Annotated in this window: 52 protein-coding genes (2 of these 52 cut by a window edge); 12 read left to right on the top strand and 40 right to left on the bottom strand. The window is 40.5% G+C overall.

Annotated features, from left to right (window positions below; all coding sequences use genetic code 11):
- The 13 genes from rpsP to HZB59_05020 form a co-directional block, all read right to left on the bottom strand.
- On the bottom strand, nt 1-339 hold the 5' portion of the coding sequence (gene rpsP / locus HZB59_05080) for a 30S ribosomal protein S16 (GenBank protein ID MBI5020789.1). The gene continues 102 nt to the left of window position 1, outside the view; the window shows 339 of its 441 coding nt (coding positions 1-339); its start codon is at nt 337-339; the stop codon falls past the left edge of the window.
- 43 nt (nt 340-382) lie between these two features.
- Nucleotides 383-1,708 (bottom strand): signal recognition particle protein, encoded by a 1,326-nt coding sequence (ffh, locus tag HZB59_05075; protein MBI5020788.1) that lies wholly within the window; start codon nt 1,706-1,708, stop codon nt 383-385.
- Nucleotides 1,709-1,966: 258 nt separating this feature from the next.
- Nucleotides 1,967-2,710, bottom strand: coding sequence for an rRNA pseudouridine synthase (locus tag HZB59_05070; protein MBI5020787.1), 744 nt, complete (start codon nt 2,708-2,710; stop codon nt 1,967-1,969).
- Between the two features lie 158 nt (nt 2,711-2,868).
- Nucleotides 2,869-3,615, bottom strand: coding sequence for an SMC-Scp complex subunit ScpB (gene scpB, locus HZB59_05065; GenBank protein ID MBI5020786.1), 747 nt, complete (start codon nt 3,613-3,615; stop codon nt 2,869-2,871).
- Nucleotides 3,615-4,343, bottom strand: a complete 729-nt coding sequence (locus HZB59_05060; protein ID MBI5020785.1) for a segregation/condensation protein A — start codon at nt 4,341-4,343, stop codon at nt 3,615-3,617. The genes scpB and HZB59_05060 overlap by 1 nt, the downstream gene beginning before the upstream one ends.
- 64 nt (nt 4,344-4,407) lie before the next feature.
- Nucleotides 4,408-5,439 (bottom strand): tryptophan--tRNA ligase, encoded by a 1,032-nt coding sequence (gene trpS, locus HZB59_05055; GenBank protein MBI5020784.1) that lies wholly within the window; start codon nt 5,437-5,439, stop codon nt 4,408-4,410.
- The gene (locus HZB59_05050; GenBank protein ID MBI5020783.1) at nt 5,412-5,915 is read right to left on the bottom strand and encodes an HNH endonuclease; all 504 of its coding nucleotides are present in this window, start codon (nt 5,913-5,915) and stop codon (nt 5,412-5,414) included. Before HZB59_05050 ends, trpS begins: the two co-directional genes overlap by 28 nt.
- 243 nt (nt 5,916-6,158) lie before the next feature.
- Entirely contained in the window at nt 6,159-7,604 is a 1,446-nt protein-coding gene (locus HZB59_05045) for an insulinase family protein (GenBank protein MBI5020782.1), read from the bottom strand.
- A gap of 5 nt (nt 7,605-7,609) precedes the next feature.
- A complete protein-coding gene (locus tag HZB59_05040) occupies nt 7,610-8,956 on the bottom strand; it encodes an insulinase family protein (GenBank protein MBI5020781.1) in 1,347 nt (448 codons plus the stop codon).
- A 167-nt stretch (nt 8,957-9,123) separates the two neighbouring features.
- Nucleotides 9,124-10,641 (bottom strand): Do family serine endopeptidase, encoded by a 1,518-nt coding sequence (locus HZB59_05035; GenBank protein MBI5020780.1) that lies wholly within the window; start codon nt 10,639-10,641, stop codon nt 9,124-9,126.
- Nucleotides 10,642-10,746: 105 nt separating this feature from the next.
- A complete protein-coding gene (recO, locus tag HZB59_05030) occupies nt 10,747-11,523 on the bottom strand; it encodes a DNA repair protein RecO (GenBank protein MBI5020779.1) in 777 nt (258 codons plus the stop codon).
- Nucleotides 11,520-12,536 carry an S-methyl-5-thioribose-1-phosphate isomerase gene (mtnA, locus tag HZB59_05025; GenBank protein MBI5020778.1) on the bottom strand — a complete coding sequence of 339 codons (1,017 nt, stop codon included), beginning with the start codon at nt 12,534-12,536 and terminating at the stop codon, nt 11,520-11,522. Before mtnA ends, recO begins: the two co-directional genes overlap by 4 nt.
- Nucleotides 12,533-13,462: a sugar kinase gene (locus HZB59_05020; GenBank protein MBI5020777.1), complete on the bottom strand. Its 930-nt coding sequence runs from the start codon at nt 13,460-13,462 to the stop codon at nt 12,533-12,535. Before HZB59_05020 ends, mtnA begins: the two co-directional genes overlap by 4 nt.
- A 165-nt stretch (nt 13,463-13,627) precedes the next feature.
- Here HZB59_05020 and HZB59_05015 point away from each other — a divergent pair, with 165 nt between their 5' ends.
- Complete coding sequence (locus HZB59_05015) at nt 13,628-14,002, top strand: VOC family protein (GenBank protein ID MBI5020776.1); 375 nt, start codon at nt 13,628-13,630, stop codon at nt 14,000-14,002.
- A gap of 32 nt (nt 14,003-14,034) precedes the next feature.
- Nucleotides 14,035-14,442, top strand: a complete 408-nt coding sequence (locus HZB59_05010) for a BrxA/BrxB family bacilliredoxin (GenBank protein MBI5020775.1) — start codon at nt 14,035-14,037, stop codon at nt 14,440-14,442.
- A 130-nt stretch (nt 14,443-14,572) separates the two neighbouring features.
- On the opposite strand, the gene HZB59_05005 is transcribed toward HZB59_05010, so the two are convergent.
- The 8 genes from HZB59_05005 to HZB59_04970 all read right to left on the bottom strand — a co-directional run bounded on the left by HZB59_05005 (nt 14,573) and on the right by HZB59_04970 (nt 22,981).
- Nucleotides 14,573-14,752, bottom strand: a complete 180-nt coding sequence (locus HZB59_05005; protein ID MBI5020774.1) for a T9SS type A sorting domain-containing protein — start codon at nt 14,750-14,752, stop codon at nt 14,573-14,575.
- Between the two features lie 459 nt (nt 14,753-15,211).
- Nucleotides 15,212-15,556, bottom strand: coding sequence for a hypothetical protein (locus HZB59_05000; GenBank protein ID MBI5020773.1), 345 nt, complete (start codon nt 15,554-15,556; stop codon nt 15,212-15,214).
- An 18-nt stretch (nt 15,557-15,574) separates the two neighbouring features.
- Entirely contained in the window at nt 15,575-17,164 is a 1,590-nt protein-coding gene (locus tag HZB59_04995; GenBank protein MBI5020772.1) for a M20/M25/M40 family metallo-hydrolase, read from the bottom strand.
- 39 nt (nt 17,165-17,203) lie between these two features.
- Complete coding sequence (locus HZB59_04990) at nt 17,204-18,598, bottom strand: M28 family peptidase (GenBank protein ID MBI5020771.1); 1,395 nt, start codon at nt 18,596-18,598, stop codon at nt 17,204-17,206.
- A 175-nt stretch (nt 18,599-18,773) separates the two neighbouring features.
- Nucleotides 18,774-19,781, bottom strand: coding sequence for a PDZ domain-containing protein (locus tag HZB59_04985; protein ID MBI5020770.1), 1,008 nt, complete (start codon nt 19,779-19,781; stop codon nt 18,774-18,776).
- Between the two features lie 80 nt (nt 19,782-19,861).
- Nucleotides 19,862-20,329: an NUDIX pyrophosphatase gene (locus HZB59_04980; GenBank protein ID MBI5020769.1), complete on the bottom strand. Its 468-nt coding sequence runs from the start codon at nt 20,327-20,329 to the stop codon at nt 19,862-19,864.
- 58 nt (nt 20,330-20,387) lie between these two features.
- Nucleotides 20,388-21,119, bottom strand: coding sequence for an rRNA pseudouridine synthase (locus HZB59_04975; protein MBI5020768.1), 732 nt, complete (start codon nt 21,117-21,119; stop codon nt 20,388-20,390).
- 44 nt (nt 21,120-21,163) lie between these two features.
- A complete protein-coding gene (locus HZB59_04970; protein MBI5020767.1) occupies nt 21,164-22,981 on the bottom strand; it encodes a long-chain fatty acid--CoA ligase in 1,818 nt (605 codons plus the stop codon).
- A gap of 405 nt (nt 22,982-23,386) precedes the next feature.
- Here HZB59_04970 and HZB59_04965 point away from each other — a divergent pair, with 405 nt between their 5' ends.
- The 3 genes from HZB59_04965 to HZB59_04955 all read left to right on the top strand — a co-directional run bounded on the left by HZB59_04965 (nt 23,387) and on the right by HZB59_04955 (nt 27,578).
- On the top strand, nt 23,387-26,122 hold the full coding sequence (locus HZB59_04965) for a vitamin B12-dependent ribonucleotide reductase (GenBank protein ID MBI5020766.1): 2,736 nt from the start codon (nt 23,387-23,389) through the stop codon (nt 26,120-26,122).
- A 123-nt stretch (nt 26,123-26,245) separates the two neighbouring features.
- Nucleotides 26,246-27,106: a hypothetical protein gene (locus HZB59_04960; protein ID MBI5020765.1), complete on the top strand. Its 861-nt coding sequence runs from the start codon at nt 26,246-26,248 to the stop codon at nt 27,104-27,106.
- 76 nt (nt 27,107-27,182) lie between these two features.
- Entirely contained in the window at nt 27,183-27,578 is a 396-nt protein-coding gene (locus tag HZB59_04955) for a DUF2914 domain-containing protein (GenBank protein MBI5020764.1), read from the top strand.
- Between the two features lie 11 nt (nt 27,579-27,589).
- Here the strand turns inward: HZB59_04955 and guaA are convergent, their stop codons facing one another.
- The 5 genes from guaA to HZB59_04930 all read right to left on the bottom strand — a co-directional run bounded on the left by guaA (nt 27,590) and on the right by HZB59_04930 (nt 32,694).
- Nucleotides 27,590-29,131, bottom strand: coding sequence for a glutamine-hydrolyzing GMP synthase (guaA, locus tag HZB59_04950; protein ID MBI5020763.1), 1,542 nt, complete (start codon nt 29,129-29,131; stop codon nt 27,590-27,592).
- Between the two features lie 5 nt (nt 29,132-29,136).
- Nucleotides 29,137-29,436, bottom strand: coding sequence for an MTH1187 family thiamine-binding protein (locus HZB59_04945; GenBank protein MBI5020762.1), 300 nt, complete (start codon nt 29,434-29,436; stop codon nt 29,137-29,139).
- Nucleotides 29,437-29,441: 5 nt separating this feature from the next.
- Nucleotides 29,442-30,101: a hypothetical protein gene (locus HZB59_04940; GenBank protein MBI5020761.1), complete on the bottom strand. Its 660-nt coding sequence runs from the start codon at nt 30,099-30,101 to the stop codon at nt 29,442-29,444.
- Between the two features lie 105 nt (nt 30,102-30,206).
- The gene (locus HZB59_04935; GenBank protein MBI5020760.1) at nt 30,207-31,679 is read right to left on the bottom strand and encodes a hypothetical protein; all 1,473 of its coding nucleotides are present in this window, start codon (nt 31,677-31,679) and stop codon (nt 30,207-30,209) included.
- A gap of 214 nt (nt 31,680-31,893) precedes the next feature.
- Nucleotides 31,894-32,694 (bottom strand): DUF4097 family beta strand repeat protein, encoded by an 801-nt coding sequence (locus tag HZB59_04930; protein ID MBI5020759.1) that lies wholly within the window; start codon nt 32,692-32,694, stop codon nt 31,894-31,896.
- 144 nt (nt 32,695-32,838) lie between these two features.
- On the opposite strand from HZB59_04930, the gene HZB59_04925 reads away from it, so the two are divergent.
- The 5 genes from HZB59_04925 to HZB59_04905 all read left to right on the top strand — a co-directional run bounded on the left by HZB59_04925 (nt 32,839) and on the right by HZB59_04905 (nt 35,763).
- The gene (locus HZB59_04925) at nt 32,839-33,168 is read left to right on the top strand and encodes a hypothetical protein (protein ID MBI5020758.1); all 330 of its coding nucleotides are present in this window, start codon (nt 32,839-32,841) and stop codon (nt 33,166-33,168) included.
- 394 nt (nt 33,169-33,562) lie between these two features.
- Entirely contained in the window at nt 33,563-34,291 is a 729-nt protein-coding gene (locus HZB59_04920; GenBank protein MBI5020757.1) for a hypothetical protein, read from the top strand.
- A 399-nt stretch (nt 34,292-34,690) separates the two neighbouring features.
- A complete protein-coding gene (locus tag HZB59_04915) occupies nt 34,691-34,840 on the top strand; it encodes a DUF559 domain-containing protein (protein MBI5020756.1) in 150 nt (49 codons plus the stop codon).
- Nucleotides 34,841-34,843: 3 nt separating this feature from the next.
- The gene (locus tag HZB59_04910) at nt 34,844-35,077 is read left to right on the top strand and encodes a DUF559 domain-containing protein (GenBank protein MBI5020755.1); all 234 of its coding nucleotides are present in this window, start codon (nt 34,844-34,846) and stop codon (nt 35,075-35,077) included.
- Between the two features lie 290 nt (nt 35,078-35,367).
- Nucleotides 35,368-35,763: a hypothetical protein gene (locus HZB59_04905; protein ID MBI5020754.1), complete on the top strand. Its 396-nt coding sequence runs from the start codon at nt 35,368-35,370 to the stop codon at nt 35,761-35,763.
- A 235-nt stretch (nt 35,764-35,998) separates the two neighbouring features.
- Here HZB59_04905 and HZB59_04900 read toward each other — a convergent pair whose 3' ends face one another.
- The 11 genes from HZB59_04900 to efp form a co-directional block, all read right to left on the bottom strand.
- Nucleotides 35,999-36,730 carry a hypothetical protein gene (locus tag HZB59_04900; protein ID MBI5020753.1) on the bottom strand — a complete coding sequence of 244 codons (732 nt, stop codon included), beginning with the start codon at nt 36,728-36,730 and terminating at the stop codon, nt 35,999-36,001.
- A gap of 128 nt (nt 36,731-36,858) precedes the next feature.
- The gene (locus HZB59_04895) at nt 36,859-38,997 is read right to left on the bottom strand and encodes a T9SS type A sorting domain-containing protein (protein MBI5020752.1); all 2,139 of its coding nucleotides are present in this window, start codon (nt 38,995-38,997) and stop codon (nt 36,859-36,861) included.
- Nucleotides 38,998-39,063: 66 nt separating this feature from the next.
- Nucleotides 39,064-45,045 carry a VCBS repeat-containing protein gene (locus tag HZB59_04890; protein ID MBI5020751.1) on the bottom strand — a complete coding sequence of 1,994 codons (5,982 nt, stop codon included), beginning with the start codon at nt 45,043-45,045 and terminating at the stop codon, nt 39,064-39,066.
- A gap of 389 nt (nt 45,046-45,434) precedes the next feature.
- A complete protein-coding gene (locus tag HZB59_04885) occupies nt 45,435-46,148 on the bottom strand; it encodes a Crp/Fnr family transcriptional regulator (protein MBI5020750.1) in 714 nt (237 codons plus the stop codon).
- A gap of 68 nt (nt 46,149-46,216) precedes the next feature.
- Complete coding sequence (locus HZB59_04880; protein ID MBI5020749.1) at nt 46,217-46,696, bottom strand: GNAT family N-acetyltransferase; 480 nt, start codon at nt 46,694-46,696, stop codon at nt 46,217-46,219.
- A gap of 44 nt (nt 46,697-46,740) precedes the next feature.
- Nucleotides 46,741-49,614 (bottom strand): aminomethyl-transferring glycine dehydrogenase, encoded by a 2,874-nt coding sequence (gene gcvP / locus HZB59_04875; GenBank protein MBI5020748.1) that lies wholly within the window; start codon nt 49,612-49,614, stop codon nt 46,741-46,743.
- Nucleotides 49,615-49,737: 123 nt separating this feature from the next.
- Nucleotides 49,738-50,289, bottom strand: coding sequence for a carbonic anhydrase (locus HZB59_04870; protein ID MBI5020747.1), 552 nt, complete (start codon nt 50,287-50,289; stop codon nt 49,738-49,740).
- Nucleotides 50,290-50,305: 16 nt separating this feature from the next.
- Nucleotides 50,306-50,686, bottom strand: a complete 381-nt coding sequence (gene gcvH / locus HZB59_04865; GenBank protein ID MBI5020746.1) for a glycine cleavage system protein GcvH — start codon at nt 50,684-50,686, stop codon at nt 50,306-50,308.
- 23 nt (nt 50,687-50,709) lie between these two features.
- Nucleotides 50,710-52,050, bottom strand: a complete 1,341-nt coding sequence (accC, locus tag HZB59_04860) for an acetyl-CoA carboxylase biotin carboxylase subunit (protein MBI5020745.1) — start codon at nt 52,048-52,050, stop codon at nt 50,710-50,712.
- 41 nt (nt 52,051-52,091) lie between these two features.
- On the bottom strand, nt 52,092-52,571 hold the full coding sequence (accB, locus tag HZB59_04855) for an acetyl-CoA carboxylase biotin carboxyl carrier protein (GenBank protein MBI5020744.1): 480 nt from the start codon (nt 52,569-52,571) through the stop codon (nt 52,092-52,094).
- A gap of 35 nt (nt 52,572-52,606) precedes the next feature.
- Nucleotides 52,607-53,170 (bottom strand): elongation factor P, encoded by a 564-nt coding sequence (gene efp, locus HZB59_04850; protein MBI5020743.1) that lies wholly within the window; start codon nt 53,168-53,170, stop codon nt 52,607-52,609.
- Between the two features lie 136 nt (nt 53,171-53,306).
- Here efp and HZB59_04845 point away from each other — a divergent pair, with 136 nt between their 5' ends.
- Entirely contained in the window at nt 53,307-53,666 is a 360-nt protein-coding gene (locus tag HZB59_04845; GenBank protein ID MBI5020742.1) for a hypothetical protein, read from the top strand.
- Nucleotides 53,667-53,686: 20 nt separating this feature from the next.
- On the opposite strand, the gene HZB59_04840 is transcribed toward HZB59_04845, so the two are convergent.
- Both HZB59_04840 and HZB59_04835 read right to left on the bottom strand, forming a co-directional pair.
- Nucleotides 53,687-54,673, bottom strand: coding sequence for an inorganic phosphate transporter (locus HZB59_04840; protein MBI5020741.1), 987 nt, complete (start codon nt 54,671-54,673; stop codon nt 53,687-53,689).
- A 15-nt stretch (nt 54,674-54,688) separates the two neighbouring features.
- A complete protein-coding gene (locus HZB59_04835; protein MBI5020740.1) occupies nt 54,689-55,333 on the bottom strand; it encodes a DUF47 family protein in 645 nt (214 codons plus the stop codon).
- A 246-nt stretch (nt 55,334-55,579) separates the two neighbouring features.
- Between HZB59_04835 and HZB59_04830 the strand changes: the two genes are divergently transcribed.
- Entirely contained in the window at nt 55,580-56,902 is a 1,323-nt protein-coding gene (locus HZB59_04830) for an MFS transporter (protein MBI5020739.1), read from the top strand.
- A 51-nt stretch (nt 56,903-56,953) separates the two neighbouring features.
- Here the strand turns inward: HZB59_04830 and HZB59_04825 are convergent, their stop codons facing one another.
- A protein-coding gene (locus tag HZB59_04825) for a GAF domain-containing protein (protein ID MBI5020738.1) crosses the window boundary here: on the bottom strand, nt 56,954-57,671 show its 3' portion. It continues 1,076 nt past the right edge of the window; 718 of the gene's 1,794 nt are visible here — the last part of the coding sequence; its start codon lies beyond the right edge, outside the window; the stop codon is at nt 56,954-56,956.

Genomic DNA, 57,671 nt, shown 5'->3' with positions numbered 1-57,671 from the left:
CGTTTCACGCGTAAGCTTTTCACCTTGCAGAACTTGCCATTTCTCTAATTCGGCGATCATGGTCGGTTCGTCTACACCCTTTTTTAGCAATCGCCACTTGAACCAGAGACCTTTTCGTTTTAATAAACTTCGGACAGTATCGGTCGGTTCAGCGCCGCGCTTTAACCATGTAAAGAGCCGCGTTTCGTTGATCTCTAAACCGATCGGACTGAGGAGCGGATTATACATACCAACTGCCTCAAGAAATCTCCCGCTACGTGATGTTCGGGAATCTGCCGCTACGATCTTATATATCGGCTTCTTTTTCTTTCCTATGCGCCGTAATCGTAACTTTACCAATTTTTTACTCCTATCTTTTAATTGATTATTATGTAATTAAATTCTATCTCGGTGCTTGCATGCCGCGTAACATTTTGGGCATTTTACCCTTTGAAAATGTTTTCATCATGCGCTGCATTTCGCTGAATTGCTTCAGTACTTTGTTCACTTCCTGTATCGACGTTCCGCTTCCTGAGGCAATCCGCTTCCTTCGTTCGCCGTTTATTATCTGGGGCTTCTGTCTCTCTTCACGCGTCATCGATTGAATTACCGCCTCAACACCTACGAGCGCTTTATCATCTAGCGCAACATTAGACGGCAATCGGTTCATTCCGGGTATCATGCTCATCAGTTGTTGCAACGATCCCATCTTTTTAATTTCATGAAGCTGATCTAAAAAATCTTCAAATGTGAATTGCGATTTCCTGATCTTCTCTTCTAATTTTTTCACTTTATGCTCATCGTATCTTTCCTGAGCTTTCTCTACGAACGATACGATATCTCCCATCCCCAGAATTCTTGTCGCCATTCTGTCGGGATGAAATATTTCAAGAGCATCTAATTTTTCACCAACTCCAACAAACTTTATCGGTTTGGATACCACTGCACGAATCGATATTGCCGCACCGCCACGTGTATCACCATCAAGTTTTGTGAGAACCACACCATCAAAATTCAACCTGTCATGGAATGCCTTAGCGGTATTGACAGCATCCTGACCTGTCATCGAATCGACCACGAACAAAATCTCGTGCGGAGAGATTTTTGTTTTGATCGTTTCAACCTCGCGCATCATCTCTTCATCGATATGCATGCGCCCGGCAGTATCAATAATCACTACATCACGTGCGGCTTTTCGTGCCTTGTCAATCGAATCAACCGCGATGTCAACAGCAGTACGACCACGTTCTGCTACAACCGGCACTTGAATCTGTTTGCCTAACATTTCCAGTTGGTCGATTGCCGCCGGTCTGTAAACGTCTGCGGCAACAAGCATCGGATAGCGGCCTTTGCTTTTTAAGTGGTTTGCCAGCTTGGCACAAAAAGTTGTTTTACCCGATCCCTGCAATCCTGCAACCATTATTACTGTCGGTGGCATCGATGCATAGCGCATCTCTGTTTGTGCAGTTCCCATTAATTTTACAAGCTCATCGAAAATAATCTTTACGACAAGCTGACCGGGGGTTATACTCGTTAATACTTCTTGTCCGACTGACCGCTTCTGAACATCATCGATGAATTGCTTCACCACTTTGTAGTTCACATCGGCGTCAAGCAGAACACGACGAACTTCACGAAGAGATTCAGCAACATTTGCCTCACTGATTCTCCCCTGCCCGCGGAGTTTTTTAAAAACACCTTCTAGTTTTTGTGTTAATTCTTCAAACACAGGAAGCAGTAAATTAGTATTAACCTGCAAGATTGAGATAAAAAACGCCATCCCGCTCAATTTTCGAGGGTTCGGGACCGGCGTCGGGATTTAAAAGCGCTATAAATTTACGTAAAAAATAGGATTGAAGCAAGATTGTGGAAATATTATATTTTCATAACTCATATCTCATAACAAGCATGGTTTTAAGTTATCAGGTTTAAGTTTAATTCCACGGTTCTCCGCTTTTGACTATTGAATCTCGATTCTTAGTTTCATCTATCCTTCTAAAATTCCTGCAGTATTTTTTAATTTTCTGACTTCTGTTTTAGTCAAATGACGCCAATGACCGCGCGGCAAACCTTCGTAAGAGATATCGCCATAAGCTATACGGTCAAGCTTGTGGACCTCATATCCCAACGATTCAAACATCCGATGAATCTGACGATTCCTTCCTTCATGAATAATAACACCGACAACTTTATTTTTCTCTCTCGGGACAATATATATTTCTGCCGGTTTTGTTTTTCCGTCGTATAAACGCACACCTTCTTTTAATTTTCTAACATCTTCCAGTTTAATCGGTTTATCGATTGTAACTTTATATGCTTTTTTAACTTCATATTTCGGATGCATGAGTTTGTTCGCAAAATCACCATCATTCGTAAACAACAATACACCGGTTGTGTTTCTGTCTAATCGCCCTACCGGAAATACACGTTCTTTAGCGTTAATATAATCCATTACGGTTGTTCTTCCTCTTTCATCGCGGGCAGTAGCAATAGAATCTTTCGGTTTGTTCAATAAAATATAAACCTTCTCATCGAGTATCACTATCTGTTTATCGTCAACAAATATTTTATCTTTTTGCGGATCGATTTTTACTCCGAGATCAAAGATTGTTTCTCTATTGACTTTAACTCTTCCTTCCGTAATCAAGATATCGGCTTGGCGCCGTGAAGCGACCCCTGCGTTAGCTAAAAATTTATTTATCCTTATTTTTTCATCAACCTGTGTTTTCATTTTTGAACTTTCCTGATATAAATAATAAAATATTACCGAGAATCGTGAATTAATATCGATCCAAGAATAATAGGGAAGCGGATATTAAGCAGAGAGATAAAATCTAAAACTATGGGTGGACTGGCTAAATCGACTGGAAGAAAGAGCGTTGTAAACGCTTACTCTTGTGGCGGAACATCTGTTTGAATATTCGAATCAGTTTCCGCTTGCTGCTCGGGCGGCGGTGGTAATTCTTCCAGTTGACCGTTTTCGCTAACCACAGTGGTGCCTAACCTCTCCTCAATTTCTTCGTCTGTTTTTCCCATCCGGCGAAGCAGCTCACGCTCCATGTCCATCCCCTGCTCAGCCATTATCTCATCTATCTCGCGCGGTTTGGGTAACTCTGATAAATCATTAATTCCAAAATGTTTTAAGAAATCCTGAGTTGTTCCGTACAGCAGTGGTCTCCCCGGTGTTGCCGCTCTTCCAACAATGGTTACCAAACCCCGCTCCATCAATTTTTGAATCGCATAGTCTGCGTTAACTCCACGTATCGCCTCGATTTCCGGTTTCGTTACCGGTTGTTTATAGGCAATTACCGAAAGTGTTTCAATAGTCGCCTGGGTCAATTTGCGTCTCGATTTTTCTTTGATCATTCGGCCGAGCCACTCGGCGAATTCGGGCATTGTCGCATACTGAAAACCACCCGCAACCTGAATAATTCTGAATGGACGATTTGTTTGAACATACTCGGCGTTCAACTCGCGAATCGTATTTAATATTTCTTCCTCCTTAACACGGAAGCGAGGACCGTTATTATCCGCCTGCCAAAAGATATCCTGAATCTGACGAATTGTGAGCGGTTCATCAGATCCAAAAATCACTGCTTCGATAATTTGCCTCTTATTTTCCGAAATCGGTTCCATCAAATTGCATCCGAGCGTAATTTGTAAATTATGAAATCATCTTCAAGATCGGTTTGTTTAAATCCGATAATTTTATTTTTCACCATCTCCAACATCGCGATGATTGTAACTATTATACGAATTTTTTCAGTCATGTGCGAAACAAGTTCGAAAAACGATATCTCTTCCCTTAATCTGAAAACATCAGCGATATAGCTCATCTGCTCATCGATTGTCACATTCAGCAGTTCGATATCATGGTATATTTTTTTCGGAACATTATCCAACACCCTTTTGAAAGATGCGATAAGATTGAACATGGTCACATTTTTCAAACTGACTTCTTGATCTTCGAGTGTTACTTTTTTCGAATCGGAATGGAATCCCATCCTATAAAATAATTTTCCAGATTCACCTTCAAGGACCGAAAGCACAGCGCTGGCTTCTTTGTATCTTTTATATTCGAGGAGTCGTTTTACAAGGTCGGCACGCGGATCAGCTTCTTCTTCCTCTCCCGGTTCTCTTGGAAGAAGCATTCTAACTTTTATTTGCATCAATTCTGCCGCCATCACGATGAAATCTCCCGCAACTTCTAAATCGAGTTCCTGCAGCATCTGTATATAATTCAGAAATTCCTTCGTAATCCGTGAGATCGGAATATCATAGATATCCAATTCGTCACGTTTAATGAAGAACAACAGAAGATCGAGCGGGCCTTCAAATGTCGGCAGATTTATACGGTATGGCAAATCAGTTCAATTCAAAATTAAAAAGATAAAAGTAAAAATTAGATAATTTAAATCAAATATATTTTCATCCCAACTTCATAGCAGTGCGAACTTCAGACATAGTTTGAGCGGCAAGCTTTTTTGCCTTCACCTCTCCACTGCTTAAAATCTCTTTAACTTCCTCTTGATGAGATTCATAGTACATTCTTTTCTCCCTGAATGGATTCAGGTATTCCGAAATTTCAGCGGCAGCTTTCATTTTACAATCAACACAGCCGAGCACACCACTGCGGCATCCGGCATCGATTTCTGGGGTTTCTGTCGGATTGAATTTTTGATGATATGTAAAGACCAAACATACTTCGGGTCTGCCCGGATCACCCTTGCGAATTTTTTGCGGATCTGTTACGGCTTTCTTTAATTTCGATTTGATTTCTTCTGGTGATTCGGATAAAAGAATTGTGTTGCCGGCTGACTTGCTCATTTTTATATTTCCGTCAAGACCGGGAAGCCGGGCAAATTTTGTCAGCTTCGCCTCCGGTTCTGGGAACACATCGCCGTATTGTTGATTAAAACGGCGTGCGATTTCCCTCGTGATTTCAATATGAGGAACCTGATCTTCACCAACCGGTACAGCATTCCCTTTATACAATAGAATATCTGCCGATTGAAGTACTGGATAACCCAAATGTCCATAGATAACATTTTCGATATTCAGATCACGTACCTGATCTTTGAGAGTTGGATTTCTTTCAAGCCGGGCAGTTGTGATGAGCATGGAAAATATCATAAATAATTCCGCGTGCTCTTTTATTTGAGATTGACGGAACATCGGACTTTTTCCCGGATCTATACCCGCTGCCAACCAATCTATCATCATATCTATTGAATTCTGATATAGATCTTTGGTATCGAGATTTGTCGTTAAGGCGTGATAATCTGCTATGAGGTGATAATTTTCGTAATCGTTTTGCAAAGCCACCCAATTTTCGAGTGCGCCCACAAGATGACCGAGGTGAAGTTTGCCTGTCGGGCGCATTCCACTTAAAATTCTTTTTTTATTTTGCAATACTACTTTGTCCTTTGCGGTTAATTCATATAAAGATATGGCTTCCATCCATCATCAACAGTGCCGACAAAATGACGGATGAACGAAACATGATTGGGACGTAACGGTTTTCGCAACAGTTTGAGATGCGACTCTTCCGGTGTGCGATCTCCCTTTTTATTATTGCAGTGTACGCAAGCTGCAACTAGATTCTCCCACGAATCTTCACCCAAGTGCGATTTGGGGATGATATGATCAACCGTCAGCGGCAGATCTGTCCTGCCGCAATATTGACACCGATGTCCATCCCGGCGAAGAATGTTTTTACGCGAGAGTATAATTTTCTTATAAGGAATATGAACGTAGATACCAAGCCGTACAATGCTTGGGAAAGGCATGTTCATAGATACAGAATGAACCAACTGACCATTCGAGGCTTCTATGAGTTCAGCTTTTCCAAGGTATAATAATATAATAGCTTTCTTAACATTGCAAACGCTCATTGGTTCGTAATTTTGATTGAGAATGAGCACTTTGCTGTTCAGTTTACCGTTCGATTTATGGGTATACTGCGCACTGAAGACTGATTACTCCTTTTGTTTTAGTGTAAATAGTGAAAAACCGATAATTATACTTAAAAAATATAACAGAATTTCAGCCATTTGTCAAGAATTGATGATCTTATAGATCATCCCTGAAAAGGTCGATCCGATAATCCGCAGATATATAAATTACTGCGCCTTAGCTTTTTTGAAATAATTCAAAAAAACCAAGGCGCAAAAAGATTCTTATTTGATTTCTTTCCCGTCTAAATCACAGAAAACAACATCGCCCGTATTTAAAGCTTTTATTCCTTCTTTAATTTTTTCTACATCCCCAACAACCACCACTGCCATTCGTGAAGTGTCGAGGTATTTTTTTGAAACATCTGCGACATCTTGAAGAGTCACATTCTCATAGTTTTGAAGATATTTATTGAAATAATCATCAGGTAATCCGTACAGCACAATACTTTGTAGAGCGCCGGCGATTTGGGATGATGTTTCAAAAGAGAGAGCAAAACCACCGATCAATCCTTTCTTCACGAATTCCAATTCCTCAGCAGTCATACCTTTATCGTACATTAATTTAATTTCTGCAAGAAATTCCTGCACCGAGCTGTCGGTCTTTGCGGTGTGAACTCCTGCAGAGGCAGTGAATGGTCCGACACCTTTTTGAAAATTGAACGACGAACGCGCGCCGTAAGTGAATCCGTGTTTCTCGCGAAGATTCAAATTTATTCGACTCATGAATTGCCCGCCCAACATTCGGTTCATCACTTGCACCTGGAAAAATTCCGGTGTGCTCCTTGGCAAGGCAGGATAACCGATGCGAATTTCGGATTGCGCCGCGCCTGGTTTATCGATAAGATAAATTTTTCTTTTCTCAACCGTTGGAGGAGCCGGGACAGAAAATGTTGGAATGTCTGCAGGTTTCCAGTCGGCGAACAATTTCTCCAGCAGAGGGAGAATATTATTCATCTTAACATCGCCGACAATAATGAGGGTTGCATTATTTGGACGGTAATATGTTTGATAAAATTTCTGCAGATCGCTTGTTGTCATTGCTTTCACAGATACTTCCGTGCCCGACGGATTATTTCCATAAGGATGATTTGAACCGTAAAGAATTGTTGAAAACGCGTTGTTGGCAATCATTACAGCTTGATCTTTTTGCTGCAGCAATGATGTAAGTCGTTGTTTTTGTAACCGGTCAAATTCCTTCTGCGGAAAAACAGGATTCACCAAAACATCGACAAAGACATCAAGTCCTTTATCGACATATTTCGATAAACAACTTAACGACATAAATGAACCATCCCAGCTCGATCCTACATTGAAAGAAGCACCGATAGATTCTATCTCATCCGAGATCTTCAATGCATCGCGAGTCTTGGTTCCTTCGTCAATTACATCGGCAGTCATCGAAGCTAATCCTGTCATATTCAGCGGGTCATGATCGGAGCCTGCCTGAAACACAAGATTGAACGCAACCGTTGGTAAATTATGCCGTTCAACCAACCAAACCTGCAATCCGTTTTTCAATTTTTCTTTTTGAATATCAGGAAGCTGAACCGTTGGTGTGGCTTTACCTTCGGGTCGTTTGGTGCGATCTACATCCTGAGCATTCGAAACTGTTGAAAGAAATATCATGACGATTAGTCCAATCAAGAAAAAGTTCAATAAATATTTCATGGCACTCATTCTCCTTTCTTCGCGGCTAGTTCGGGTTTACCGAGCGGTACAACGCTTAACACAACTTTCGGCTGTTGTAAATATTTTTTTGCAACTTCTATAACTTCCTTAGGTGTGATGTTTTTATAAAATTCCATCTGGCGGTTAATATTGTTCGCATCACCGGTAAGGAAGTAACTGGCGGCTAAAGTATTCCCTTTGCCAAGAACTGTTGCACTGCGATTCACAATCTGCACTTCAGTTCCTGTGACAGATTTATCGATTTCGTCTTGAGTTACACCATTTTTAAAAACATCGGAGAGAATTTCGTCGATGGCTTTCTCCATTTCGGTGAGATTCTTACCGGGTTTCGGTGTAATCTGGATCTGGAATTCTCCTGCTATTTCCGATCCACCCTGAGATGCCCGAACCGATTGAGCAATCTGCTTATCATAGACCAATGATTTATAGAAGCGAGAGCTCTTGCCGTTTGTGAGTATATCTGAGAATACCGACATCACAGCATCATCTCGCGTGTTTCCGGCAGCACTGTGCCAGGTGAGATTTAATCTTGGTAATTGGACTTTGTCTTCGTAAAATATTCTTGCCTCTTTTTCCAGAGAAACAGGGACTGCCTGCGGACGATCGAATGAATTGCCCTTGGGTATTGATCCAAAATATTTTTGAATCATCGGTTTCACATCTTCCGGATTGATATCGCCTGAAACAACCAAACAGGCATTGTTCGGCGCGTAATATGTTTTAAAAAAATCTTTCACATCATCCAAAGAAGCGGCAGATAAATCTTCCATATATCCTATCACGGGCCAGCTATAAGGATGAGTTGCGGGGTAAAGAGCTTTAGCAATTTTTTCATCCGCAAGCCCGTACGGACGGTTCTCGTAATTTTGCCGGCGTTCGTTTTTCACTACGTCGCGCTGGTTGTCTAATTTTTCCTGCGTCATCGCCGACAGCAGGAATCCCATTCGGTCTGCCTCAAGATACAAACCAAGCTCGACGAAATTGCTCGGCAAAACTTCGAAATATGTTGTGCCATCTTGCTGTGTGAATCCGTTTACGTTTGCCCCAACTTCCTGAAGCAATTTAAAATGTTCATTGTCGCCAACGTGCTGCGACCCTTGGAACATCATATGCTCGAACAGGTGAGCGAAACCTGTCCGTTTAGGTTTCTCGTTTTTCGAGCCGACATGATACATAACCGTCACCGAAGCAACCGGCGCGTTATGATCTTCATGAAGGATTACAGTCAATCCGTTATCCAGATTATACTGCTCAAACTTAACATCTATTTGCGCTATGGTGGATATATTCATAAATATCACCAAAAATAAAATTGCGAGTAAAACTTTCATTGAGAGTTACTCCATGATTAATGATTAAAATGGGTTGATTTTGATCTGTGAATCTAACAATTTGCAAGGTTAGATGCAAAAATGAAAATTTAAATATATGATCAACGGTATAGAAATAAAAAAGCCCCGCTAAACGGCAGGGCTTCTATAAATAGATTATGGTTTACTTATTCTTTAGGCAGTTGAAGAGCGATAAAGGACACGGTCTCACCTCTTTTTATTCTAAGGAGAATCGCGTCTCCCCCTTTTTTCTTTTCGATAATACTTTTTAAATCTTTGGTTGAGTTAATATCTTTTTTATCTGCCTGAAGAATGATATCGCCCTGAGCGAGTCCGTTATTGAATGCTTCACCCATTGGAACAACATTCGAAACGATGATTCCATTATCAACTTTCGATTGCTTTTTGATATCACTTGTTAATGCTTGAACGGATAATCCTAAATTCTCAAATGTTACCGTCTTTGATGAAGCTGTTTCTGAATTTTCATCTTCTTTCGATTTTTCGTCGTCAGCATTCTTCGCGATATCTTTATCTTCATCTCTTGCACGGAGGGTTACCGATTTTTCAATATTTTTTCCGTCTCTGAAAATTTTCAGAGATACTTTTTCGCCGGGATGTTTTCGGGCGATCAATGATTGTAATTCGTTCGATGCTTTCACGTTTTTACCGTCGATGGAAATTACGACATCACCAGCTTTAATACCCGCCTCTTCAGCGGCACCATCTTTTTGGACTTCCTGAATCAATGCACCTTCCGGTTTTTCCAATCCCAATGCTTTTGCCATCTTATCGTCTATCGGAGAAATCATGACTCCGAGATAACCTCTGCGAACTTTTCCGTTCTTGATTAAATCTTCCGCGACTACTTTAGCGAGATTAATTGGAATGGCAAATCCATATCCCTGGTATCTTTGATTCGTTGTAGCGATCGCCGAGTTTATCCCAACAACTTCACCACGAAGGTTAACAAGCGGACCACCGCTGTTTCCGGGATTAATTGCCGCATCGGTTTGAATGAAATTTTCGATCCCTAAATTTCCAACACCTTCTTGCCTCAAAATTCCAATCGATCTTCCTGTTGCACTTACGATACCGGATGTTACTGTGCCTTCTAATCCCAGCGGATTTCCGACAGCCATGACCATCTCACCGATTTCCACATCATCCGAATTTCCCAATGCCGCCACGCTTAAATCTTTTCTTTCCACTTTAATGATGGCAAGATCGGTTGTAGGATCTGTTCCAATTATTTTCGCCTTCTCTTTTTTCCCATCACTGAAAGTCACTTCAATTTTCTTTTCATCCGCTTCTACTACGACGTGATTATTTGTCATGATATAACCATCAGGACTGATTACAAAACCGGAACCACCTTCCATTTGAGGTACTTGTGGCTGCCGCTGACCTTCGGGTCCGAAGAAATGGAAAAACCATTCGCTATCCTTTTGATCTTTTTCATTCTTGACTTTTGTGGTTATCGTAATGGAAACAACTGTCGGTGAAACTGCTTTGCTGACATCGATGAATGCTTTGCTCAGCGATTTATAATCGGGATTGTTAATCGGTGGAGCGCCTCCTAATTTTATTTGAGATTCACACGCTAAACGCGGACCTAAAACAAAACTGAATACAACACCCATTACTATAAGAAGAGCAGAAGCGATAATTGATTTTTTTGACATAATTAGAATTACTCCAAGTTTAACATTGTTTTATCTGAATTATACTTTTAATTTGCTTGATTGTTACATTTTCAATATTAATTTATTTTAAATTCGAAATTCTAGTTAAACAATCTTACCCAAGACGGTTAAAGTCTTCAGTGAATGAAGATTTGGCAGATGATATTGAAGATAAGTCCATAAAAAATTCTGAATCATCTCACCATTCACACTTGCAATCTCGGTCTCGATAATCAAATCTATATTATTAGATGAGAAAATCTCGCGAAAGATTTTTAATAGTTCCGATGATATTTCAAATTGAGTACCTGTCATACCGGAACATTTTGAACATATCAATCCTCCCCGGTCGATGCTGTAATGATATCGATTGCCGTCTACTACATGACTCAATATCTTATCGCATTGGACACAATGATCGAATTGAAGTCCAAAGCCCAATAACCGAGCAAGATGATATTCAAAATAAAAGAACAAATTCTTCGCATTTTTGGTTGCAGAATTGATGGAATTCAAACTATTTACCACGTGAGTAAATAATTGTATGTTCTCGTGACGGTCGAGAGTTACATTGTTGAGCAGTTCAATAATTCCCATACCCACGGTCATTTTATCAATATCATCGAACAACTTGCGAAACGGTTTTACGATATCACAGCTCGACACTGTTTGAACATCTCTGCCCTCCTTAAAGTAAAATACAAGTGAAACATAAGACATCGGCTCGAGCGATGATCCGAATTTATTTTTCGTCTGCTTCGCCCCTTTGACTATCCCCGCGATTTTGCCGAACTTTTTTGTGTAGAAAGTAACTATCTTACTCGATTCGCGAAAATCAACCGATCTTAAAACGATCGCCTCCGTTTTTTCGATGACGCTCATTTACTAAAATCAAATGGTGGGTAAAACAAACCACGATCGGTGATGATTGCGGTTACCAATGAAGCAGGTGTAACATCGAAAGCAGGTGAGTAAACTTTAACACCATTAGGCACAATTCTTCTCCCGTTAATTAATGTCACTTCTTCAATATTTCTTTCTTCAATTGAAATCTCGGAACCTGATTTAATGGAAACATCTATTGTTGAAGTAGGTGCCGCGATGTAAAATGGAATTCCATGATGTTTCGCGTTTACCGCGATACTGTAAGTTCCGATTTTGTTTGCAACATCCCCGTTAACGGCAATACGATCGGCACCCGTGATTGCGAGCGTGATTTTATTTCTTTGCATTAGATAAGGCGCTACATTATCTGTTATTAGTTTTACATCGATTCCATGCTTCATTAATTCCCATACCGTTAATCTTGCGCCCTGCAACAACGGACGTGTTTCATCTGCAAAAACATTGATCCGTTTCCCCTGCGAATGAGCCGTTGTAATCACGCTTTGTGCCGTTCCATCTCCACCTGTGGCGAGCGCGCCTGTATTGCAGTGTGTAAGTATCGTTGCGTTATCGGGAATCAAAGTTGAGCCGTGTTCTCCAATCTCTTTGCACATCTTGATATCTTCAGAGTGAATCGTAATAGCTTCATCGATTAAAGCTCTTCGAACAATTTCAATATCGCGGTTCAAATTTAAAATTGCTTTCATTCTTTTCAAAGCCCAAAATAAATTTACAGCAGTGGGTCTGGTGGAGGCGAGTAGATCGACAGCTTTATTAATTTCATTTACGAATTGTGATATCTCGCTCTTTCTCGATTCGATCGCCGAAAGTGCCACACCATATGCAGCGGCGATGCCGATTAATGGTGCACCGCGAATTTCAAGTTTTCTGATAGCACCGGCAATATCTCTGTAATCAGAAGTCTTGATGTAAACTTCATCCAAAGGCAGTTTGGTCTGGTCTATATATTTTACAGAATCACCTAACCACTCAATCGATCTAATCATTATTTTTTATCTGAAAAATCTTCATCAAAATGAGACAACTCGCGGAACGAATGAAAGCGATCGTGTATTTCAAGAGTTGTTAAATTTTCGAACCTATCTAAGCTGAATTTTTCCACACAAAACGATGCCATTGTACTTCCGTAAATCACGGCTCGTTTCAGATTATCATCCGAGATATCATCGGTTTTCGCAATCCAACCGATAAATCCGCCCGCGAATGTATCACCGGCACCGGTAGGATCGTAAATATTTTCCAGTGGATATGCCGGCGCAGAAAATATCGTAGCAGGAGTGAAGAGAAGTGCGCCATGTTCTCCTTTTTTTATCACGACAATCCGTGGACCCAAATCTCTCACAGCTTTCCCTGCTTTGATTAGATTTGGTTCGTTAGTTAACTCGCGTGCCTCCGATTCGTTTAATATTAGAACGTCTAACAGCTTGAGTGTTTTTTTCAGTTCAGAATTTTTACCTTTAATCCAGAAGTTCATCGTGTCGCCAACAACAAGGCGCGGTTTTTCTATTTGCTCTAAAACACGCTGCTGTAGAACAGGATCGATATTGCCGAGGCATACGTAAGTTGTCTTCTTGTACGATTTTGGTATAACCGGATTGAAGTGTTGAAAAACATTTAAATCCGTATAGAGGGTATCGCGCACATTGAGATCGTAATGATACCTCCCTCCCCATCTGAAAGTTTTACCGCCCGCGATAACCTGCATACCTTCCAGATCAATTTCACGATCTTCAAGCATTTTTATATATTCACTCGAAAAATCATCACCCACCACTCCTACCAAACGTATGGGCTTGATAAAATAACTTGCCGCAATGGATATATATGTGGATGAACCACCCAAAACATTTTCCACCCTGCCGAATGGAGTTTCAATTGTATCAATCGCAAGCGATCCAACTACCAGCAAACTCATGCTAATACCTTTATATTAATTTGAACTGCATAATTTACGAAATTGATGAGGGAAGTGCAAAACATTACTTTAAATTCAATATAATTTTTATATGACGTGGGAAACGTTCTCATCAAAACATTTGTTTCAAAAGTTACATAAGGAAGACAAATAATTATGGCAGTAATGGAAAAAACAATCGGCTGGTTCGAAATACCGGCAAATGATCTCACACGGTCAAAACAATTTTATGGTTCGGTTTTCGATATCCAATTTCAGGATATTACACTGCCGAACGGGCTGAAGATGGCGTTATTCCCCGCTGGAGATAAAACAATTGGCGGTGCGCTTTGTGAGCATCACGAATTTTACAAACCGGGACACGAAGGAGTTTTGGTTTATATGAGCGCCAATCCCGATTTGCAACTGATACTCGACAGAATAATAATGCATGGCGGTAAGATATTAGTTGCAAAAACAATAATAACACCAGAATATGGGTATATGGCGGTCTTCGAAGATACCGAGGGAAACCGTTTAGCACTTCACTCAAATCACTAACTAATTAAATAATAAATCTATTCGAGAAAATTATGATTACCAACGACGATTTAAGAGCAGAGATACGCAAAATGGGATTGAAAGAATTACGCACAACAGTAGAAGTTGAGCAGACATTCAACAATCACCGCGGGACTATGCTTGTTTACATAAACTCGGCATGCGGTTGTGCCTCAGGGGTTGCCGTTCCGGCCTTGGAAATAGCGATGAAGCATAACAAATTACCGAACTATTTCACAACAATTTTTGCAACCACAGATCGGGAAGCGACTGCAAAAGCAAGATCGTATTTTGCCACTGAACCTCCATCATCACCCTCATTTGCGATATTGAAGGATGGGAAATTCGCGGGCATTATACATCGTTCAAGCATTCAACATAACACACCTGAAAATGTTGCCCGCATGCTTCAAGAGATGTTTGATAAAAATTGTAAATAAATAAAATGCGGTTCGCATCGACCTAATCCACACGACGAAAAATTCATCATGGCGCAAACCGCATAAGTCTGAAAACCTTGCGAAGGTTTCTCGATAAATTCTTTAGAACCTTCGCAACACTACTTAGGTTTTACTTCACCAGCACTAACTTCTTCAAATCCGTGAATGAACCTGCCGACAAACGATATATATAAACACCACTCGACAGCGAGCTTGCATTCCATTCAACCGACTTGTATCCTGCATCTTGCATCTCATCAACAAGCGTTGCCACTTCCTGACCGAGAAGATTATAAATTTTTATTTTCACCCAAAATAGATATAAGAACAGGACCGATAGAGAAGCAGTACACTGATTTTATTTTAGAATACCAGAATCAATCACGGAGTAGCGGCATTTCTACATACCCTACAATTTACAACGATTCACTTTCAGAAGGGTTATCGGTCCTGCTGTATATTCCGCAGACGGAAATTGATTCAATTTTGTATGATATTATATTGACGGCTCCTTCAAGCGATGTGATTCCGATAGCATCGGGAATAAATCACAAAATGTCAGATGTTGATTCTGACACTTTGTGATTCGTTATTGATAGAAAAATTTATTCTAATTTGGCAGGAGAATATATAATAACTGCCAAAGAGATATTACCAAAAGCATTATCCAATTTAAATCCTGAATCTTATAATTGCATCATTAATTTCAAACTTCTTCCGGATTGATTCCACTAGTAACGATTTATGCAATCCATTCATCGAATTAGTATTATTTGCTTTTTGAATCGATCCTTAAATAGGACGGATTACCCTGAACCACTACAACCGTGTAATTATAATCGTTAACGGCTTTGAAGGTTACCGATGGGGCCGCACTATCCTTCTGAATGACTGCAGTCGCCACGCAATTACCTTCTGCAACGTCTCGGTAACCGGTAGTTGTTCCGGGAGAAACATCATTATGGTTGATTGTATTCCCGTTTGCTGTCTTTATCTGCACATTTGCTTTTTCGGTATGCTGGTTATAAACACGAACGCTTGGTGGTTCATCAGAGCATCCGTAGATCAAATAACTAAAAATCACTGTAAGTATAATATTGATTATCTTTTTCATTGTATTAATCCTTCAGAATTATTTTTGAACTTTCCTCGGTATCTTCTCATCCCTCATCGCGGCGTTATACGCAAATGCCGCCATGATGACCGCCGCCTGTTTCATATCTTCAGGCGGGCATCTGTCGTAAAGATCCATTGTTGCGTGGTGCACACGTGAACCGTAATCAAGTTCATCCTGTATGAATTGGAAGCCCGGCAAATTATATCCGTCAAATGCCTGATGATCCGTTCCACCTGTGTTTGCCACAGTTACTGTTGAAGCGCCAAGGTCGTTGAACGGTTTAAGCCATGATCTGAAAATCGTTCTGCATGCTTCATTGCCTTGCAAATAAATTCCTCTGAATTTTCCGGCTCCGTTATCATCGTTAAAATAAACAGAAAATTTTTCACCCTCTGGAGTATAGACTATTTTCCCGTCCCGATCCGACGATCCTCCTTCACGGTTCGCAAAATGTTTGTTGATGTATCCACGGGAACCAAGAAATCCATGTTCTTCAGCATCCCAAAATCCGATGCGGATAGTCCGGCGTGGTTTTAAATCTAAAGTTTTAATGATTCGCATTGCTTCCATCGCAACCGAACAGCCGGTAGCGTTATCTGCGGCACCTGTGCCTCCATGCCATGAATCGAAATGACCGCCGATCATTACTACCTCATCTTTCAGATCTGTCCCGGGAATTTCAGCGATGATGTTATATCCTGAATCAGCTTTGTTGAATTCAGCATCGATCTCCAATTCTAATTTTGGTTTCTCACCTTTTTGGATCATCCGAACAAGCCGATTGTAATGTTCGGCACCGACTGAAATTTGTGGAATTAATTTTGGGGCTTTGACGTCGTACACTTTGGCTCCGCTGGACCAGCCGGAATCGGGGTGCTGTGGATAAGATGCTGCTCCGACGAATACATTCCCGCCATCTCCCTGGCTTATTGTTAAAATTGCTTTCGCACCTTCATCAAAACAAAGCTGCATTTTTTTATAAGAAATCAGTTGGCGTTGTTTCATCTCGGGGGTCATTTCAAATCTTCTTCCTCCACGTCTCTGACCATCAGAATTTGCAAGTTTCAACAAACTTGAATCGGCATCACGCTCTGCGTAAGGTTCAAATGGAGGTTTAAGCTCGCGAGAGTCGCTGAGCAGCACAAATTTTCCTCTCAATTTTCCTCTGAAAGTATTTACTGCACTATCTGTTTTTGCATCAAACAAAATCAAATCCGCAACTGCTTCGCTGATTTCGGGTGACCAAGCTTTTGGATATGATACGAGCGGAAAATTTTGTCTGCCAAAAACAGTTGCCGAATAATTTTTCAAAGTCCATCCCTTACCCCAAGGTCCCCAAGCTTCAAGATGCGCGTTTTCAAGTCCAATGGATGTCAACTGGCTTTTTGCCCACTTCGCTGCTTCCATATAACCGGGAGTACCCGTGAGCCGCGGACCATAAACATCAGTCAGATAACTTAAATATTCCATTACTTTGGAACGATTCATCCCTTCGTCTCTGATTTGCGCAACAGCGGCTGAATCGAATTTCTCCTGCACAAATTGCGCGGGCAGGAGATTGAAAAGAAGCACTATTAAAACGAAGATGTAACAAAAATATCTCATGCGGACCTCACATTATTTAGTGATTAATAATGAATTTTATCATATACCTTCTTGTGCAATCACATAACTAAAAATTGCGATGGCGATAGCGCCGAGCTCCAGTTCGCGCGGATGAACTTTATCAAACGTGTCGTTATCGGAATGATGATAATCGAAATATTTCTGTCCATCCACTCTCAATCCGATTGTAATTACGCCAAGTTTCGCCAATTCAGAAATATCAGCACCACCACCGCCTCGCGTTATACGTCCGGCATCTATCGGATCGAGAAGATACGACCATTTAGAAAATTTCGGAAATGTTATCGAATCTGCGCCGACTCCAAAACCTCGCGGGGTGAATCCACCTGCGTCAGTCTCTATAGCACAAATATGTTTCTCACCGGGGCGATCTTTTTTGGCGTATGCGATTCCACCGTTCAATCCAAATTCTTCATTCATAAACAAAACAGCACGAATCGTCCGCTTGGGTTTTAGTCCGACATCTTTTATAAGCCGTAATGCTTCAATCACATGAACAGTTCCGGCACCATCATCATGAGCACAGTGACCTTTATCCCAGCTATCAAGATGACAACCGATAACAATTACTTCATCAGGTTTTTCACTTCCCTTTATTTCACCAATCACATTTGCCGATTCAACATCGGGAAAGGTTTGGCAAAATAGTTGAATTTTTATTTTCAGTTTTTTATCAACCGACAATAAACTGGCCAATAAATCTGCATCAAGCGTACTGATTGATGCTGCAGGAACTTTTGGAATAGTATCAACATAATGCATTGAACCTGTGTGCGGTACATTATCTAATTGCATCGTCATTGATCTCACAAGTGCGGCAACACCGCCGACTTTCGCCGCTTCAACCGCACCGCTTCCGCGCTGATTTACCGCACCGCCATATGCCTCGCCTGGATTTATTTTACTTTTATCCATTGCACGATTGAAAAATATAATCTTTCCACGTGCTTTATCTTTCAGAGATTGCAACTCTTCAAATGATTTCACTTCTAATACTTCTGCTTCGATTCCATCGCCGGCAGTTCCGATGCTTCCACCAAGTGCGCAAATATTTATCGGAATTAGTTTCCCCCCGGAATTTTTAATCGTCCCTTTTTCAACACCGCCTCTGACCCAGTGCGGTACGGTACAAACCTCAGTATGTACATTTTGAAAACCTAATCTTGTCATTAATTCTTCACCCCATATTACGGCTTTCGCGGCTTCAGGTGAACCAACTAACCGCGGACCGACATTCAAACATAAATCCTGAAGTATTGAAAATGCCTTGCAAGATTGCAATCCTTCCGAAATGATTTTCCTTGCATCATCTTCGTACGGTTTTATTGAAGATTGTGGAGCGTCTTGTGGGAGGGCTACAAAAGAAAAGAATAAAATTAAACAAAGTAGAGCCGGAAATAAATAATATTTCATTAAAGCTAAACCGAATATTTAAAATGTTCGAGATCGGTTCACACTTTATGAAAGAGAACAGATCTGCGGGTTATTTGTATTTAAAATATAACAATATAAATAAAAAGTACAAGTTTGTCCGATTCATCGAACAATCTTGTACTTTCAAATGAGGAAAGTATCTACTTATAATATTTTACGACTCTTGAAACTCGCGCCTGATTGCCTGTTTGATTTTAAGCATCCCTTTTTCTATCCCTTTTCGAAGGTCATGCAATTTATGCTGCAAATGTCCTTTCTCAACTCTATGACTGGGTATCTGAATGCAAGATGATTTCGCACAATTTCCACCCGGACTTACAATAATATTACCCGACCATTCGTCGTCATCATACTCATCATCCTCTTTTTCAATCTTCATGTTAAGAATCAACGACTTCTTGTCTCGCATAATTTCGATTGGGATACTTTTTCCATCAGAATCGGAAATTTCTTCTTGCAGATCACCAACATCTTTTACTTTGTTTCCGTTAGCTTTGGTTATCACATCACCAGCTTTAAAACCTGCTTTCTCAGCTTCGCTCGATTTCTCAACCTCTGTCACAAGTAAACCTTTCCCGGAGGGTGCACCGAAATATTCACCGAGCTGTTTGGTGAGTGACTGCATCTGTGCTCCGTGGAATTCACTTTCAGAGAAAACACGGATATTTAATTTCTTTCTGAGATTTGAAATATTAGGAGACGGTGAGCTCCATTTCATTCCTTCGTCATCAAAATTAAATGCGTACGCCTGCGGAGTTTTCATCTTCCCGATAACCGCTTTGATTGTTTTTTTCTCTCCATTACGATTGACTTCTATGGATACTTCTGTCTTCGGTTTCGTTGCGCGAACAGCATCGGTCAAATCTTCACCATCATCAATCATCTCATCAGCGAATTTCAATATAACATCACCTTTTTCGATTCCTGCTTCTTCGGCAGGACTGTCATCGACAACTTCCTGAACGAAAGCACCACGCTCGACGGAAAGATTTTTCTTATCCTTTAACTTCTTATTCACATCCAGGATTTGAACTCCCAAATATCCTTGTTTACCTTTGCTTTCAATCTTGATTACTTCTTTCTTGATTTGCCCCCATCCCGGATTCGGCAGAATACTCAAACCAAGCATGAGCACCAATGCTAAAATTATTCTCTGTTTCATATTTGAAACCCCTTAGAATTATTATACATTTTGATTTAAATATTAGACATCCCAGTTCGGAATCGGTTGACTTGTATTCTTCAAAATATCCGGTGAATATCTGATTGAATTTCCTTACCGGGAATGATATATTCATTGACAATTTTCAGCCCTTCCCGCCAACTGGGCCAAACCAATTTCTGAATCGCTGCGTCGTATGTAAACCATTCGTAATCATCATGTTCCTCCGATAGTGTGATCACACTATCACCGGCTACCTCGGCGGCAAAAAACGGACACAAGTTCACCGAATCCCATTCGGCATTATAAAATGAAAGAACGTAAGGAACAACCCACAATGACTTTGGTTTTAAACCGGTTTCTTCTGCCAATTCTCGGATAGCAGCATCTCTTGCTTTTTCATTTTCTTCGATAGAACCTGTAATAAACTGCCAGAGGTTTGGATATACTTTTTCATCCGGGGTTCGATGCAGAAGCAAATATTTTGTTTCCAAAATCTCTTTTTTAAAAACACAAAGCTCCACAATAGAACTGCTTATCTTGGACATGGTTTTAATTGAGTTATGAATTATGAGTTGTGAGTTTGATTTGTAATGTCGGTTTGAATTATTTCATCCGCTTAACACTTAAAAGTTTTATTTCCTCATGCGTGAGATATTTCCACTCACCAGGTTTTAAATCCATCATCGTCAATCCTCCAATTTTTGTACGGGTTAATGAGGTGACTTTGTATCCTAACGATTGAAACATTCGCCGTATTTGCCGATTTTTACCTTCAACTATGATTACCTCAATCTCTCTCTCATTTCTCCGATGAATAATCGCTGGCAAAAATTTTTCTTCTCCAATTACAATCCCCGACTCAAGTTTTGTAATATCATCGGGTGTAATTTTTTTATTGATCGTAACTTCGTAGGATTTAGGGATTTTGGTTTCAGGATTTGTTAGGAAATTACCGAGTTGAGTATCATTAGTCATAATTAGTAAGCCAGACGTATCTTTATCCAATCTTCCGACAGGGAAAATCCACCGGCTGTTTTCGCCTAATAAATCATAGACTGTACTTCTCCCCATCTCATCTGATCTCGTGGTAACCACACCAACCGGTTTATTCAATATGATATAATTAAGTACTTCTTTAAAAATCGCTTTTTTATCAACGCTAATTTTATCCGAGGAGAGGTCACAACGGTATGATGGATTTAAACACGGCTTCCCATTCACATCAACACGTCCTGCTAATATCATTTTTTCGGATGACGAACGGGAACAGAAACCAAGTTTAGAAAGTGCCCGGGCTAAAGATACGCGTCTGTCTTTCAGAGGAATTTTCTTCATGGAACAGACAATTCGATTGGTTTCAGATCTTTTAGAAATGGAAATTAAACTAAATCGGCATACATTTTATCGATAACATCTTTGAATTTAGCTTCAACAACCCGGCGCTTAACTTTCATTGTGGGAGTGAGTTCATCGTTTTCGATTGTCAGTGGACTGTTTAGAATTGTAAATTTCCGGACTCGTTCATAATTTGCGAGATCTTTTTGAAATTTTGATATCTCACCTTCGAACAATTTGTAAATCTCGGGATGTTGAGCTAAATCTTCATTAGATTGAAATTGTATGTGATGTTTTTTTGCATACTCTCTTAACATATCAAAATTCGGTACAATCAGCGCGGTAAGATACATCCTTCCGTCACCGATCAGGACAACTTGTTCAATGAATGGACATTGAAGAAACAATCCTTCAATATGTTGGGGAGCGATATTTTTTCCGCCGGAACTGACAAACAGATGTTTTTTTCTATCAGTGATTTTTAGAAATCCATCCGAATCGAACTGTCCGATATCTCCGGTGTGCAGCCACCCATCTTCATCGATTGCTTCTTTTGTGGCTTCCGGATTTTTCCAATATCCTCTCATAACATTCGGACCCTTTGCAAGAATTTCACCATCCTCCGCAATCTTCACCTGAACACCGGGCAATGGCGGACCGACAGTTCCGAATTTATAATGTTGCTCCAGATTTGCGCAAATGACGGGTGAAGCTTCGGTCATGCCATATCCTTCTATCACAACAATTCCAATCGCATCGAAGAATTCGCCGAGTTCGGCTGATAGAGCAGCTCCACCTGATACGAAAAATTTTATCCGCCCGCCGGTCCGTTCTCTTATTTTTTTAAATACAAGCTTATCTGCAATTTTATGTTGGAGCGATAATCCGGTGGCTATGACATTCTTTCGTTTCGAATACCTGTAAGTCTTTCCAACGTTAATTGCCCAATTAAAAATTGTCTGTTTTATTTTCGATTCTTCACTCATCTGTTTCATGATACGATTATACAATCTTTCAAATAATCGCGGAACTGTCGTGACAATAGTGGGTTTTACTTCTAAAAGATTATCGCGCAAAGTATCAATGCTTTCGGCATAAGCGATTGTTGTACCGCACGACATCGCAGTGTAATAACCTCCAAGTCGCTCATAAGAATGTGAAAGGGGTAAAAAGGACAGAAGAATATCTTCACTGCCGAAATGAATGACTGAGGCACATGCCTTCATGTTACTTACTAAATTATTATGAGTCAACATTACCCCTTTAGGATTACCTGTTGTACCGGAAGTATAGATCAGCGTCATCAGATCATCCAGCTTGATTCTCTTTTGCTCATTCTCAAGATAACCCGGATAAAGTTGATCGAACTCTTTCCCCATCTCGATTACATGAGAATAATTCATCACCTTTTTTTCCTGTGTTATAACTTTATCGGAGAGAACTATCGCACGTTTAAGCGACGCTACTTCATGAAAGATTTTAAGAACTTTGTTAAGCTGGAGTTGGTTGGATGCGATCGCAAATTTCACATCCGCATCGTTAAGGATATATTCAATTTGTTTTGGTGTGAGAGTGGGATAGATTGAGATGTTTACGGCTCCCAATTTCATAATCGCCATATCCGCAACAACCCATTCAGGGCGGTTCTCGGATATCACGGCAACATGATCACCCCGTTTCACACCGATTGCCGCTAATCCCAGAGCGAAGGTACGAACCATTTCACGCACCTGATTGTAAGAAAAATTCACATAAGCACCTTCTATCTTATGCATCAGCATCGGGCGAGAATCCGTGAGATATTTTTGTGTGATGTTATCAAACATCTCAACAACTGTGGAAAATTCGATGACAGTCGCCATAAATTACCTTTGATTTGTGGAAATGGTCAAATATATAATAATCTATCCCTTTGAAAAAAGCAAACCACCTGATTGATGAATCTTTTAAAACGGTTGAGAGGTGTTCAAAAACGTCATTTTTTGTTTCATGTCAAGAGAAAAGATTAACAATTAAAAAAATATTTTTTTTATCAAAAATTTAATAATTTTTTACTTGACTTCTTTCTCATATCTCCATATATTTTGAACCAGCATCGTCACTGAATTATGAAGAACCGATTAACCGAACTTTGACGACGCTCGAATTGGGAGGAGATAATGTTCCATATGTCTACAACGAACGATTATTTGTTTTTAAATGTTTAATCGATAATATAACAGAATTGATTAGAAGACGGAGAATTATTAATGACACTATCAGAGAAAATGTTATTTGCGAATCCGGAGGATAATAAATCAAACGAATTAGAAGTAAATCAGCAATTAAAACAAAAGCATGGATTAAAATTCAGACGTTATTATACTAAAGAAGGTATTCACCCATTTGATCTGATTGAGTGGGAAACGCGTACCGCTAATATAACGACTGAAAAGGGTGAAATTATATTCGAACAGAAGAATGTCGAAGTTCCAAAATTTTGGTCGATGACTGCCACGAACGTTGTTGTTTCAAAATATTTTCACGGAAAGATGGGCACCCCTCAGCGCGAAACGAGCGTTAAACAGCTAATTGAGCGGGTTGCGCGCACTATCACTGTTTGGGGTAAAGAAGCAGGCTATTTTGCCTCTGTGGAAGATGGCGATATATTTTACAATGAACTTTGCTATTTGTTAGTGCATCAATACCTAGCCTTTAATAGTCCGGTATGGTTCAATGTTGGAATTGAAGAAAAGCCACAATGTTCGGCATGTTTTATAAATTCGGTAGAGGATACTATGGATTCTATACTCGAATTAGCCAAAACCGAAGGAAAACTTTTCAAATGGGGATCGGGTACAGGATCAAACCTTTCATCATTGAGATCATCTAAAGAAGGTTTATCTGGCGGAGGAACAGCTTCGGGACCTGTATCGTTTATGAAAGGTTATGATGCTTTTGCAGGTGTTATTAAATCAGGCGGAAAAACCCGCAGAGCTGCCAAGATGGTAATCCTTAACGCAGACCATCCGGATATAAAAGAATTTATACAGTGCAAAGCGAATGAAGAGAAAAAAGCATGGTCTCTGATTGATGTTGGTTACGACGGTGGATTCAACGTACCTGGTGGTGCTTACGATTCCGTTTTTTATCAAAATGCGAATCATTCCATTAGAGCATCTGATGAATTCATGCGTTGTGTAATTGAAGACCGTGAGTGGACAACTCGTGCGGTTCACGGCGGTCAACCTATGGAACGATTACGCGCGCGCGATATCATGAAAGAGATGGCTGACGCGGCATGGATTTGCGGAGATCCGGGCATGCAATTCCACACGACTATTAATAAGTGGCACACATGTCCGCAAACAGCGCCAATTAATGCTTCAAATCCTTGCAGCGAATATATGTTCCTCGACGATTCGGCATGTAATCTAGCTTCGTTGAATCTGATGAAATTCCGGAATGAAGAAGGCGAATTCAATATCGAATCTTTTTGTCAGGCAGTTTCTATCTCTATAACTGCTCAAGAGATCGAAGTTGATAACGCAAGTTACCCCACGCAAAAGATCGAACAGAACAGTCATCATTTCAGACCGTTGGGATTGGGATATGCAAATCTGGGTGCGCTCTTAATGGCGCGGGGACTTGCATATGACAGTGATGAAGGTAGATCATATTCTGCGGCGATCACCGCTTTGATGACCGGTCAAGCTTATAAACAATCAGCTCTTATTTCAAAAGAAATGGGACCGTTTAAGGGTTATAAGAAAAACCGTGATTCTATGCTTAGAGTAATGAAAATGCATGGATTTGCAGCCGACCAGATTTCAGATAAACTCGTTCCGAGTAATATGCTGACTGCGGCACGAAAAGTATGGGACGATGTTTTTGTTTTTGGTCGTGATTATGGTTTTCGAAATTCACAAACAACCGTCCTAGCACCAACTGGCACAATCGGTTTTATGATGGATTGCGACACCACCGGTGTCGAACCCGATATCGCCCTTGTAAAATATAAAAAGTTAGTTGGCGGAGGAATGCTTAAAATCGTCAATCAAACCGTACCGCTTGCGCTTAAAAAAATAGGTTATATCGATGAACAGATCGAACATATTATCGCGTATATCGATAAAAACGATACAATCGAGAGTTCCCCTCATATGCGCGAAGACCATCTACCGATATTTGATTGCGCATTCAAACCTGCCAAAGGTGCACGCTCAATCGGATACATGGGTCATATTAAAATGATGGCGGCCGTTCAACCGTTTATCTCAGGTGCAATATCCAAAACCGTGAATATGCCTTCTGATGTTTCATCAGAAGATATCTCTAATGCTTATATTGAAGCATGGCACATGGGTTTAAAAGCGATTGCAATATACCGCGATGGGTGTAAACGAACTCAACCTTTAAACACCAGTCTTGATAAGACAGCTGATGTTACCAAAAGAAAACCTCAGAGACGCCGGCTACCGGATGAACGCCAGGCACTAACCCATAAATTTTCAATTGCCGGCCATGAGGGGTATATAACCGTCGGTCTTTACGAAGATGGTACACCGGGCGAAATATTCATCACCATGTCGAAGGAAGGTTCCACAATCTCCGGATTGATGGATGCATTCGCAACATCGGTTTCTATGGCTTTGCAGTATGGCGTACCACATAGGGTTTTAATCGATAAGTTTTCGCATATGCGCTTTGAACCGAGTGGATTTACAGGCAATAAAGAAATCCCGATCGCAAAATCGATTTTGGATTATATCTTCCGCTGGCTCGATATTAAATTTTTACTTCCCGACGATCAAGTGCGAGCTTATGAAGCGAAAGATATAAGCCGGAAGGAAGATATCAGCGAAATCAAGATTATCACTGCCCCAACGCGGGAAGAAACTGAACAAGAAGTATTTCAGCAGCAATCAGACGCCCCCCCTTGCCATCAATGCGGGAGCATAATGATTAGGAGCGGATCATGCTATAAATGCCGAAATTGCGGCGAAACATCAGGTTGTTCATAATCTCGGATAAATAAAATTTCTTGAAGGCGTGAAGCACAATCGGCGACACGCCTTTTTTTATGCAAATATTATTTCGAATTCGTATATTAGTACTAATCAAAATATTCAAACGATTTAGTCTTTATGAAAATAACACCAGTAATATTTCTACTTTTTATCTTTATCACCTCTACCTTCCCCGGGAATAATTTACCTCAACTAAATATTGAGAAATCAATTCTTGGTAAGGACCACAAACAGATTTTTACATACTTTAATCCGCTCGAAATCCCTCCACCCAGTCTCGACGATAGTATCGGCAAAATTATTTTAAAATATCTTCCCAAAGAGTATAAAATTGGATGTAAAGAAATGATTTCCAAGTGGGGATCGACTGTTAAAGGAACGGAATCAACGGTATTGAGAGTTATGGCAATAAAGAATATCCCCGGATCGGCACAACATGTTTTTCTTGCATTAACATGTTTCTCAACTGCACCCGGTTACGGAGATAAGTATTACGACGAGCGTTTGTTGACGTTATCGATTCAAAGCGATTCCACGAAATTAAAATTCATCCCATCAGGTAAACCGTGCAACGAATGCTCTGAATTGACTCACATAGGTTTAGAAGACGATACATTATCGATCGGCGGAGAACCGGCAATCAGTATAAACTATGGTTCGTCAACTACGAATCCATGTTGCGACGGTTCTGTCTCTGTTATTGAACATAAAATAAAATTTTTCCAGATTACTAAACTCGGCATCAAGGAACTTCTCTCTTTAACGATGGAGCGGAGCGAAACATTTCATGATGATGTCATGGGCGATTCAACGGTGCAATATACATCTCTGATTGATTTTGAAAAAGATAAAAACGGCACTATCAACCGAGTCAATCTCAATCATAGAACGACTATCAACGATTCCATTTCCAACCGGGGTGTTACATGGTACACGTGGAATCGAAAAGCAAAGCGGTTTGATGAAGGAGCAAGATAATCAACCCGAATAGATTTTGATCGATCTATAATTAATTATTAACAACAACATTCAACATAAAGAGGAGAACAGGTTTATGAAACGAATATTTTTTATAATATCAGCATTTTTATTCCTGATTGGTGCGATAGCCGCATACGCTCAGGATGCTGCGAATGTAACGTCCGGTATTCAAATTATTGACGCTAAATTAGGCAAAGATGTAAAAGATCGAACTCTGATCGATGAATCGGCAACCTTCGATCTGAATTCCAAGATATTCTTGTGGCTCAAAGTAACCGGAGGAACTAATCAGACTATTACGGTAATATGGAAACATGGTGATTTGGTACATGCTACCGAGTTGAATGTCGGTGGATCTCCATGGCGGACATGGGCAAGCAAAACTGCCTACACCGCGGGTGATTGGTTGGTTACCGTTACAGATAATACAGGAAAAGTTTTAAAAGAGATAAATTTTAAAGTTCAATAAAATAACGATCACTACTCCCACTCGATTGTTGAGGGTGGTTTCGAACTAATATCGTAGACCACCCTATTAATTCCACGCACTTCATTAACGATCCGGCTCGATATTTTACTCAAAATTGTTGCGGGAATTTCTGCCCAATCAGCAGTCATCCCGTCAACGCTTGTAACGGCGCGCAGCGCTATAACATTTTCATATGTCCGCTGATCACCCATAACACCGACACTCTGAACCGGGAGAAATACCGCAAATGCTTGCCAGATAACATTATACAGCCCTGCTGATTTTATTTCATCAATGAATATTTTATCCGCTTCACGGAGAAGGTGCAGGCGGTCATTCATTACTTCACCTAAAATCCGTACAGCTAAACCGGGACCTGGGAACGGATGACGATCAATTAATTCATCCGGTAGACCGAGGGCTTTACCGGTTAGCCGCACTTCATCTTTAAATAATTCTCGAAATGGTTCGATCAGTTTCAGATTCATCTTATCGGGTAACCCGCCAACATTGTGATGAGTTTTGATAGTCTGAGATGGTCCTCTGAATGAAACCGATTCAATCACATCCGGATAGAGCGTACCCTGGGCAAGGAATGCCACACTACCAATTTTTTTTGCTTCCTTCTCAAATACTTCAACAAATGTTTCACCGATAATTTTCCGTTTGCGCTCAGGATTTTCAATCTTTTTTAATTTTTCCAAAAATAATTCGGAGGCATCAACATAATCTAGATTGAAATGGTAAGTATCGCGGTATAGCCGTACGACGTTATCACTCTCATCTTTGCGCATAAGACCGTTGTTCACGTGAATGCAATACAATTGGTCGCCAATTGCTTTGTGGAGTAATACAGCCAGAACGGATGAATCAACTCCACCGCTTAATGCACAGATGACATTTTCTTTTCCGACAATCGAACGTATTTCGGCAATTTTATTTTCGATGAAATATCCGGTGTTCCAGCCACCGTCGCAACCGCAAATCAGGTAAATGAAATTTGAGATAATATCTTTCCCCTGATCGGTATGAACGACTTCAGGATGAAACTGCACACCGTAAATCTTTTTCTCAAGGTTTCTTATGGCACAGATGGGCGCGTTTGTCGAATGCGCGATTGTTTTAAAATTTTCAGGAAGTTTCGTCAACGCATCACCATGACTCATCCACACCTTGGTTTCACCGATATCGTTTCCGATATTTCTAAAAAGATCGGCAGCATCTTGAATAATTAAATTAGCCGGACCAAACTCTCGTTTCGCTTGCGTATCTACTTTACCTCCCAAGTGATGCGCGATTATCTGAAGTCCGTAACATATTCCAAGGATAGGAATATTTAAACCGAAAATATTCGGGTCGGGATGAGGGGCGTCGGATTCATACACACTCGAAGGACCACCTGAAAGAATAATTCCGGAAGGACTTAATTGTTTAATTTTTTCGATTGAAAGGTTGAACGGATGTAATTCTGAAAATACACCCAGTTCTCTTACCCTACGAGCGATAAGCTGTGAATATTGAGAACCAAAATCGAGTATAATTATCCGTTCCATATTATTCAAATTAATTTACCTTGAACACTTTTTATTTTATCTTCCATCGACTGTTCGCGGTCTATTCGCGTGCCGGCATGAACAGTAGTAAATATCCTTGGCGTACCCATTTTATGCAAAACTTCGTGACATTTTTTGATAGCCGCAAATACATCGTCCCACTCACCTTCAATATTAGTGCCGTTGGCATGGAGCTGGGTTTTACAATTCGATGCGGAAAGTACCTTCTCGCATTCAGCGATATATTTTGAGAGCGATATTCCCACACCAATCGGAATTATTGTAAGATCTACGACTACTTTCATAATGCTCATGTTTGAGAATTTATTTCTGTTGATTTTAGATATTTTTTACCGGTAATGGAAAAATATGTTAGCCAATATATTATTCCGATCAACTTGCTCCCATCCTCTGCAATAATCCAATAATCACTCATTGTCATCGACTCTCGCACCTCATCGAAAAATATAGATAGCGCGAAGAAACTAAAAGCAAAAAACAAGATGATCATATCACTCTGAAGAATTATCTTTTTAAACTTGATTACAAATGTGATTCCAAGAGCAGCGTATATGAGATAAATAATTTCAGACTCAATATGGAAATATCTAGGATATATTATTTCGTGAAGCATAAAATAATCATCAAGCATTAATAATAGACCGAGAAATGAGGCATAAAGGAAAAAAAATGCGATCTCTCTTTGCTCACGCTTGCCATAGAGTAGAAAACCGATATAACCGCAAATTGCAATTGCGAATGCCCAAACAAAAGCCCCCACATTGGAAACAAATCCTATGTAAAGCGGAACCTGCGCTACAAAAAATATGTCCTGGAACAGAACATAAATTGGTTGTCCGGTTTTCCAGGAAATCAATATCACAAATCCGGTAATGAGAAGTACCGGAATTAACAATAACAATAAGAGAGGTATGCGCTTTACCGATTGTCTCCATATACTACCGAGCATTTTCTATTATCCTTATTAATGATATTTTTAGTTGCGGTTGTAGAATATACAAAAATATCTTTTCAGTAAAAATATGAACTGGCAATAATCCCACTTGTTTTTGGATCATTGCCCAAGTATTTGTAAATCCAACGGTTCAGCTTTCGTACTCAGATCATACCTGACACATGATTCAAGATATTCCTTTTTATCCGCCAGATAATAGAGATGATACCCTCTTTCCAGAAAAGTATCAGATTCCGGTCGGCATAACGCATAAACGAAAAATACATTTCGTGATAAAAGTCGGGAAGGACTTTTCTCCGGGTAGGTTTTATAAATATTTATTTCACCCGTTGAATCGCGATCAGGGAACAATTTCTTTTCAGCATCGGTATGTTGTACTAGAAGATTTTCATAAAAGTAGAGAGGTCCGGCGCCAATCATTACAATCGATGAATCCCGGAACGGATGGGATGCGACTTTCACCCGCCAATCGAGTAATTTAGTACGTTCAATGTAATCTTTAATAACATATCCGGCAGTGAGTGATAAACGCGGTTTTTGTTTGCTAAAATTATGCTCAATAATATCAATATTTATAAAAGCATAACTCAATAAACAAACTGATGTTATAATGATATACTTACGGGGTAAAATCATCCCTATTGCAAGTAACAGAAATGGAATTATCGGAATCAAATATTCCCTTTCATCTGCAAGCACAAAAAACAATATGAACATTATGACAATGGCAGCCATCATTGAAATAAAATATTTATCCCTTGCCTGAATTAATTCTTTGATTTTGTTCCTGCTCAGATAACTACAGATAAGTATGGCAATAAATCCCAACAGTCCAACAGAATATATCCCCCTATAAATGAAAAATGCGGATTGTTGTATAAATAAATAATGACGAATATCTGCAATATATATTTGCAAATCTTCCAGCGCACCCGATCTGAATATTACAGGTAAATAAAACAAAAAAGCCGATACTATTGAAATAAAGCTGATGATGATAATATTTTTCCATCTTCCTTCCCGTTCTATAAGGAAAAATAAAGGTAAAATAAAAATAATATTGGTTAAGCGGGTTGCGGCTGCCAATCCAATTACCACAGCCGACGAAGCATATTTATGATTAAGAAATAAATAATACGCAAACAATATGAACGTGAGCCCCCAAATGTAATCCAAAGTAGTAGTGGAACTTTTCCACAGAAGCGGTATAAAAGCAAATGTCCAGAGGATGATTCGTCGTGATTCAATATTCAAGAGAATAAGAATTTTATCGAAGATTATCACACCAAAACAAAAAACGATAAGAGTCACGGTGTTTGAGAAGATCGACCCTCCCAAAGCGACAAAAGGCGTGATCATTAATTCATACAATGGGAATCCGGGAAAGCGGGATATCGAATAGGTACATGTCTCCCATATCTTCGAAGCATTGTATGCAATCCTCCAGGCATCTCCATCAGATCCGTAACCTGATAGCAGAAACGGAATTCTGCTGATAAATATCAGAAGAATAAGAATAATCAGATTATCAGAACGAATTTTTGAGTTAACTGCCAACCTGCCAAACTTCATCAGAGTTTATCGATTATAAAATATTTGTTTGACTTTGTGTTTTACGATTCACACAAGTGCGTGGAACTAATTTACAATATTTTGGTAAGATATAAAAGAGTTTATGAAATGCGGTTTAATGTGATCGGAAATCTGCGTCGGCTTCCCTCAGATTGTTATCCGTGTAAATTATTTTGATGTTTGGATGAATATATATTTTATGTACTACTAACTTTTAATGTTTTCGAATTCTTATTTCACCTTTTTCAGATGATATCCTCAGGACATTCCCGCCTCCGTTTATCTTTTCAAAAACATTACTATCATGCCGAGAGTGGGATTTAAACCTGATATCGAAATCAGAATCGAATTCAACTCGTCTGCCAAGGTCTGCATCGATGGTTACGTTGGTTTTTTCCGGTATAATAATTTCAATTTTACCTTTGTATGTTTCAAATTTACTGTCATCTGAAAATTGAGCGAAATAAACTGCAACATCGCCCTTGTAAGTCTCAAGGTCAATTGCTCCTTCGAACTGTCGAACTACAATATTACCTTTATATGTCTCCATTTTTAAAGATGATTTGAGGTCTGTAATTTTTGTATCAGATTTATAATCTTTTATTTTTAGTGAAGCGGTAACCGGCATCGATATTCGATAATGAACAAACGGCATACTTCCCGAATTCACTCCGAACAAATCAAAAAACCAGGAATGATGATCATGAACCCTATCATAATCTGTTTCGATAGTCACTTCATTTCCCCTCTCCCGAATTTTAATTTCGGTATCATCAACCTTTTCTTGTTCATCATCTCCCTCACCGTCTGATACAATTTCAGCGATAATCTCAACTTTAGGATTATCCCATGTCGATATTGTAATTGACCCCTTATATGTATCGATGGAAACCTTTCCATCGGGTGGAAGATCGATTGTTTTGTTGATTGTGCGTGACTCCTGGCAAATTACGGGAAAATTAAACGATATCCCGACCAACAACAAAATCATAATTGCAAGAATAATATTTTTCATCACATAACTCCTTCTAAAGTCTGTCAATTAGATACGGTACACAAGTAAAGATGTTACAATTAAAAGTTGACTTTCTCGATCTACTTTACGAAATTACCTTGCACAATAATTTATTAACCATTTGAAAGAACAGTTATGCGCCTGATGTTTACTGTGATACTCACATCTTTAATTTTGATTTTAGGATGCAGAGCACCCGATGTTGTAGTTACAATTAAGTACGAAAAGAAACCTGTTAACGCGTTCCCCTATATTTATTATGGCGAAACTGCCACTATTTATTATACTATTTCTGGTAAAAATTTTGAGCATAAAGTAAATATGAATCGAAGCATTCAAATTACGGTACCAGAAAAGACTCAGATAAGGGCGACATTCGATAAATTTGTGAGTGACCAGAATGGCTCACGCTCCACGCTCGACGATGCCTATTACACAGCTAAAGGCAGTAATCCTGATTTCATTATAAAATAATATATTTTTTCGATTTGACTGATATGAGACCTCTGAAAAATAGAATAACTGTCATGGTGAGCAAGTTTATCCCGAGTTTATCGAGGGATCGAACCGTGACGTTTTCATCCAATTTCACGCTTCGACAAGCTCAGCGTGACAAGATATCTTTTTGTTAAAGAATATTTCAGAAGTCTCTGATATATTATTCAGTAAAGGAGGATTATTGCTATCTTGAGTTTTTAATCCGGATACTTAAAATGATCCCGGACAAACCGTAAAATGCTATACCCGATCCAGTGGAAAATTTTAGTTGAACGTCGGGGGAGGATATATTCCAGTAAAGCAAAACTTGCAGTTGTTATTGATTTAACAAAAATTTATATTACTGATGAAATTTCGAAAGGACTGATTTATGATAAATCTTATTCGAATATTCGCGTTAGTGGTTCTGTTAGCTCTAACAAGTTGCGATCTCAACTACAACTCATCGCCTGTTACTCCCATCAGACGGCAGCCAACCGAACAATTGGTATGGGTCGCAAAGTTTTTTTCCGGTGGGATTCAGTGCGATACCTCAAGTCACTACACACCACCCGATACGAAAATACTTCTTAATGCAGCAAGGATTCCTGTCATTGACGCTTTGATAGAATATTGCGCGACATGTGACGCATGTGGTTGTCCTACCTACGCTGCAAAACATTTCGCCCTTATTGAAAAGAAATATCTTGGTCAAGCTGATCGTCTCGGATTTACACCTCAACCACTACCCTGGCTGTATGTTCGAACAGATAGATCTACTTATAAATGTTCCGATAATCTATTTTTTACAATCGATAATCCAACAAATAGGAATGCATACATTGCAGCATGCAATTTACAGCTAACTTATTGGATTGAAATCTTCACCAATTTCCGTTGGAGTAATTTTACTGAAATCAACATTGGTCCTTGCAGAGATGACTCCGATCCATTCATCCAGCTTTCCCCAAACCAGCATTTTAATAAACAATTGGCACTCCGGACGATCAATAACCTTGAGAGTGGTGTATACAGAATAAAAGTTGAATACAGACTGGAGAATGATTATTATAGCTCCAATAGTTATTCGAACGAATTCAAACTCGAATGTGGTGAATAATGTATCGTTTATTTATTAGTTAGCATGGGGCTGACCAAAAAGGTTCTCTCGATACTCTGTGATGAAACTATTAACTCGAGAACCTGCATCTGTAGCCGGTTTTCCCGCCTGCTGCTTGCCGCAGGTATGGCGGGCAGGCGAGTGTTCTTCGACGACAAGTCGAAGAATGTAACGAGAGAACAAACTTATGAGCCAGCAACGCAATCTGTCCCGAAAAGGGATGCCTTAGGCAAAGATTGCGGCTACCGGATTTTCAGACCAACTCGTATAGTGGATGAGTCCCAAACAAGTTTGATTTTGGTATCTGCTTGTTGTAATATTTGCGAGTAGAGATTTTTTGATTCCATAGTAATCGGGAATATCGTATAAGGGTAAGGATTATATCATACCAAAACAGTAATGAAAAAAATCATTTATAAGAAAGCTACTGAGACGTGCAGGGAACTTCGTAAACGTTTAACACCACCGGAGGAGAAACTTTGGAATGTTTTACGTAACCGTAAGTTCTTTGGAAAGAAATTTCTCCGCCAGCACCCGCTATTTTTTTAATACATCCATAATCCATCTTACTTCATAACCGACTTCTATTGCAGCGAACACAAACTTGTAATAGAAATTGATGGTAAGAGTCATGATTACCAAAAAGATTATGATGAACTTCGCACACACATAATTAACGCGCTTGGGATAAACGTAATCAGGTTCAAGAGCAGTGAAATTGAAAATGATTTGCCGAGCGTGGTGAAGAGATTAGAAGATATCCTTAACATTGAACTCACCCTATAATCCCTCTCTAATTTTAGAGAGGGATGGATACCTCCCCTTCTCTACGAGTAGAGAAGGGGCTGGGGGATGAGTCCCAAACAAGTTTGACTTTGGCAAGAGCTTTTTGTAATATGTGCAGAATATATTTTATGGGTGCAGACGATGGGAAACAGAACTAAACCAATAAAAAATATGGAATCTATCTTACACTCTGTGTGCTGGTCAGCCACTGGCGGATTTGATAGCCCGCCATATTGTAGTATAATTTATAGTTAACGTGCAATATCAGCAATTCGAAGGATCATATGCGTATGAAATCTAAGTACATATATTTTGCAATCTCGCTGGGATTTCTGCTTCACCTGATTTCTTGTTCACCGAGTAATCGCTCCACGAAGATGAGACCGAGCCCTGACGAGGTCAAAGCATCAGACGTGGAATTCAAGTCTCTTGAGGAGTACACAACGAATGAAGAGTTGTGGTTTTCAGTAAGAGTAACGGTTAAAAGCAATCTGTTATCAACAAAACACATTGGTGTAGAACTCCAAGGTATAGACAAAGATGGCTTTGAAATTGAGGAATTTCATCTTGAATCGGATTTTGCACCAGGGGAATCGAAAGTACTTTCAGACAAAACTTTCTTGAAGACAAAGTTACTTCAGAGTGTTGTTCGTTGGCAAATTGGTTCAATATATTACTCAGAATAACATGGCCTCTAACCAGCGGCGCTGGCTAGTGGAATGAGCATCAATTAATTATTCTTTGATGCTCGTTCCGAAAGGGACTTTCGGAACGAAAACTCTGGGCATTTCCATGCAGAGCGTGGAAACGAGCGACAATTAATCACTCCTTCTAAATCCCCCCACCCTTTCCCACTCTCATAAATACAAAAGCCCATCCCGATTATTCATCAGAATGGCCTTTGATAATAAAGTGATTTAATTATCTTAGATCAGGTCTTGCTGCCGGCTTTATAAATATCGAATCAGAAATCTCTTCATTGAAAATTATCTTATCAAACTTAATTTTTTGAGGCATCCCTCCACCTACTTCCTGAGAAAATGGCATCATCAGCTTACCAACTTTCCTGTAATCACCGAGAGTGGTAACGACTTCTGTTTCCTTACCCATCATCTTCATCTTTTCAGATTCCTGAACGATGAGATAAGTTTTTGCGTCGAGGTAAATATGATGTTCCGTTGTGTCTTGCCGGATTACCTTGAGATGAAAAACCGATTTCTCTCCAATCTTTTCATTTCCAACAAGCTCAAGCTTATAATTCTTTTCCTTCCAATCGACCATAAATCCATCCAGATCGGCTTGTTCTTTTACACTCTGTACTTCATCCGCCTTCATATCAATCGGGTCTAAAGTCCCAGCCATCGGAATAATTTGCCATCCGGTTTTACCATCATACGCCTGAACGATATTTACTTTACCCATCACCATATCCGACCTAAATCCGCCTGAACGTTTTTGATAGATAGTGGTGGGATACTCTTTCCCCATCATATTAATCTTGCCTGTTGTCTGAATTGTTTGAACGGCTTTGATGTTCTTCAATCCGCCGCGGGCTTCATAATGTTTCTTCAATATTACATCAAGCGTTTGGGCTTGAGTAAATATTGCACAGATTGCAGTGATTAAGAATAATACGGTTATTTTCCTGAACATGGCTATCTCCTATTTTTAGAATGATAAAAATTTAGACATGAAAATGTAAGAATATCTTCGGAAGTAAACAAAAAAGTCCGACTACCGAATCATCCCGGCAGCCGGACCTCACTATAGGAGAGTGATTTTTATTTCAGTAATGACATTTTCTGGATTTCCGTAAACGAACCGGCTCTTGAACCATCGGAATTCTTTTCTTCGACTGTTAATCTATAGAAATAAATTCCTGATGCTAATTTATCGGCTGAAAATTCCGAGTCATAAGAACCTGCGCTAAGTTCTTCAGAGTTGAAGAGGGACGCAACTTCCTGGCCAAGCATGTTGAATACTTTCAATGTTACCAACGAGTTTTTTCGAATATCAAACGAAATTGTTGTTGTTGGATTAAAAGGGTTCGGATAGTTTTGTTTGAGTGAAGATGTTACAGGAATATCTGGCTGAATGTCAGTAACCCCAACTATATCGCTTAACGGGCGCTTCCATACACCATTACCGCTAGTGCCGGCAAACATCCAGTTATTATGGATTGTAAATGAATATCGATAGTTGGTACTTGGAAGATCTGAAGAAATTTTTGTCCAGTTATTCCCGTTATTTGTGCTCCGAAAAATTCCATTATTCGGACTGCAAGCAAAGATGTCTTTACCGTAGCCGAGGAATTGAGTCACAGTACCACTCGAGGGAAGTGAAGTTCGTTGCTGCCATGTATCACCGTTATTCGATGATCGATAATGTGTGGAACTAAACATTCCTCCTGCAAAAAGATAAGATCCGTTGGAAGCAATAGCATCTACCTGAAAATATGCCGCCATTCCTGAATCAGATTTTATCCATGAAATACCCTCATCGGTAGTCCGGTATACATTCATTCCGTGGGCATAAACAGTATTACCAATGAGTGTTACATAATTAAAGTTCACGAACAGTCCCAGTGCAGAATCTGTGCGAAACCAGGAATCGCCATTATTAGTACTCTTGTAAATCCTGCCATTGTAAGCTGTTAGCAAGCTCGTACCACTTGAAACCATCGATTGTATACCACCATAGGTCGATAAACCATCTCCCACCTGATTCCATGTAGCACCGCCATCGGTGGAGCGCTCAAGGCCAGTGGCTGGATTGTCGCTAACAAAAAGTGTGGAACCATTCACATACACAAGCGTTGGCATACTTGATGAATCTTTCAGATTACCACGCACATTGTTCCAACTGCTGCCTTCATCTATTGTTTTAAAAACGCTATTACCGTTTGCATACAATGTTGAACCGTCCATAATAAAATTGCTCATGTCTCTGGCTTTTAATCCGTTTATTATTTGATTCCAAGTTACCCCATTGTCAGTTGATTTGTAAATTCCATTAGCGATTGTTCCTGCGTATATTGTGGATCCCACAATTCTCACACAGGTAAAGTTCATTAACGGCAATCCTCCCGATGTAGGTGTCCAGGATGATCCACCATTGGTGCTGCGGTAGAGATGATTATTAGCTGATGCAAATACCAATGAACCGTTTGCAGCAATTCCACTGATGCCGGAGTAGTTGGAAATTCCATTTTCAGATTGAGTCCACGTATCCCCATTATTGGTTGTTTTATACAGATAAGATCCGCCTGCATAAATATTCGATCCATCAAGAAACATTGTGTAATACATCGAATAATCGGCGGGTAATCCTGTGCTGGCAGCAGACCATGAAGTGCCCATATCGATCGAACGATACATGGTTACTGTGCTGCTCCAATCAGATGCGCTCACGAGAATGGTCGTCCCATTCGCGACGATACTACCAACATAAGTATTTGTTCCACCCCCCGGCAATCCTGAGCTTGCCATCATCCATGTGGCTCCATTATCGGTTGAGTGATAGACACCTTTTCCCATAGTACCGGCAAAAACATGCGATCCAATGACAGCAAAACTATTAACACCGTTAGCAGTGGGTAAACCGGTTGCTGCTGTCCATGTCTCACCATCATCAGTAGAGAGGTAGACGCCGACAGTACCTGAAGCGAGAATGCATGAGCCGCTCTTATTAATTGCTGTAACCGTCTGATAACCCATTCCGTTAATTTTTTGTTCCCAGGTGGTTCCGTTATTTGTGGAGCGATAAACACCTGCAGCCGACATCCCTGCATATAGATTCACTCCATCCTGATAAATTACAAAAGCGGCACCACCTTCCGGACCTGATGTCTGAATCCACTGTGATGATGCCAAATTATAAAAGATTAAGATTACCAAAAAGATATTAACAAATTTTTTCATTTTTATTTTCCTATAAAAAAAAGCCCCAGTTGATTAAACTGGGGCTAAATATATTTGAACTATTACTTACTTTAATAAAGACATTTTATGGATTTCCGTGAACGAACCGGCTTTTGTCCCATCAGCATTTTTCTCTTCGACTGTTAATCGATAGAAATAAATACCTGATGCCAGCTTATCAGCATTGAATTCATTATCATATGAACCGGCATTCAGTTCTTCGTTATTGAAGAATGAAGCAACTTCCTGACCGAGCATGTTGAATACTTTCAATGTTACCAACGAGTTGTTTCGAATAACAAACGAAATTGTTGTCGTCGGATTGAACGGATTCGGATAGTTCTGGAATATTTTTGCCGCAACAGGCATGTCTGCTACATCAACCTGATCAAGCTCATCTGAAGCAGATTCATAATCAGAAGATGTTTCTGTCGTGGTTGGTCTTAGCTGTGTTAATGCCACAGCACCATCCGGGAATTTTAAGAATGGGACTGTAGCAAGATCAACCACTCCGTTGACTGTCAGAGTTGCACCAGTTTCAAAAGATGCTGTGTCCAACGGACCAATGAAAGCATGGTTAATGTTATGAACAGTTTGATACAGATCTTCATAGAATGGATTCACACCTTGATGACTGCCGTCATTATACAGCGGGTTCTCCTGCGAATAATATGTCATTGCGCTATCGGCAACCTCGGAGATATCGAGAATCGATTTACCATCGAAGATGCTTGTATCGTCTCTATATTCCAATTCACCGAATCCTAGAGGTGTTTTACCTAATTGACTGGCAGCAATGTTAAACTTTAAAGCAACAAGTTCGGCAAATAAACTGTTAGGTGTTTTCTTCGGATCTAAACCTTTCAATTCACCTTTCATGAATTTACGCTTTAGACTTCCGGGTGTACCCGTGGAATCAAATCCCCTTGCCAAACCAGTGTGCAAGTAAGTTTTATTGCGTAATGTTTTTTGAATTGTACCCCAGTTTTTTCCTGCGTTCTTCTTCGGATCCCATCCGCGTACTACAACCCAGGCCCTAACTTTGGCGGAATCTTTTATTGGTTTCCATTTCCCCGGTGATGCTTCATAAATATGCGAGATACCAACCCTTAATCCACCACCTTCATCACTTTCAGTTGCACCAGGTTGGAATCCACCCTGAACCACAACTTCTTCTAACAGATTTGTCCAGTTCGGATATAATCCTTTACCTCGTTTAACAGGTTTTACAAAACCACCTTTTGAGTCGGGGATTGTAAGTGAATCTGGAGGGAGAGAAACGAACATATCCGGTGCTGTTATTATCGTTAAGGGACTTGCTAAACTTACAGACCCATCAGGATTTGTTACAGTTAAATATCTATCTCCGGAAATATCCGGTGTGAGAACTACAGTTAACTCACTATCAGACTGGGCTGCAAAACTTGATACTGAAGTACATGGATTGCAAACATCAACTGAGGTCGTCGTGCTTAACATTTTTCCCATTAGGGAGAATGGTCCACCCCGAATCGGACGCTTCGTTGATAAACGTTCAATAAATGGAGGTCTCACAACGGACGATGAGGCTCCTGTAACTACGAGATCTTGGAAACCATCACCATCGAGATCACAAACTGCAACTTGGTTGAAGTCGCCTACATTGATATCAATCAGCATCAGCTTTTTTCTTTCAAAACTTACTGTTGTATCAGGTGGATTTGTTCTGTTATAAAAAACAGTCCATTCAATTTTTTGGTAAGTAAAATCTGATATAGTTTTTGCTGATTTAGCTGGTGCAAAGTGAACACCCGGCTCATCAATAGCGATATCACTTCTGCCATCTCCGTCTAAGTCGGTGACTATAAGACTCAATCGCTTTGGAGATGATGCCACACCAGTTGCAGGATCAACAGGGTGATAGAATCTAAAAGTTCCATCGCCATTATCTAAACAAACTGTTACAAGACTGGAATCATCATCCAAAATAACTGCATCTGTTAATCCGTCACCATTCATATCGCGGCATGCAAGTGATCGCCGTGTTGGTGATTCACGCAGGACTGCACTGCTGACTAAAGATAGTGAACCACCGGCACCGCCGCCGCCGCTTCCATAACGATAAACATCTAAACTATTATGAGATAGAGAGAAAATATCGAAGAATGAAGATCTAGGAACAAGAACCATTGCCGTTCCTTTTACAGTACCATCCCATCCTTTATGTCTTATTTTCAAACTCGAGAAACCTGTTTCAGATAACGGATTCGTTATTACCACAAGAGTGTCCTCTGTTGTACCCTGTATCGCAAACACGATGTCAGGCTTACCGTCGCCATCAATATCTTTCATCTCAGATGCCATGGTACGAAGACGGAAGTTAGCCGGCATCCATTTTTTCTGGACTTTTGTAGGACTCTCCCGGAACATCCCTGGTCGTGTTAGATCACCAAGTAAAAGTGCAAAATTCGTGAAGCCTGTACTTCTGGAAGTTAGGGCAGCACAAACATCCGAAAGCCCATCTCCATCAAGGTCACCAACAGCAAAGCCATCGCAATCATCATCTATTCCATCAAAGAAAGAGGTAACCATAGCTCTTGAAGAACTACCGTTATCAGATCTTTTTAAAAGTGTAACGTGTCCGCTTTTTGTATGTTTACTCAAGGCAACTATATCTCCCTTGCCGTCTCCATCCATATCGCCGCCGCGTACAAATTGACTTTCTAACTGATCAAGTTGCGGTGGTGCGTAAACGAGTACCGGTGATACCGTGATCGGTTTGAGCACAGCGCAAACACCTGATGGACAAGTGATTGTCATTCTTTCAAGAATGTGGGGCGCTGCAAATGTTCGTGCGGCGACCGGAACCGTAACATGCAATAATGTCGGACTTTCACGAATGAAAATTGCGTCGAAATCTCCGATCTGAACCGAAGACACATCTTGTAAATTATCTCCTTCAATCGTGATTACTGATCCCACCGGACATATATCCGGCGACAAACTTGAAACGAATGGCGGACTAATTGTAGTGGAGCGGCAACTTACAAAAGCGAAATCACAATCATTATCCATATCGAATTTACCGACTGCGAATAATTTATCTCTTCCATCGTCATCACAATCATCCAAACTTATCGCACTAAACCTGATAATTGGTTCTCCCGGAGGTAATCCATTCAATAAACATACTGTCGTTCTTGAGACAAGATCTCCGGCACAAACAATATCCAATCTGCCATCACCATCTACATCAGCCATACTAACTGGTTTATGTTGCCGCCTTCCGGTTGCCATCCCTGATCCAGCTTCCCTGGCAGTTGGAATAACTCTGCCACTGTTAAGTGGATCACCGAAGAAGACATTCACAATACCGGAATCACTCCGTAACGCCACAATATCGGCGTGTCCATCACCATCAAGATCAGCGACAGCAACACCGGAGTACGGTTTACCATCATCAACAATCTGCGTCCGTGAAAATTCAAAATCTGTCTGATTATTTTGGAAAACATAGATCCCGCTGCCTGTTGCAGCAACGATATCCATGTCTCCATCGCTATCCAGATCATTAAAATTAGCGTCATCGCATTCTTCGCCTCCGACGATCAACCCTCTGGAAACCGACTCACCGGGTTTATCAAAATTTTTCACCACATGCAACATCGCCGGTTGACCACCACCTGCCGGTGTGCCATACACAATATCTAACGAGTCATCATTGGAGAGCTTCTGCAATGCAACCAATCCGGGTCCCCCTGCAAATGTACCATTCATTATTCTTAATGACGCCCCCGCGGGACGTTCCAAACCACCGACGAGATAAACTTTTCGTTCACCGGTGGATTTGTGAGTTACCACTCCTATTTGATCGATGACGCCATCACCGTCGGAATCAGCCGTCGCCAAATCGTCGCAGTCCTCATCTTCACCATATGTGACCGTCGCAATGAACGGTCTGGCATTCTCAAAGCTTCCATCCTCATATGCTTTCATTATGATAACGTGGCCCCGGCAGCAATTTCCCTTGGCGCCGAGCATGATGATATCATCCTTTCCATCTCCGTCCACATCACCTGATCTAATATCCCTAATCGATAAATCACTGATATTCGGCAGATATGAAACAGTGTTGGATAGTATTTTAAACTCCGGTCCTGGAGGTAAATTAGACAAGCCACCGACGATAACACTCACCGGGAAAACACCGCCCGTTAATGGACTAATCGGCTGAGTTAAAACAACTCGCAACTCACCAAGAGCTGATCCCTTTATTATCGGAGTATTATCGCCGAGAGATACTAAGTTCTCTGAGGGAACCTCAGAAAATCCGCTACCTGAAATTGTGATTATCGTACCTACCGGTCCTGAAGTTGGCGATATCGAAGTTATAACCGGACGCGGATTAGGGGTTGCATTTGTTAGCTCGAGGTGCATCGGCTCTGTGGCCGGAGACCATGATGAACCTCCATCCAGGCTTATTTCAGTGAAGATATCAAAGAAACTGCTAACCTGATATGTTCCGTCAGGCATCGACCTCAGACTAGTTCTTCCCAATGATGCGCGCGTGGGGCTCTCACGAAGCCTTATCGCAGATCCGCCTCCTACAGCTTCAAAATCACATACCAACATTTCCGTGTCAAAATAGGTGACACCTCCATCGTCATGCTGATTCGTGCAAGCCAAAGAGACAGATGAGACATTGCTTTTTGGGCTCCAAATTAATCCATCCAGGGAAACTTCAGTAAAAATGTCAAAAAATGAACTTACAGTTGCCCGGGCGCCAAAAGGCGGTACAGGTATCGTGGTGGTGGCTGGAATTCTTCTTAAAGCCACATTTCTGATCTGCACGCCGTTTTCGAATGTCGTTACTCCGTAACTTGACGGAGTAAAATCCATTCCCTCGGGTGGAAAAGTATTCGATGTAACTGAAACACTTGATGGTGAACTGCTGAAATCTAATGATATCGCTTCACTTGCCGGTGTCCATGTTGCTCCGCCATCAAGACTAACTTCAGTAAATACATCGAAGAAACTACTTATCATGAATCCTGCCGCGGCATTTGGTCCTGGCTTTATTCTTAAGCGGCCGGTTGAAGCTTTTGAAGGACTTTCACGAACCATGACCCCTCCGGGCAATGTTCCACCGGACAGACTCATAGCGAGCATTTCAGTATCGAAGACGCGCGTATCACCAACATCAGCAACATGGAAAAGATGAACTTGCATATCGCAGGTTGCTGAATAATCATTTGTCGTGCTTCCGCCATCAAACGAAAAACTTATCTTTGTAAAATTCAAGCTAAGGGTTTGAGTGGAGGAAGATCCAAGCGGCGGTAACGGTGAAGATGATTGGTTAGTTGCAATAAGTAAATTTCCTAATTGAATTGTCTGAGAGAAAGAAACCGGCGGACTACCAGCAGCTGACGAAAATTGTCCTTCCGGAGGATAACTATCAGACGAGAATAAATGTACAGGTGCCTCGTTGTGCAATTTTACACGTGATGAAGCTGCGGATTGTATCCATGTTGCTCCTCCATCCAAACTAATTTCTGTAAAAATATCAAAGAAACTGCCGATTCTAAAAGAAGCATCGGTTACTTTTTTTATTTTTGTAGTGCCTGTTGATTGAAGCGTCGGACTTTCTCTAAGCATTACGCCACCCGGCAATGAGCCACTGACTTCCATTGAAAGCATCTCCGTGCTGAATGTTCGCTCATCAGTTGTGGCAGATGAATATTGAGCGCTGAATGATAGAGTACCGGGCACATCATGCGTTGTCCACGTAGTTCCATCTACCGAGTAACATAAAGTATAAATTACCTCAGTAGAATATGTAGCCGACATTCCGGGTTCCGGTGGCTGGGCTTGCGTCCGACCATTGTGAATTGCATGTATCCTCATCCGCGCTGATGTTGGCGGATAGGTAATTTCGCTGAAACCGATTAACTGACCATAACTCGGCAAATTATCGTTTGAGTAGGAAGCTCCCTGCGCTCCTGCTTGGTTGAAGTTTATGAGCATTAACAAAACTATAACACTCATAATCGAAAAATTAAAGTATTTCATAATTAATCCTTTAGTGAATTGTTTGCTGTGTTAGATAAATGTGAGGGTGTGAAAGATATATTTTTGAAGTGAAAATTCTTTGGCGTATGTAGATCAATTTAGTATTCTCCCATAAAGCAAAACATCTTTTGAATATTTGAAACGAGAAAAATTGTATCCATTTTTCAATTAATTATTTCATCACTATTATTATTAGATAAATATTTCGTATAATTTCCCTCTATTGAGAAGGAGTTCCAATGATAGGTATCAATTTTGAAATTGATTTAAATCAAGAAGTAATAATACAGCTAAAATCGGTTAGATAGCTATAAGATTCAGTATGATGCTTTGTATCGAGGGATTATAAAAACAGGTAAAAAAAATGAATGTGGATATCCAAACCACAATCAATCACTATCCATCTTCGGGAGAAGGGACCTTAAAGCTTCGAGATCAATAATTCTAATTTCAGACCGTGTTCTTACAATTAATTTCTTGTCTGTAAATAAGTGAAGTGTTCTTGATAACGACTCAGGTGTTGTTCCTATCATCTGAGCCATCTCTTCTCTGGACAATGAATTTGGTATAATCAATCGATTCCGGCGGCTTTCCTCATTATCCTCGATAAGAAATAACAACAGTCGTGCAACTCTTTGGCGAACATTTTCATGAGTGATTGACATTGTTTGCTCCTCGGACGCACGCAGGTCGCTACTCAGTTTTGCCATAACACGAAGCGCGAATTCCGGAGATTCTTTAATCGCCTGAAGAAATATTTCTTTTTGAATTGCACACAGGGTTGTTTCTTCCAGCGCCATAGCATCTGCCGTGTACGGTTCACCCGATAAAACTGCGCGGTGGCCGAAAATATCTCCCGGTCCACGAAGGCGTATCACTAATTTCTCTCCCTTCCACCCGGTTTTAGATAACTTCACATATCCTGAAAAAACATGATATATCATAAATGCCGGATTTCCTTCTGAGAAAATAAGTTGTCCGGGTTGATAATGATACGTAATCTTCTCCCTCTCCATTCGTTCGAGGAGCGACTGAGGCAGCGCGCAAAAGATGCTACCTTTGCGGTGACTGCATGAAGTGCATATAGAAGGTTTTTCTTTCATTCAAATATTATCTTTTATTTCCTTAAAAAGATAATAATATCTGAGAAGGAAACCAAAATGAAACAAACTTAAATTTTTCTTTTGAAGATAGGTAGACCAAGTTTACTTGCGATTTTATATGCTAAAGCTTCCCCTTCCACACTGAATGCCCAATAAAATAGTGATTGAATCGGATGATTTTTTCGTATTGAATTAATAGCTTTGATTATCAACTCTTTAGCTATCCCCTTTCCCCTGAATTCAGGCAGAATCAGGATAGAGCAAAGATAAATCGCATCGTATTTTTCGTTTTGGGGAGTTTCCGAAAGAATGCCGCGTTCGCTAAGCTCGCCGGAAATAAAATTTTGCATGATTTGTTCTGTCGTTGGAATAATCAACAACCATGCGATCGGTCCATCTTCATTCCGCTCTTCCGATAATGTATTAGGATGAATTTTTCGAAGCAGATCGATCGTTTCTTCATTAACAGATATCTGAGAAGGATCATTATCCATTGCGAAAAATTCTTTCGCTAACTCTTGCATCCTTTTAAAATTATCTTTGGGCATAGTTAATCAGAACTCCGTTATGGATCGGATCTTTCTGAATATTTTTACTTCATATAATCTTCCACCGGCGGACAGGCGCAAATCAAATCTCTGTCACCTTGAACATTATTCACGCGCCCAACCGATACCCAGAATTTTCTTTCCCGCGTCCATTGAGTGGGGTAAGCGGCTTTTTCACGGGAATAAGGTAACTTCCAATCATTCGCAACTACCATATCGGCAGTGTGGGGCGCGTTCTTCAAAACATTGTTTGCTTTATCGGCTTTACCTGTTTCGATTTCTTCAACTTCTTTCCGAATTGCAATCAGCGCGTCGCAATACCTGTCGAGCTCTTCCTTCGATTCACTCTCAGTCGGCTCGATCATCAGTGTGCCTGCAACGGGGAACGATGTAGTCGGTGCATGAAATCCGTAATCCATTAATCGTTTTGCAACATCTTCAACTTCTATATCTGCGCTGGCTTTTATCGGACGAAGATCAATTATAAATTCATGCGCGACCCGCTCATTTTTACCGGTGTAAACAATTGGATAATATTTTTTCAATCTCGATGCCATGTAGTTCGCATTCAGGATAGCAAGTTCTGTTGCTCTTTTTATTCCTGCGGCTCCCATCATCCTAATATACGCCCATGAGATTGCAAGAACTCCGGCACTGCCCCACGGCGCCGCTGCAACCGGACCAATTCCTTTTCCGCCGTTTATTGAAATAACAGGGTGAGTTGGTAAATATGATATCAAATGTTTAGCAACTCCGATCGGACCTACTCCGGGCCCTCCACCGCCGTGTGGAATAGCGAAAGTTTTATGCAAATTCAAATGACAAACATCCGCCCCCAATTCTTGCGGTCGACAGAAACCAACTTGCGCGTTCATATTTGCGCCATCCATGTATACCTGTCCGCCGTTCTCATGAACGATTTTGCAAATATCTTTAATCCCTTCTTCAAATACACCGTGAGTGGAAGGATAAGTCACCATCAGTGCGGATAAGTTTTCCTTGTGCAGTTTAGCTTTCTCTTTTAAATTATTTATATCGATGGAACCATCATTCATCGCTTTCACAACAACTACATCCATGCCTGCCATAACCGCACTGGCGGGATTTGTTCCATGAGCCGAAGACGGTATCAAGCAAACATTTCTGTGACCTTCTCCTCTATTTTCATGATATGCTTTGATCACGAGCAGGCCGGTATATTCACCCTGCGCACCGGAATTCGGTTGAAACGAAATCGCATCGAAACCTGTAATTTCTTTCAGCATCGCTTCCAGCTTATTGAATAATTGATGATATCCATTCGCCTGTTCAACTGGTGCAAACGGATGTATTCTGCTGAACTCTCCCCAGCTAACCGGAAGCAGTTCTGTTGTGGCATTTAATTTCATTGTGCAAGAACCAAGAGGTATCATACTGAAAGTAAGTGATAAATCTTTCGATTCAAGAGAGCGAATATATCTCAGCATCTCCGTTTCAGAATGATGCGAGTTGAAAACCTTATGTGTAAGGAATCCGGAACTCCGTTTCATCTTACCGTTGTATCCGGATATTTCTTTTGTGCTGGGGTTGCGTGCATCTAAATCGATCGATTTCTTATGAGCAAATATTTTAAGCAACGAGTTGACTTCGTCGATGGTGGAAATTTCATCCAATGATATCCCTACAGAACAATCATCAAACCAGCGCGTATTGAATTTTTGAGAATGCATAGCCGGTTCAAGGTACAATCTCATTTCCCGATCGCATCCGACATGAATCGTATCGAAATAATCGTCATGAATAATATTATAACCCAATTGCTTTAAACCGTTCGCCAACACTTTAGTAAGATTGTGAATTCGATCTGCGATACCCTTTATTCTATTGGGTCCATGATACACCGCATACATACTTGCCATAATTGCAAGAAGCACTTGCGATGTGCAGATATTAGATGATGCTTTTTCGCGACGAATGTGTTGTTCTCGTGTTTGAAGCGCCATTCGCAAAGCCCGCTTTCCGCGTGTATCAACGGAGACGCCAATTATTCGTCCCGGAATAAATCGCTTGAATTCTTCCTTCGTCGCGAAAAAGGCTGCATGAGGTCCACCATACATCAGCGGGACACCGAAACGTTGAGTAGAACCGACCGTACAATCTGCACCAAATTCTCCGGGCGGTATCAAAAGTGTCAAGCTAAGTATATCGGCTGCGACAACTACGAATGCACCTGCAGCATGCGCTTTATCGCAGAATGATTTATAGTTATAGATTGCTCCATCCGAAGCCGGATATTGTAGAAACGCACCGAATACTTTCGAGCTGAATTCAAATTTTTTCCAATCACCAACTACAATATCGATGCCGAATGGCTTCGCCCGGGTTCGCACAACTTCAATATTTTGGGGATGACATTCATCCGATACAAAAAAGATCCCACCCTGGGGACGGCCCTTTACAAGGTAAAACATCGTCATCGCTTCGGCAGCGGCTGTCGCTTCATCCAGAAGCGATGCGTTGGCTATTTCCATCGATGTTAAATCGATAACCATCGTTTGAAAATTAAGAAGAGTTTCCATTCTTCCCTGGGCAATCTCTGCCTGATACGGAGTGTACTGCGTATACCATCCGGGATTCTCTAATATATTACGCTTAATTATGGTCGGAGTTATTGATTCATTAAATCCCATACCTATCAGAGATCGGAATATGTGGTTTTTTGAAGCGATCTCTTTTATCTCACTCAGAGTTTCAAACTCGTTCAGTGGTGAATCTAATCTGAGAGGACTCTCAGATCGGATTTGTTTCGGCACAACACTATCGATGAATTCATCGAGCGAGTGTGCACCGACCTCTTTCAACATCATTTCAATTTCATTTTGATTGGGACCGTTATGACGGTTTGAGAATTGTTCGGGTGCATCTATATGATTTGACATAAAAATTCAATGACTTAAGTTGTTAATGATAAATTTTAGATAATTGGATCGGAAAATAGAATAAAACATTAAAGAAGGACGAACTGAAGGAAGAGAGAAGAAAACGATAACCCGATGCGAACATCAAGTGTTTCTGCCCTCCTTAACCAAATAGAGGAGGTTATCTTCAACTTTGTAATAAAGGGGTGCAACAAGAATTTTAGGATAGCGAAGCCGAAGCCGATTTACCTCGCTCAACAAGAAATCGATTTCATTCCCTATCTCAAACATCGGCGCGTACTGATAAAAATGTTCTTCGGCAGAAACGCGATCCCATCCGGCTCTGTCAATCAATCCTTGCACAAATTGCTTTTTTCGTGCCATTATGTTTACCATACCGCAATGATTGTGCGCGATGAGTGCTAAAGAAGAAACTTCACCTACCGATATGGCATAGGATATTTTGAATTCGCTGTAACGTAAATTAGCGCCTCCGGTTCGCATGATGAAAGCAAAATTGTCAGGGATATGAAGATACTTACGGTTATCCATGCACATGCCGATTAACATTTGCGCGCTAGTTACATTCTCGAACGGCAGTCCAAGATTATGATACTGTAAAAGAAGATCAATGGGGCTATTTCGATATTCAGAGAATATATCTTCTCTTGAAATTATTTTTACCAGCCGATTCACAAGATGAAGATTGATATTATTTGCCGATTAATTCCCGATATGATTTTGCGTCGAGTAACTCAGCAATTTCAGATATTTCGGTAATCTTTAATTTCAACATCCAACCTTTACCATATGGATCTTTGTTGACAAGTTCGGGAGCTTTCTCAAGTTCCGAGTTAATTTCGATTACCTCACCGGATATAGGTGCAAAAAGATCTGAAACCGCTTTGACCGCTTCAATCGTCCCAAAGCTGTCGCCCTGTTTCACTTGTTTCCCAATTTGAGGAAGCTCAACGAAAACTACATCGCCAAGTTCACCTTGGGCATATTCTGTTATACCCACAACACCCGTATTGCCTTCAACACGAATCCATTCGTGGTCTTTGGTGTATTTAAGATTTTCTGGAAACGTCATAAGAAATACCTCTGAAAATTTAGTTAGTCTTTGTTGTAATGTTTTTCGATAAAACTTGTATCATAAATACCGCTGCGAAAAACTTTATTCTGCATAACCTTACGATGGAACGGTATTGTAGTGTGCACTCCTTCGATGGTGAACTCTTCGAGCGCACCGGCCATTTTATCTATAGCTTCATCCCGAGTCGGCGCAAAAACAACCAACTTTGCGATCAATGAATCGTAGAATGGAGGAATTTTATAACCTGCATAGCAATGAGTATCGACACGAACACCATAGCCGCCTGGAAGATGGAATCCTGTGATCTGCCCTGGAGACGGTCTGAAATCATGATCCGGATCTTCCGCGTTTATACGGCATTCAATCGCGTGACCGCGCGGTTTAAATTCTTTCTTGCGCAACTTCTCACCCATGGCAATTTCGATTTGCAGTTTAATTAAGTCCATACCTGTGACTTGTTCGGTAACCGGATGTTCAACCTGAATACGGGTATTCATCTCCATGAAGTAAAAATTTTTATTCTTATCGACAATAAATTCTATTGTTCCGGCACCTTCGTACCTCACTCCTTTGGCACCTTTGATGGCAGCGGTTCCCATGGCGAGCCGCATTTTGGGATCGACTATGGGTGATGGAGATTCTTCTACAAGTTTTTGATGACGTCTTTGTATGGTACAATCACGTTCATTCAGATGGATGGCATTACCGTATTGATCACCAAACACCTGTATTTCTATATGCCTCGGTTGCTCCACAAATTTTTCGATATACAAATCGGGATTGTTAAAAGCTGCACCGGCTTCATTGCTTGCCATCTGAAATAATTTTTCGAATTCACTTTCTTCGACGACTATTCTCATTCCTTTACCACCCCCACCGGCAGTCGCTTTTACCATGACAGGAAAACCGATTGATTTCGCGATTTCGAAAGCTTCTTTCACATCCCTTATAACTCCATCGCTGCCGGGTACAACGGGCACTCCGGCTTTTCGCATCGTATCTTTGGCTAAAGCTTTATCACCCATCGAAACTATTGCCTCGGGAGATGGACCGATAAATTTTATTTCTTGTGATTGACAGATTTCAGAAAATTGAGCATTCTCTGCGAGGAAACCATAACCCGGATGAATGGCATCCGCATTTGTAATTTCTGCGGCAGAAATTATTCTAGGAATATGTAAATAACTCTCTCTGCTTGGCGGCGGACCGATGCACACAGCTTCATCCGCGAACTTCACGTGTAGCGATTCACGATCACCCTCGGAATAAACCGCAACAGTTTTTAATCCAAGTTCACGACAAACGCGAATAACACGAAGCGCAATTTCTCCACGGTTCGCTATGAGAACTTTTTTAAACACGATATTCTTTCATTGATAATCGAAATAGTTGGAAAATTATATTAAACCGGTTCGATTAAAAATAGTGTTTGATTATATTCAACCGGCTTGGCGTTTTCAACTAATATCTTTACAATCCGACCCGATACATCCGACTCTATTTCGTTCATCAATTTCATAGCTTCGATAATGCAAAGAACCTGTTTGGGCTGAACCACAGTTCCTACCTCGACATAAGAATCAGCGTCCGGCGCGGGTGCGCGATAAAACGTACCGACGATCGGAGATTTAACCTCAATCAGTTTTGATTCAACCTTGGGTGCAGTCTCCTGGTTAGGTGTTACGGTTTGCACATCAGTTTTCGCAGGTTGATGTGCCGGAGCAGAGATCAAATGAGGTTGGTGCACCATTTGAATGGGTGATGAATTTTGATGCGGATTTTTTGCAACACGGATTTTTAAACCCTCCTCTTCGATCTCGATTTCATCAACCGTACTTTGCTCAACAATCTTTACTAATTTTTTCAGATACGTAATATCCATACGATCTCCTGAATATAGTGAATAAAGAGATTTGGTTAGATTTTTACCCGTTCTAAATAACTACCGGTCCTCGTATCGACTTTAATGGTGTCGCCTTCGTTTATGAAGAGAGGAACATTGATCACCGCTCCGGTTTCAACTTTAGCGGGCTTTTGGGCACCGGTGGCTGTATCACCTTTAACCCCTAGAACCGTTTCAACAATTTTTAATGTTACGTTCAAAGGTATCTCTGTAGAGATTATATCAGTTCCGTTAAAATTGATAATAATATTCTCGGTTTCTTTTAAGAACTTTGCTCCGTCGCCTATTAATTTTTCATCAACATTAATTTGGTCGTACGTTTCTTTGTCCATGAAAACGTAACTTGTGCCATCGTGATATAAATATTGAAATTCTTTTGATTCAATACGAACAACTTCGATTGATTCACCCGCTCTGAAGCGGGTTTCGATTACTTTGCCAGATTTTAGACTTTTCAATTTTGCTCGAACGAACGCGCGCCAATTACCCGGATTTACGTGTTGAAATTCAACGATCGTCCATAAGTCATTATCCATGCGTATTGTTAAACCGGTTCGAAAATCGGATGTTGATGCCATAAAACTCCAATGGATTTAGAAATATTGCAGATTTTGTATTTGTTGGAGTTTTAAAATACAAAGAATGGGGTTGAAAGTCAAGGATTTGAATTGCTTTTATCCCAAAAGATTCATACTATTATTCCAATTTTATAATATGAAATATTCTAAATATATCGTTTTTTGCTTCCTAATCATTGTTTATGGATGTTCAAAGAATTCGAATCCATCAACCGGAATTCTGCCGGAATCAACTTTCGTTGCTTATTTTGCAGATTCATTGGTATTAGGAGAATATCAAAAAATTTCTGGTTTTGATTCTACTGAGTGGAAACATAAGATAGACTCGCTTCGAGAGCATTATCAATGTAAAATCGAGTTGCTTGAAGCAACCCATCAACATTATCGGAAAAATCTTACGCTTTGGGATTCTTTATTTACCATGGTTAACTGTAGATTGGAATTACACCAACAAAAAGAACTTCAAAAAAATCAAAATATCAATAAAAAAGAATAGTTCAGTCTGAGGTAAAAATATCAGATAAACAGGAGAGTGATTTCATAAGCTATAGCGCCCACCATGGCAGATGCGGGGATTGTGAGAATCCAAGCAATGATGATGTTGCCTGCAAGTCCCCACCTAACACCCGATAAACGTTTTGTAGCCCCAACACCCATGATAGCACCGGTGATCGTATGAGTTGTGCTAACGGGGATGCCACCCCAGGCAGTTATCAAGAGTGTGATGCCGCCGGCGGTTTCGGCGCAGAAACCACCCGATGGTTTTAGTTTTGTTATTTTTTGTCCCATAGTTTTTACTATTCTCCAACCACCGAACAAAGTCCCGAGTGCGATGGCGAAGTGAGATAACAGAATGACCCAGAATGGCACCTCAAAAGTTTGTAAAAATCCGGCTGTTACCAGTAATCCGGTAATAATGCCCATAGTTTTCTGAGCATCGTTGGTTCCGTGTCCCAAACTATACAGAGCCGCAGACATCAATTGTAATTTCCGGAACCGCTGATTTATCTTTACTGATGGTCTATCATGATATATCCACGTTAAAGCGAGCATCAGTAGAAATCCCATTATCATACCCATCATCGGTGCAAGGATAATAAAGATCAAAGTTTTCGTCCATCCTCCGAATAATATAGCGCCTAATCCGGCTTTCGCTACAGCAGCTCCTGCATACCCGCCCATTAAAGCATGAGAGGAACTGGTTGGCAACCCGAAATACCAGGTGATAATATTCCAGACAATAGCGCCGATCAAACCGCTCATAATTACATATTCTGAAACGACGTTAAGTTCAATCAAACCTTTGCCGAGTGTTTTTGCTACATGAACATCGAACATGAAAGCGGCAACGAGGTTGAAAAATGCCGCCCACATCACCGCTTTACGCGGAGTCAATACTCGCGTGGATACGATAGTTGCGATTGAATTTGCAGAATCATGAAATCCATTCAGGAAATCGAAGACAAGCGCAATGAAAACAATTATGACAACAAGTGTCAGCATATTATTCTAGAATATTTATCCATGTTTGATAAGTAAACCCTCCATAACATTTGCCGCGTCTTCGCATGCATCCGTAGCAGTTTCTAAAACGACATATATTTCTTTTAGTTTGATTATCTGTACGGGATCTTTTTCATTTTCAAACAGATCGGCTATCGCTCTATCGAAAACAGAATCGGCCTGGTTCTCGAATTCATTTACCTTCCTAAGAATTTTCTGAAGCTCATCGGCTTTCCGGAAATCCCGAAGCAACGATATACCTTTTTGTAATTCAAGAATCGAATTATATAAAATTTCCATCAGGTTTTTCATAGCAGAAGTGCATTTGGATACTTTATACAAAACAAATCGCGATGCAGTACCGTCTATTAAATCCATTACATCATCAAGGGCAGAAGCAAGCAAGTGGATATCCTCACGGTCAAACGGAGTCACAAAAGTGGCATTCAGTTCTGCATAAATTTTATGTGTTACGGCATCACCACGATGTTCAAAATCGTGTATCTCATCCATAATTCTCTGATGTTCCGACGGAGAACAGGTTTGCAGTTCATGTAATTTTTTTGAGGCATCCACCAAGTTTTGGGCAGATTCTTCAAAAAAAGCATAGAACTTTTCATCATGTGGAAGCAAAACTTGTATTAAACGATCTAATCTCATTGATATCCTCGCGCGATAATAAATGCAGTATTAATAGCGTTAAAATGTACTCATTCTTACAATGAAATTCAAGACTTTTTAGAAATAATTTTGGTGCCAATAATTTCTATAATTGAACTCGCTATTTTAAAAAAGAATTCATATATTGTGGCAATATTAAGAGTGACTCTTCTATCGGAGCATATCTTTACACTGCTCTATTTATCCGAAAATTTATCTCCACAAGTATTAACAAAAGGATAATTTATGTCGATACTTAAAAAACATGAACTAAACCATACTGCTGAATTCAAACAGCGTCGGGCATTGAACTGGGCTACGCTTGGTTTAACCTATGCTTCAATGTACATGGCGCGGTATAATTTTGCATTCGCGAACAAAGATTTATCAGACACCTACGGATTTTCTAAAACCGAGATCGGTTCAATCATCACATTCGCCACTCTTTTTTATGGACTCTCCGCGATGTTCAACGGTCCCCTCGCCGATCGGATAGGTGGAAGAAAAGCTATGTTAATAGGAACGATAGGTGCCTTTGGTTTCAATATTGCGTTCGGTGTTGGCGCTTATCTCGGATTTCTTGGAACAGGAACATTATTACTCGGATATTTCGCAACAGTCTGGACGCTTAACATGTACTTTCAATCGTACAGCGCATTGGCGATAATCAAAGTCAATTCGGCATGGTTCCACGTTAGCGAGCGTGGTGTATTTTCAGCCATCTTCGGATCGATGATACAGATGGGACGATTCGGAGTGTACGCACTCATGACAATACCGTTCGTGGTTCTTTTACCATGGCAGTGGAAATTTTTCTTACCGGCGATTTTTGCCGCTTTCTTCGCCTTCATGACTTTCTTATTCGTTAAAGATACACCTAAAGATTCAGGTCTACCCGATTTTGATCCGCAAGATGCAACAAGCGGTGATACCGAAAAAGTAACTTTTAGTTACGTGGCAAAAAAAGTTTTTACAAATCCGATAACGATAACAATTGCCATCGCCGAATTTTGCACAGGCCTCGTAAGAAAAGGTTTCGAAGAATGGTTCCCCAGATATATGCAGGAAGTTCAGAACCTTCGGCTCGATAATCCAATATTTCAAAGAAACGCGTTAGCCATCGTGCTTGCCGGAGTTGGTGGAGCATTCGCAGCGGGAATGATGTCCGATAAATTATTTAAAGCACGCAGACCACCTGTTGCATTTATTGGATATGCATGTCAAATTATCAGCTTAACAATTGTGTGGATTGCACCAAGTTTAGATCTTGTAATTGCCGCGTTCATCTTAAATTCGTTCGCGATATCTATGGTACATTCAATGTTATCCGGAACGGCGTCCATGGACTTCGGTGGTAAGCGTGCCGGAGCCACCGCTGCGGGTTTGTTTGATGGAATGCAATATGTGGGTGGTTCGATTATGGGTTACGGGATGGGATATCTCCTTGATTCATACGGCTGGGGAGTTTGGGGTCCAAGCATGATAGGATTTGCCGTTGTGGGTGCCATGTTGATGTTGAAATTATGGAATGTTGTACCTAAATCTAAATTAAAAGGCAGTGGACATTAACTGCCCACTGCCTCTGATACATTCAATCGTAGAGAGATTCTTTCTACAAAATCAACTTATTCCGTCTTGAGCTTTATTTAAAGTAAATTTCATCACAGAACCGTTTCCTTCATCACTCTCGACCCAAATTTTTCCGCCGTGGGCTTCGACAATCTCTTTGCATATCCAAAGCCCTAAACCGGCTCCTTTAATCTCCCGCGACTGTCCTGTTTCTACCCTTGAAAATTTTTGGAATAATTTTCCAATCTGATCGCGTGGAATCCCAATTCCCTGATCGGATACAGATACCAATAATTGCTCCGGTGATAAATCATCGATAGTTATTTTAACCAACCCACCGCGGGGTGAATATTTAACCGCGTTACTGACTAAATTTTGAATGACTTGCCGAAGTTTCGTCTGATCACCTTTAATGAATGCGACATTTGGATCAATTTTGTATTCAACCTTGTGCCTCGCTGTATAGCGAACCATGGAAATAGCATCCTGAACTAACCGTTCTATATTGACAATTTTGAAAAAATAATTTAATTGCCCGGATTCGATTTTCGTAATTGATAAAGTATCTTCGGCTAATTGGTTCAAGCGATTCGCCTGATCGACTATAATCTGCAAATATTCTTTGATGCGTGGGGCTTGTTCAACGGCTTCATTTTTCAACAATGCACGTCCGGCAAGTATGATACTGGAGAGAGGTGAACGAAAATCGTGCGAAACAATTCCGAGAAATTCAGATTTCATCTTGTCGAGCTCAGTCAACTTGATATTC

The organism is Ignavibacteriales bacterium, from assembly GCA_016214905.1.
Lineage (GTDB): Bacteria > Bacteroidota > Ignavibacteria > UBA10030 > SZUA-254 > PNNN01.
Note: the sequence above shows the minus strand (reverse complement) of the source record. Positions and strands in the feature narration are given on the sequence as shown.

Excerpts from the sequence above, each read along its gene's own strand:
- HZB59_05070 (MBI5020787.1), bottom strand. The coding sequence starts at position 2,710 with ATGAAAACACAGGTTGATGAAAAAATAAGGATAAATAAATTTTTAGCT.
- scpB (MBI5020786.1), bottom strand. The coding sequence starts at position 3,615 with ATGGAACCGATTTCGGAAAATAAGAGGCAAATTATCGAAGCAGTGATT.
- trpS (MBI5020784.1), bottom strand. The coding sequence starts at position 5,439 with ATGGAAGCCATATCTTTATATGAATTAACCGCAAAGGACAAAGTAGTA.
- HZB59_05045 (MBI5020782.1), bottom strand. The coding sequence starts at position 7,604 with ATGAAATATTTATTGAACTTTTTCTTGATTGGACTAATCGTCATGATA.
- HZB59_05040 (MBI5020781.1), bottom strand. The coding sequence starts at position 8,956 with ATGAAAGTTTTACTCGCAATTTTATTTTTGGTGATATTTATGAATATA.
- HZB59_05035 (MBI5020780.1), bottom strand. The coding sequence starts at position 10,641 with ATGTCAAAAAAATCAATTATCGCTTCTGCTCTTCTTATAGTAATGGGT.
- recO (MBI5020779.1), bottom strand. The coding sequence starts at position 11,523 with ATGAGCGTCATCGAAAAAACGGAGGCGATCGTTTTAAGATCGGTTGAT.
- HZB59_05020 (MBI5020777.1), bottom strand. The coding sequence starts at position 13,462 with ATGAGTTTGCTGGTAGTTGGATCGCTTGCGATTGATACAATTGAAACT.
- HZB59_05015 (MBI5020776.1), top strand. The coding sequence starts at position 13,628 with ATGGAAAAAACAATCGGCTGGTTCGAAATACCGGCAAATGATCTCACA.
- HZB59_05010 (MBI5020775.1), top strand. The coding sequence starts at position 14,035 with ATGATTACCAACGACGATTTAAGAGCAGAGATACGCAAAATGGGATTG.
- HZB59_05000 (MBI5020773.1), bottom strand. The coding sequence starts at position 15,556 with ATGAAAAAGATAATCAATATTATACTTACAGTGATTTTTAGTTATTTG.
- HZB59_04995 (MBI5020772.1), bottom strand. The coding sequence starts at position 17,164 with ATGAGATATTTTTGTTACATCTTCGTTTTAATAGTGCTTCTTTTCAAT.
- HZB59_04990 (MBI5020771.1), bottom strand. The coding sequence starts at position 18,598 with ATGAAATATTATTTATTTCCGGCTCTACTTTGTTTAATTTTATTCTTT.
- HZB59_04985 (MBI5020770.1), bottom strand. The coding sequence starts at position 19,781 with ATGAAACAGAGAATAATTTTAGCATTGGTGCTCATGCTTGGTTTGAGT.
- HZB59_04980 (MBI5020769.1), bottom strand. The coding sequence starts at position 20,329 with ATGTCCAAGATAAGCAGTTCTATTGTGGAGCTTTGTGTTTTTAAAAAA.
- HZB59_04975 (MBI5020768.1), bottom strand. The coding sequence starts at position 21,119 with ATGAAGAAAATTCCTCTGAAAGACAGACGCGTATCTTTAGCCCGGGCA.
- HZB59_04970 (MBI5020767.1), bottom strand. The coding sequence starts at position 22,981 with ATGGCGACTGTCATCGAATTTTCCACAGTTGTTGAGATGTTTGATAAC.
- HZB59_04965 (MBI5020766.1), top strand. The coding sequence starts at position 23,387 with ATGTTATTTGCGAATCCGGAGGATAATAAATCAAACGAATTAGAAGTA.
- HZB59_04960 (MBI5020765.1), top strand. The coding sequence starts at position 26,246 with ATGAAAATAACACCAGTAATATTTCTACTTTTTATCTTTATCACCTCT.
- HZB59_04955 (MBI5020764.1), top strand. The coding sequence starts at position 27,183 with ATGAAACGAATATTTTTTATAATATCAGCATTTTTATTCCTGATTGGT.
- guaA (MBI5020763.1), bottom strand. The coding sequence starts at position 29,131 with ATGGAACGGATAATTATACTCGATTTTGGTTCTCAATATTCACAGCTT.
- HZB59_04945 (MBI5020762.1), bottom strand. The coding sequence starts at position 29,436 with ATGAAAGTAGTCGTAGATCTTACAATAATTCCGATTGGTGTGGGAATA.
- HZB59_04940 (MBI5020761.1), bottom strand. The coding sequence starts at position 30,101 with ATGCTCGGTAGTATATGGAGACAATCGGTAAAGCGCATACCTCTCTTA.
- HZB59_04935 (MBI5020760.1), bottom strand. The coding sequence starts at position 31,679 with ATGAAGTTTGGCAGGTTGGCAGTTAACTCAAAAATTCGTTCTGATAAT.
- HZB59_04930 (MBI5020759.1), bottom strand. The coding sequence starts at position 32,694 with ATGAAAAATATTATTCTTGCAATTATGATTTTGTTGTTGGTCGGGATA.
- HZB59_04925 (MBI5020758.1), top strand. The coding sequence starts at position 32,839 with ATGTTTACTGTGATACTCACATCTTTAATTTTGATTTTAGGATGCAGA.
- HZB59_04920 (MBI5020757.1), top strand. The coding sequence starts at position 33,563 with ATGATAAATCTTATTCGAATATTCGCGTTAGTGGTTCTGTTAGCTCTA.
- HZB59_04915 (MBI5020756.1), top strand. The coding sequence starts at position 34,691 with ATGAAAAAAATCATTTATAAGAAAGCTACTGAGACGTGCAGGGAACTT.
- HZB59_04905 (MBI5020754.1), top strand. The coding sequence starts at position 35,368 with ATGAAATCTAAGTACATATATTTTGCAATCTCGCTGGGATTTCTGCTT.
- HZB59_04900 (MBI5020753.1), bottom strand. The coding sequence starts at position 36,730 with ATGTTCAGGAAAATAACCGTATTATTCTTAATCACTGCAATCTGTGCA.
- HZB59_04895 (MBI5020752.1), bottom strand. The coding sequence starts at position 38,997 with ATGAAAAAATTTGTTAATATCTTTTTGGTAATCTTAATCTTTTATAAT.
- HZB59_04890 (MBI5020751.1), bottom strand. The coding sequence starts at position 45,045 with ATGAAATACTTTAATTTTTCGATTATGAGTGTTATAGTTTTGTTAATG.
- HZB59_04885 (MBI5020750.1), bottom strand. The coding sequence starts at position 46,148 with ATGAAAGAAAAACCTTCTATATGCACTTCATGCAGTCACCGCAAAGGT.
- HZB59_04880 (MBI5020749.1), bottom strand. The coding sequence starts at position 46,696 with ATGCCCAAAGATAATTTTAAAAGGATGCAAGAGTTAGCGAAAGAATTT.
- gcvP (MBI5020748.1), bottom strand. The coding sequence starts at position 49,614 with ATGTCAAATCATATAGATGCACCCGAACAATTCTCAAACCGTCATAAC.
- gcvH (MBI5020746.1), bottom strand. The coding sequence starts at position 50,686 with ATGACGTTTCCAGAAAATCTTAAATACACCAAAGACCACGAATGGATT.
- accB (MBI5020744.1), bottom strand. The coding sequence starts at position 52,571 with ATGGATATTACGTATCTGAAAAAATTAGTAAAGATTGTTGAGCAAAGT.
- efp (MBI5020743.1), bottom strand. The coding sequence starts at position 53,170 with ATGGCATCAACATCCGATTTTCGAACCGGTTTAACAATACGCATGGAT.
- HZB59_04845 (MBI5020742.1), top strand. The coding sequence starts at position 53,307 with ATGAAATATTCTAAATATATCGTTTTTTGCTTCCTAATCATTGTTTAT.
- HZB59_04840 (MBI5020741.1), bottom strand. The coding sequence starts at position 54,673 with ATGCTGACACTTGTTGTCATAATTGTTTTCATTGCGCTTGTCTTCGAT.
- HZB59_04835 (MBI5020740.1), bottom strand. The coding sequence starts at position 55,333 with ATGAGATTAGATCGTTTAATACAAGTTTTGCTTCCACATGATGAAAAG.
- HZB59_04830 (MBI5020739.1), top strand. The coding sequence starts at position 55,580 with ATGTCGATACTTAAAAAACATGAACTAAACCATACTGCTGAATTCAAA.